Here is a 54,774-nt window from a genome sequence, read left to right as displayed (position 1 = left end):
TGCCTTTTTCACGCTGTATCTGGTGCTGCTTTCGCTTCGCTCGGTGCGCGAGCGCGGCGGCGGCGACGAGACGCTCGGTATGGCGCTCGTGCTCGGCAGCGTGCTCAGCTTCGTCAGCATGCTGGCGGCGTCCGTGGCCGGCGAGGCCGAGGCGCTGCGGCTGCATGCGACCGAACTGTTGATGCTGGTCGGCATCGGCATCGTGCTGGTGGTCGAGGGCGCCCCGCCGCGGCTGGCCGAGGTGCGCGACGAGGCCGATACGAGCGTGCCGGCCGGCAAATTATCCCTTCAACAGCCCTAGCTCGGCGATAATCGCCGAGGCTTCCTTCACCGCATGGTTAGCGGCGGGGACGCCGCAATAGATCGCCTGCTGCAGCAGGATCTCCTTGATATCGTCAGGCGAAAAGCCGCCTTCGGTGAGGGCGGCACGCACATGCAGGCGGAATTCGTCCCACTGCCCGAGCGCGACCATGGTGCCGATCACCAGGACCCGCCGCGTGCGATGATCGAAATGCGGCCGCGTCCAGATATCGCCCCAGGCATAGCGCGTGATCAGGTCTTGGAAGTCGGTGTTGAAGGCGTTGCGATTGGCGATGGATTTGTCCACCCATTCATTGCCGAGCACTTTGCGGCGCTGGGTCATGCCCTCGTCGCGGCGCTTGTCATCGTCCATGATGCCTCTCCTTGCTCGGGCGTCTCTTCACCTCTCCCCGGCGGGGAGAGGTCGGTTTGCGCTGATGATGCGAAGCATCGTCAGCGCAAACCGGGTGAGGGGACTCAGGTGCCCATGAAGGACCGTAACCCCTCACCCGCGCCTTCGGCGCGACCTCTCCCGATGGGAGAGGTGTTGCAGATTGCGCTGCACTAGCGTTGCGTCAGGAAGCCGACCACGGCGTCCGTGAAGGCGTGCGACTGCTCGACGTTGGAAATATGCGCGGCATCGAGGATCGTCATGCTGGCGCCCGGGATGCGGCTTCGGATGTATTCGCCCGCGGCGATCGGCGTTGCCATATCGTGACGGCCGGCGATCACCAGCGTCGGGCTCTTGATCTTCGGGAGCAGCTCGCGCTGGTCGAGCGTGCTCAAGGCTTCGCAGCAGGCGATGTAACCCTCCGCTGGCGAGGCCAATAGCATCGCCTTCATCCGGGCTGCGATCTGCGGCTCGCGCTCGCGGAAATCCGCCGTCAGCCAGCCCGCGATCACGGTGTCGGCGACCGCGGCGAGGCCGCCTTCCTTCACCGCCTTGATGCGATTGTGCCAGTTGGTCGGGTCCGGGTAGTAGCAGGCGGTGTTGGAGAGGATGATCTTGCCGAAGCGTTCGGGCGCGTTGGCCCCCAGCCATTGCCCGACCATGCCGCCCATCGACAGGCCGCACCAATGCGTCTTTTCGATATTGAGGTCGTCGAGGATCGCCAGCACGTCGCGGCCGAAACGCTCCATCGAATAGGGGCCGGGAGGGACCTGCGACTTGCCATGGCCGCGCCGGTCGTAGCGGATGACGCGGAACACTTGCGTCAGCGCCTTCATCTGCGGTTCCCACATCTGCAACGTGCAGCCCAGCGAATTCGACAGCATCAGCGTCGGTCCGCCGTCGCGGCCTTCGACCTGGACGTTGAGTAGGCATCCGTCGGCGTCGATCATCGGCATGGTCTGCGTTTCCTCGTTTCTTTCCTGTCATTCCGGGGCGATGCGACAGCATCGAGCCCGGAATCCATTTCACCACCCGGGTATGTGGCCCGATGGATTCCGGGTTCGCGCTCTGCGCGCCCCGGAATGACAGCGGAGGTCTTACGACAAATCCTCAAGCGAGGCGAGCAGGCGGTCGATCAGCGCCTGCGAGGCGCCCTGGTAGGACATTGGTTCAAACAGTTTTTCGATTCTGTCCGCGGCGAGATGCGCGGTGATCCGTGGATCGGACTTCAACACGTCGCGCAAGTGTTTCTGCTCGGCCACGGCCTTCTTGCTGGCGGCTTCGATCAGATGATGCGCCTCGCTCTTGCCGAGCTTTTCGGCGAGCGCCATCGACACCGCTTCTGCCATGATCAACCCCTTGGTTGCATCGAGGTTGACGCGCATGCGCGCAGCGTCGACTTCCAGGCCCTCGGCGATGTCGACGATGGCGGCGAGCGCGCCTGATGTGACCAGCATCAGCGTCGGCAAGGTCGGCCATTCTGCATGCCACGGCCCTGCGCTGCGCTCGTGGTCCTGGACCTGCGCGGCAAGGATCGTCGCGGCGAGATTGGGGGTCATGGTGGCGGCGGCGAGCGCGGTTGCGGCAGCAACGGGATTGCGCTTGTGCGGCATGGTGGAGGAGCCGCCGCGGCCTTCGCCCGATGGCTCGAACGCCTCGGCGACGTCGGTCTGCATCATCAAGGAGACGTCGCGGGCGATCTTGCCGCAGCTTCCGCAGACGATGGCAAAGGCGGAGGCAATGTCCGCGATGCGGTCGCGGTGGGTGTGCCAGGGCGCCTCCGGCAGCGGCAGGCCAAGCTCCTGCGCCAGTTTTTCCGCCACTGCCATGCCTTTGTCGCCGAGCGCGGCCAGCGTGCCGGCCGCGCCGCCGAATTGCAGCGCCAGTGCCTCGCGGTGCAGCCGCTGCAGGCGCCTCCGCGAGCGGTGCAGGCTTGCGGCATATTCGGCGAGCTTGAGGCCGAACGGCATCGGCAGCGCATGCTGCAGCCAGGTGCGCGCAACCACCGCGGTGTTGCGATGCTCGCGGGCGAGTTTTGCAAAACCGGCAACAGCCCGTTCGAGTTCGGCGAGCAACACATCGATGCCGGCGCGCAAGGTGAGCATCGTCGCGGTGTCGATGACGTCCTGGCTGGTCGCGCCCCAATGCACATAGCGCGCGGCCTCCTTGCTGGCCTTGGCCGCTTCCGCGGTGAGCGCCTTGACCAGCGGGATCGCCAGGTTGCCCGACCGAACAGCGGCTTCCGCGAGCGCCGGGACATCGAATGATTCGGCCTTGCACGCCGCGCCGATCGGGCCGGCCGCGGCATTCGGAATCACGCCGACCGCTGCTTCGGCGCGCGCCAGCGCTGCCTCGAAATCAAGCATATTCTGCAAGCAAGCGGCATCGTCGCACACCGCGCGCATCGCGGCGCTTGACAGCATCGGTGCCAGCAGAGGGGAAAGGGATGTGCTCATCGCGCGCGACCTAATCATTCCCGGCTGCCGCTGCCAATGGCCCTTCTTGATCGAGCCCGGCGCCATCACAAGGGGCGGTCTCCGTTTTGCTGCGCTGCGAATATGCATCGCTCGTGGTCGGATGCCGGTCTTTCCTTTGTGGCCGCCGTGCTTTACTTGGGTGTTGGTTCGATGCGATCGGGGAGGCTCTCATGGCAATGACAATGACCGGCGAAGTCCAGCTTGCGGCGTCGCGCGAGGCCGTGTGGGCCAAGCTCAACGATCCCGAGGTGCTGAAGGTCTGCATCCCCGGCTGCGAGGAATTGGAGAGGACCGAGGACAACGGCTTTCGCGCCGTTGCCAAGATGAAGGTCGGCCCGGTCTCGGCACGCTTCAAAGGCAAGGTCATGCTGTCCGATCTCGATCCGCCCAACGGCTACAAGATCTCGGGCGAAGGCGAGGGCGGGGTTGCCGGATTCGCCAAGGGCGGCGCGACGGTCGCGCTTGCCGAGAAGGATGGCGGCACACTCTTGAGTTACAACGTCGAGGCGCAGATCGGCGGCAAGCTCGCCCAGCTCGGCCAGCGCCTGATCAACGGCGCGGCCAAGAAACTGGCCGATGAATTCTTCGCGAATTTCGCCAAGGCCGTGCAAGGCTGAGTCAAATAAATAAAGACTAGTGGCGCCGCACAACGGCGCCAGAACGGCACGACGTCATCCGGCCATGCGAGGGGCGAGGTTGCCCATTGCGGTGATGGCCCATATTATGGCTTTTGGAACGGTTATAAACGCCTGTTCTGTCGATATGCGGCAGAGCAGATCAAGAGAGTGCTGATGGCCAAGATTTCCCTGATCGTGAACGGCAATCCCGTCACCGCTAACGTCGATCCCCGTACCCTTCTCGTTCAATTCCTGCGTGAAAACCTGCGGTTGACCGGGACCCATGTCGGTTGCGACACCTCGCAATGCGGCGCCTGCGTCGTGCATCTCGACGGCAAGGCCGTGAAGTCGTGCACCACGCTTGCGGTGATGGCCGACGGCCATGAGGTCAACACCATCGAGGGACTGGCGCCGGATGGCGGGCCGCTGCATCCGATGCAGGAAGCGTTCCGCGAGAATCATGGCCTGCAGTGCGGCTTCTGCACGCCCGGCATGATCATGACCGCGGTCGACATGGTGCACCGCAAGGGAAATGAGCTTTCCGACGAGGTGATCCGCGAAGAGCTCGAAGGCAATCTGTGCCGCTGCACCGGCTATCAGAACATCGTCGCCTCGATCGCCGCCGGCGCCAAGGCGATGGCGAAGTCCGATCTCGCTTGAACCTCAGCGCATTGCATCGCGATCGCTGTTGAAAATTCCGGGGCATTCCAATGTATGAATTCAAGTATCATCGTCCGGCGACCGTGCGACAGGCCGCCAATCTGCTGGTGAAGAACGAGGATGCCAAGCTGATCGCCGGCGGCCACACGCTGGTGCCGGTGATGAAGCAGCGGCTCGCGAGCCCGCCGCATCTGGTCGACCTCTCTCATGTCGAAGGCCTCGACACCATCGAGATGAAAGGCCGCGCGCTTGCGATCGGCGCCACCGCCAAGCATGCCGACGTCGCCAGCTCCGCCGTCGTCGGCGAGGCGATCCCGGCGCTCGCCGACCTCGCGGGAGGGATCGGCGATCCCGCCGTGCGCCATCGCGGCACCATCGGCGGCTCGCTGGCGAACAACGACCCGACCGCGGACTATCCGGCCGCCGTGCTGGCGCTGGGCGCGACCATCGTCACCAACAAGCGGCGGCTCAAGGCCGAGGAGTTCTTCCAGGGCCTGTTCTCGACCGCGCTCGAGGCCGACGAGATCATCACCAAGGTGCAGTTTCCGGTTCCGAAGAAGGCGGCTTACGTCAAGTTCCGCAACCAGGCCTCGCGTTATGCGCTGGTCGGCGTGTTCGTGGCGCGGCGGCCGTCGGACGTCCGCGTTGCCGTGACCGGCGCCGGCTCGGACGGCGTGTTCCGCGTCACCGCTTTCGAGGAGGCCCTGCAGAAGCGCTTCTCGCCCAAGGTGCTGGAGGGGATCAACGTATCCCCGGAAGGGCTGAACAGCGACCTGCATGGCAGTGCCGAATATCGCGCGCATTTGATCGGGGTGCTGGCGCGCCGGGCGGTCGAAGCTGCTAACGCTAAAGCGTGATAGTGCAGGCTGCTTTGGCTCCAACACCGGCTTTCCCATGACCGCATCGACGCTCCCGAAATCAGTCGATGCGCTGCTCGAGCTCCTGACCTCGCGCGGCTATCTCGCCGAGCGGTCGCTCGCGACCGTGACCTATCTTGCGCTGCGCATGGGCCGGCCGTTGTTCCTGGAAGGCGAGGCCGGCGTCGGCAAGACCGAGATCGCCAAGGTGCTGTCTTCAGCGCTCGGGCGGAAGCTGATCCGCCTGCAATGCTATGAGGGCCTCGACGTCGCCTCCGCGGTCTACGAGTGGAGCAGCGCGGCGCAGATGATCGCGATCCGCCTCGCGGAAGCCTCCGGCGACACTGACCGCGACCAGCTCGCGAGCGACATCTTCGCCGAGCGTTTCCTGATCAAGCGGCCGCTGCTGCAGGCGCTGGAGCCTGACGTCGCCGGCCCGCCGGTGCTCCTGATCGACGAGCTCGACCGCGCGGACGAGGCGTTCGAGGCCTATCTTCTGGAGATCCTGTCGGACTTCCAGGTGACGATCCCCGAGCTCGGTACGGTGAAGGCGCCGGCACCGCCGATCGTGATCATCACCTCCAACCGCACCCGCGAGATCCACGACGCGCTGAAGCGGCGCTGTCTCTATCACTGGGTCGACTATCCCACAGCCGAGCGCGAGCTCGCGATCGTCAAGTCACGGGTGCCGAATATTTCGGCCAAGCTGTCGCAGCAGGTGGTCCGCTTCGTGCAGGCGCTGCGCAACCAGGATTTCTACAAGTCGCCCGGCGTCGCCGAGACCATCGACTGGGCCACCGCGCTCTCTGAGCTCGATGCCCGCTCGCTGACGCCGCAAGTGGTCGGCGAGACCCTCGGTGCGCTCCTGAAGTACCAGGATGACATCGCGCGCATGCAGGGCGATACGCTGCAGAAGGTTTTGAAGGAAGCGACGAGCGAGACGTAGCTGCTCGCGTTCGCTTCGGTCGTTCCGGGGCGCGAGCAGCGCGAACCCGGAACCTCGCGCCGCAATCTCCAGATTCCGGGTTCACGCTTCGCGTGCCCCGGAATGACGGTGAGGTGAGGATAGATGCCCATCAACCACCTTGCGCCGCCGACCGGGCACATGGCCGACAATGTCGTCGGCTTTGCCCGCGCGCTGCGGGCGGCCGGGTTGCCGGTCGGGCCGGGCTCGGTGATCGACGCGCTCAATGCGCTGCAGCTCATCGAAGTCGGCAACCGCGCCGATTTCTACGCCACGCTGGAAGCGATCTTCGTCAAGCGCCATGAGCATGCGCTGATCTTTGCCCAGGCCTTCGACCTGTTCTTCCGCGCCGCCGAGGAGTGGAAGAGCATGCTGGACTCGGTGCCGCTGCCCGACCACGCCAAGAAGAAGCCGCCGCCGGCCTCGCGCCGCGTGCAGGAAGCGCTGTCGCAGCCCGCGAGCCGCGAGGAGCGGCCGCAGGAGCAGGCGCAGGAACTCAAGCTCTCGGTCTCCGACCGCGAGATCTTGCAGAAGAAAGACTTTGCGCAGATGAGCGCGGCCGAGATCGCCGAGGTCACCCGCGCCATCGCCAAGATGAGCTTGCCGCAGGCCGAGCTGGAGACGCGCCGCTACCGGCCGGACGTCCGCGGCCTCCGGCTCGATATGCGCCGCACCATCCGCAATTCCTTGCGCACCGGCGGCGAGATCGTCGACATCCGCAAGCTCGGCCGAATCGACAAGCCGGCGCCGATCGTGGCGCTGCTCGATATCTCGGGATCGATGAGCGAATATACCCGCCTGTTCCTGCACTTCCTGCATGCCATCACCGATGCCCGCAAGCGCGTCTCGGTGTTCCTGTTCGGCACCCGCCTGACCAACGTGACGCGGGCGCTGCGGCAGCGCGATCCCGACGAGGCGCTGGCAAGCTGCTCCTCGAGCGTCGAGGACTGGGCCGGCGGCACAAGGATCGCGACCTCGCTGCACACCTTCAACAAGCTGTGGGCTCGCCGGGTGCTGGGGCAGGGCGCGATCGTGCTGCTGATCTCCGACGGGCTGGAGCGCGAGGCGGACGCCAAGCTTGCCTTCGAGATGGACCGGCTGCATCGTTCCTGCCGCCGCCTGATCTGGCTCAACCCGCTGCTGCGCTACAGCGCCTTCGAACCCAAAGCGCAGGGCATCAAAATGATGCTGCCCCACGTTGACGAATTCCGCCCGGTGCATAACTTGAGTTCCATCCAGGGGCTGATCGCGGCGCTGTCGGCCCCGCCGCCGCCTCATCATCGCAGCCTGATCCGCTCCGTAGCTTGAAGAGGGTTCTCAAATGCTCAATCGCGACGAAGACATCCTGAAGGCGGCTGAGGACTGGCGGAACGCCGGCCATGGGGTGGCGCTGGCCACCGTGGTGGAGACCTGGGGCTCGGCGCCGCGTCCGGCTGGATCGAGCCTCGTCATCAACGACGAGGGTACGTTCCTGGGTTCGGTCTCGGGTGGCTGCGTCGAAGGCGCCGTGGTGACCGAGGCACTCGACGTGATCTCGAGCGGCCAGCCGAGGATGCTGGAATTCGGCGTGGCTGACGAGACCGCATGGAATGTCGGCCTGTCCTGCGGCGGCACCATCCGCGTCTTCGTCGAGAAGGTGGGCTAGCCGTGAAGCTCGAAACCCTGAAGGAGCTGAATGCCGAGCGCGCCGCGCGGCGCCCGGTGATCGTCGTCACCGATACCGCCAATGGCGAGCAGCGGCTGGTGAAGGCAAAGGACTTTGCCGCCGATCCGCTCAATGCCGAGCTTTCCAAAGCATTGCGCATGGGCAAGAGCACCAACGTCGAGGTCGGCGGCAAGAAGCTGTTCCTCAACGTCTATGCGCCGACCGCAAAGCTCGTGATCATCGGCGCCGTCCATATCAGCCAGGCCTTGGCGCCGCTGGCGCGGTCGCTGGACTATGACGTCACCGTCGTCGATCCGCGCACGGCATTTGCGAGCCCCGAACGTTTTCCTGACGTGCCCCTGGTCGCGGAATGGCCCGACGTCGCACTGCCGCCGCTCAATGTCGATCACTACACGGCTTTCGTCGCGGTGACGCACGATCCCAAGATCGACGATCCCGCGCTGCTGCACGCCTTCGAACGCGAGTGCTTCTATATCGGGGCGCTCGGTTCGCGGAAGACGCATGCCAAGCGCGGCGAACGGCTGCGCGCCCAAGGCGCGAAGGAAAGTGACATCGCGCGCATCCATGCGCCGATCGGACTCGACATTGGTGCGGTATCGCCGTCGGAGATCGCGGTCGCCATCATGGCGGAGATCACCGCGACGCTGCGGTTGCCGCCGAAAGAGAAAGAAGTTGCAGCATGAAGTTCGGGCCTGCCAGTCCGCGTGACGCGATTGGCGGCGTCACCGTTCACACCCTGCGGCAGGGATCGCTGGTGCTGAAGAAGGGCACCACGATCGGCCCTGCCGAAGTGGAGGCCTTGGATAAGGCCGGGGTGAAGGAAATCGTCGTCGTGCGGCTCGATGAGGGTGACGTCTCCGAAGATGTTGCCGCGGCCAGCATCGCGCAGGCCATTGCCGGCGACGGCGTCAATGTCGAGCGCGCCTTTACCGGCCGCGCCAATTTGTTCGCGGGACGCGCCGGCGTGCTGGTGGTCGACCGTGCCGCGGTCGATCGCATCAACGGCGTCGACGAGGCGATCACGCTCGCGACGCTGACTGCGTTCAAGCCGGTGGTCGAAGGCGAGATGATCGCCACCGTCAAGCTCATTCCTTTCGGTGTCGAAGCGAGCTTGCGCGACGCGGCAGTCGCCGTCGCCGCGCGCGAGACGCTGCGGGTTGCGCCTTACGTCATCAAGAAGGTCGGCATCGTCTCGACGATGCTGCCGGGCCTGTCGCCAAAGGTGATCGAGAAGACGCTCCGCGTGACCGCCGAGCGGCTCGCCCCCGCGGGCGCCAGCATTATCGCCGAGCGCCGCGTGCCGCATGAGGAGAAGGCCCTGGCCGCCTCGATCAAGGAATTGCTCGCGCTTGGCGCCGAACTCGTGATCGTGTTCGGTGCTTCCGCGATCGCGGACCGGCGCGACGTGATCCCGGCCGCGATCACCGGGATCGGCGGCGCGGTCGAGCATTTCGGCATGCCGGTCGATCCGGGCAATCTGCTCCTGATCGGCAGCGCGGGGAAGGTGCCGGTGCTGGGTGCGCCGGGCTGCGCGCGCTCTCCGGTCGAGAATGGATTTGACTGGGTGCTGATGCGCCTGCTTGCGGGGATCAAGGTCACGCGGGCCGAGCTCACCGGCATGGGCGTAGGCGGGCTCTTGATGGAGATCGTGACGCGGCCGCAGCCGCGCACGGGCTCCGACACCGAAGGCAATCGCAACGTCGCCGCCATCGTGCTCGCCGCCGGCCGTTCGACGCGGATGGGCGGCCCCAACAAGCTGCTTGCGGAGATCGACGGCAAGAAGCTCGTGCGTATCGCGGCCGAGCAGGCGCTGGCGTCGAAGGCCTCCGAGGTGATCGTCGTCACCGGCCATCAGGCCGAACTGGTCGAGCAGGCGCTGCAGGGGCTGAAGGTGAAATTCGTGCGCAATCCGGATTTCGCCGGCGGGCTCGCGAGCTCGGTGAAAGCGGGTGTCTCCGCGGTATCCGACAGCGTCGACGGCGCCGTGATCTGCCTCGGCGACATGCCGCTGATCGACGCGTCCTTGATCGATCGGCTCATCGACACCTTTGCACCCGACCGCGGCCATTTGATCGCGGTGCCCGTCAGCGAAGGCAGGCGCGGCAATCCCGTGCTGTGGTCGCGGCGCTTCTTCAAGGAATTGATGACGCTCGACGGCGACATCGGCGCGCGCCACCTGATCGCCAAGCATGCCGAAGCGGTAGCCGAAGTGCCCGTCGACGGCCAAAGCGCCTTCCTCGACATCGACACCCCGCAAGCCCTCGAAGCCGCGCGCGGCGGATAAGCGCCGCTGCGTAGGGTGGGCAAAGGCGCGCCAGCGCCGTGCCCACCGTCACACGCTGTGCTCTTGATGGTGGGCACGCTTCGCTTTGCCCACCCTACGATTCCGCGTGCGGGTCTCCGCTCTCTCCACATCATTGCGAGCGCCGCTCTCAACCTCCCGTTCACCAAGTGGAAACGTCCGGCGGCTAGAGTTCCGCCGGCTGTCTGGGGGATGGGGAAAGTGATTGTCTCGACGAGGCGCGCGCAACGCCGCGCGCTGTTCATTCTTGCGCTGACGTTGCTGTTGGCACTCACGCGTTTCATCACCGAGAGCTGGGCGGCGGGCGCATTTGCCGTTGGGAAATGCGGCGCCTACGGTCAGGCCTATGACTATCCCGCCGAAGCAGAGGCGCGCGCCGCGGCGCTGAAGCAGTGCAAGGGCGATTGCACCACCGTCACGATGAAACGGGCCTGCGCTGCGCTCTCCATCGACATGATGAATCCCTGCGGCGCCCACGGCTACGCCGTGGAGCCGAAGATCTCGCGCTCGCTGAACGCCGCCACGCGCAAGTGCTATGAATATGGCGGCAAGGAATGCGTGATCCGCGCCTGGGCCTGCGACGCCAAAGGTTAGCGTGGCCGTTGTAGCGTCGTAGCCCGGGTGGAGCGTCAGCGTAACCCGGGGGCGCTCGAGCCGCTGGTACAGTTTCCCGGGTTGCGCTTGGTTCCACCCGGGCTACAACTTGTCGCAGTTGTCATCGCGCTGACACACGCGCACATTCGGCGCGCCCCTTGATACCGATCAAAGGGCGAGAGGGTGGTCACCGCTAGTCTGCTTTCCAAAGCGAAGGAGTAGACAGATGCCGACCATGAAAGCCGCTGTTGTCCGAAATTTTGGCAAGCCGCTCGAGATCGAGAATGTGCCGGTGCCGGAACCGGGGCCGGGCGAAGTTCTGGTCAAGGTGAAAGCCTGCGGCGTGTGTCACACCGATCTTCACGCCGCGTCCGGTGACTGGCCGGTGAAGCCGGTTCCGCCGTTCATTCCCGGCCATGAAGCTGCCGGCATCGTCGCCGCGCTCGGCCCCGGCGTGACCAATCTGAAGGTCGGTGACGCCGTCGGCGTCGCCTGGCTGCACGATGCCTGCATGCGCTGCGAATATTGCGAGACCGGTTGGGAAACCCTGTGCGAGCACCAGCACAACACCGGCTACAGCGTGAACGGCGGCTTTGCCGAATATGTCATCGCATCGGCCGCCTTCGCCGCGCGATTGCCGGCTAATGTCGATTTCGCAAAGGTGGCGCCGATCCTGTGCGCTGGTGTCACGACCTACAAGGGACTGAAGGAGACCGAAGCGCGGCCCGGCGAGTGGGTCGTCATCTCCGGCGTCGGCGGCCTCGGCCATGTCGCGATCCAGTATGCCAAGGCGATGGGGCTCAAGGTTGCCGCGGTCGACATCGCCGAGGACAAGCTGGAGCTAGCTCGCACCACCGGCGCCGATCTCGCCGTCAACGCGCTGTCTGACAGGGCGGTGGAGAAGGTGCTGGCATCGACCGGGGGAGGGGCGCACGGCGTACTGGTGACGGCGGTGTCGACGGCTGCGTTCGCGCAGGCGCTGGGGATGGTCCGGCGCAAGGGCACGGTCAGCCTCGTCGGCCTTCCGCCCGGCGAATTCCCGACGCCGATCTTCGACGTCGTCTTGAAGCGCATCACCGTGCGCGGCTCGATCGTCGGTACCCGCCGCGATCTCGACGAAGCCATCGCCTTCGCCACCGACGGCAAGGTGCACGCCGAGATCACCGAGGTGCCGCTGGAGAAGATCAACGACATCTTCGACCGGATGAAGTCCGGCAAGATCGACGGCCGCATGGTGCTGGATTTCGCCTAAGTCCCATCCTTGTCATTCCGCGGCGCGCGCAGCGCGAGCCCGGAATCCATCAGACCGCGGGAGCAAGCGGAAGAATGGATTCCGGGCCTCGCCTTCGGCGCATCCCGGAATGACGAGGAGCGTTCCGCATTCTTGACAATGACTGACCAGTCAGTCATTATTTGAGCATGAAACAGCGCCCCCAACCATCCGCTCCGCCCAAGGCGCGCCGGACCGCCAGCAGGGCGGCGCGCGCCAAGGTGTCAAAAGTGGTCTCGTCGAAGATCGCGGGTAGCGGGGCGAACCGCGCCGAGCGCGCGGCGGAGCGGCGGGCTGCGATCGTGGAGGCGGCGATGGAAGAGTTCGTCGCGCGCGGCTTTGCCGCGACCCGGCTCGACGATATCGCCAAGCGCGCCGGCGTCGCCAAGGGCACGATCTATCTGCATTTCAAGGACAAGGAATCGATGTTCGAGGAATTGATCCGGACCGCGCTGGTGCCGCTGATCGACCGCATGGCATCGCCGGCGCCGCTGCATGGATCGGTGCGCGAGGCGGTGGAGGGCTTTGCGCAAATGTTCATCCGGGAGGTCGCTTCGACATCGCGCGGCGACATCGTGCGCCTGATCGTCAGCGAGGGGCCGCGCTTTCCGGAAATCGCCGATTTCTATTTCCGCGAAGTGGTCTCGCGCGGGATGGCCGGCATGCGCGCCTTGATCGAGCTTGGGATCACGCGCGGCGAGATCCGCAACAAGGAATTGGCGCGCTATCCGCAGATCATGATTGCGCCGGCACTGATCGCGGTGATCTGGCAGAGCATGTTCAGCCGGCATTCGCCACTGGATGCGATCGAGATGTTTCGCGTCCATCTCGATCTGATCTTCGGCGAGCGGAGGACGACATGACTTCGTCGCGCCTGGCGAAGATCCTGGCGATGGTGGCGCTGGCGGCGGCGCTGGCCGGCTGCCAGGAGCGGCGCGATCCCGGCTTCCAGGGGTGGGTCGAGGCCGACATGATCTTTGTCAGCCCGGATGAAGCCGGCCGCGTGGTGAAGCTCAACGTGCGCGAAGGCGACGAGGTGAAGGTCGGCGATCTCCTTTACTCCGTCGACGATGATCTGCAGCAGGCCGATCTCAACCAGAACAAGGCGACGCTTGCCAACGCGCAGCAGACCTATGACCGCGCCGCTTCCTTGAGAGGGACAGGCGCGGGCACGCAGGCCAATCTTGACGCCGCCGTCTCGGCGCTGCGCGTGGCCGAAGCGAAGGTCAACACGTCGGAGACGCGGCTGGCGCGGCGCAAGGGCTTTGCGCCGGTCGCAGGCACCATCCAGCAGATCTATTTCCGCGAGGGCGAGATGGTGGCGGCGCAGCGGCCGGTGCTCTCGATCATGCCGCCGGGCAACATGAAGCTGCGCTTCTTCGTGCCCGAGGCCGAACTGCCGAAGCTCTCGATCGGCGACCAGGTGCGCGTCGTCTGCGACAATTGCGCCGCCGATCTCACCGCCAAGATCTACTTCATCGCGACCACGGCGGAATATACACCGCCGGTGATCTACAGCCTCGATGAGCGCAACAAGCTGGTCTACTTGATCCAGGCACGGCCGAGTCGGCCCGATGCCTTGCGCGTCGGGCAGCCGATCAGTGTCTATCTCAATCCGAAGACGCCGGTGGCGGATCGGCGATGAGCACGGTCGCGAACCATACGGCTGAGATCGCTATCGATGTCCATGGCCTGACCAAATCGTTCGGCGGCCGCGAGGTTGTGCATGATCTGTCGATGCAGGTCAGGCGCGGCACGATCTACGGCTTCCTGGGGCCGAACGGCAGCGGTAAGACCACGACCATCCGCATGCTCTGCGGCCTGCTCACGCCCGACAGCGGCAATGGCACCTGCCTCGGTTACGATATCCGCCGCGATGCCGACCGCATCAAGCGCCTGGTCGGCTACATGACCCAGCGCTTCAGTCTGTACCAGGACCTCTCGGTGCGCGAGAATCTGGAGTTCGTCGCGCGGCTCTACGGCATGCCTGACGCACGCGGCGCGGCGCGCGAGATGATCGCGCGCATCGGCTTGAGGGGCCGCGAGGAGCAGCTTGCCGGCAATCTCTCCGGCGGCTGGAAGCAGCGGCTTGCGCTCGGCGCCTGCACGCTGCCAAATCCGAAACTTCTGCTGCTGGACGAGCCGACCGCCGGCGTCGACCCCAAGGCGCGGCGCGATTTCTGGAACGAAATCCACGCGCTCGCCGCCGACGGCCTCACTGTGCTGGTCTCCACGCACTACATGGACGAAGCCGAGCGCTGCCATGAGATCGCTTACATCGCCTATGGCCATCTGTTGGCGCATGGGACGGTGGAGGAGGTGATCGCGGGCTCGGCGCTCTCGACCTATACGGTGACCGGCGACGATCTCAACGTTCTCACCGCCGAGCTCGCCGGCAAGGGCGGCATCGACATGGTGGCGCCGTTCGGCACCAGCCTGCATGTGTCCGGCCGCGACAAGGCGGCACTGGACACGACCGTTGCGTCCTATCGCGATGATCCGCGCTGGCACTGGCAGGACAGCGAGCCGTCGCTCGAAGACGTCTTCATCGATCTCATGGGGCGTTCCAAGGATAATTTCCAAGGATAATTTCCAATGAGCGCGATCGACGCAGTCCATCCTATGGTCGAGACGAGGGAGCCGGCCTTCGGCTTCTGGCGACGCAGCTATGCGATGCTGGTGAAAGAATTCATCCAGCTTCGCCGCGACCGCGTCTCCTTCGCCATGATCGTGATGATCCCGGTGATGCAGCTTTTGCTGTTCGGCTACGCCATCAACACCACGCCTCGGCATCTGCCGACGGCGGTGTTGATCCAGGAGGACAGCGATCTCGGGCGCTCGATCCTGAAGGCGATGGAGAACACCGCCTATTTCCGCTTCACCCGGGAAGTGCACGATGTCGCCGAGTTCGACGACCTCCTGAAGTCCGGCAAGGTGCTGTTCGGTGTCGAGATCCCGCGCGGCTTCGAGCGCGCGGTCAGGCGCGGCGACAAGCCGGCGCTATTGGTCGCCGCCGACGCCACCGATCCGATCGCCTCAAGCGCGGCGCTCGGTGCGCTCGGCGCCCTGGTGCAGACCGCGCTGGAGCACGATCTGCACGTCGGCGATCCCCCGGACATGCCGTTCGAGATCAGGACGCACGCCCGCTACAACCCCGCCGCCGAGTCGCGGCTCAATATCGTGCCCGGCCTGGTCGGCACCATCCTGACCATGACCATGCTGATCTTCACCGCGCTGTCGGTGACGCGCGAGATCGAGCGCGGCACCATGGAGAGCCTCTTGTCGATGCCGATCAAGCCGGTGGAGGTGATGTTCGGCAAGATCATTCCTTATGTCATTGTCGGCTTCATCCAGGCGTCACTGATCGTCGGCATCGGCGTGCTGCTGTTCGGGGTACCGATCCTCGGCAGCGTGCTGCTCCTGGCGGCGCTGACCACGCTATTCATCACCACCAACCTGTCGATCGGCTATACGTTCTCCACCATCGTGCAGAACCAGTTGCAGGCGATGCAGCTTTCGATGATGTTCTTCCTGCCGAGCATCCTGCTCTCCGGCTTCATGTTTCCGTTCGCGGGCATGCCGCTATGGGCGCAATATCTCGGCGAGGGCCTGCCGCTGACGCATTACGTCCGCATCGTCCGCGCCATCATGCTGAAGGGCGCGGGCCCCGCCAACCTGCAATACGACACGATTGCACTCATTGTCCTGATGCTGGTGGCGATGACGATCGCCGTGACACGCTTCCGTCGCACGCTCGATTGAGGCAATATATCGATCTCAATTTATCCACGTCAGTCCGGGGCGATGAAGCATCGAACTATGATGTACGATAGTACATCAGGGAAGCGCGAGATTCCGGGTCCGGTCCTTCGGACCATCCCGGAATGACAGGCGGAGATAATGGCCGGTTTCTGGGGAAGGAAAAAAGAGGCGCAGAATTCGGCCGTATCGGTCGAATTCCACCAGATCTTGATGCGCGAGGTGATGACGACCGAGCTGCTCCGGATCAAGGCGCTGATCGGGACAGCGGTGCTGCTGGGTGTCATCGGTTTGGGCATCGACTTCTTTGCGCCCGAGGCCGTAAGCCGCGTCTGGCACGGCAATCTCAGGGTATCATTTCTCTTTTACATCACTGTGCCGTTCATCCTGTTCGAATTGTGGGTGCATGGTGCGATTACCCGACATATGCGCAGAGGGCGCGACCTGCCCGTGGTGCGGCGCTACATCGGCGCGCTGATCGAGACCTCGTTGCCCACGGTCGCGCTGGCGCTCCATATCGACAGCATGGGATCGGTCGCTGCGCTCGGATTCGCTGCGCCGTTTCTCTATTTCATCTTTATCATCCTCTCGACGCTGCGACTGGATTTCTGGCTCTCGACCTTCACCGGGTTCGTTGCCGCAGCTCAGTTGTTCTGTCTGGCGATGTTCTTTCATCCCGATGCCGAGCCGAACCTCTACTATCATGCGGCGCGCAGCTTCATCGTGCTGATCTGCGGCATGCTGGCGGGCGCGGTCGGCATGCAGTTGCGGCGGCAGTTCGAGGCCAGCATCGCTGCGGCGACGGCGCGCGACCGCATCACCGACCTGTTCGGGCAGCACGTCTCGCCGCAGGTGGTCGAACGGCTGATGACCGAGGGCGCCTCGACCGACAGCGATACCCGCCGTGTCGCGGTGATGTTCGTCGATTTCCGCAGTTTCACCGCGGGCGCGCGGACGCGCTCGCCGCAGGAAGTGGTCGAGCGGCTCGACCGTGCCTTTGCCATGCTGGTCGATATCCTCGATCGCCACGGCGGCATCGTGAACAAGTTCCTGGGGGACGGTTTCCTCGCGCTCTTCGGCGCGCCGCTCGAAGCCGAGGACGCGGCGCATCAGGCGGTGGCCGCGGCACGCGAGATGCTGCTCGCCAACGAGTGCTTCAACGAGACCACGAGCTGGCCGCTGCGCATCGGCATCGCCATCCATATCGGCGAGGTCGTCGCCGGCAATATCGGCTCGCCCCGACGCAAGGAATATACCGTGATCGGCGATACCGTGAATTTTGCTGCGCGGCTGGAGGCGCTCAACAAGGAGCTCAACTCGCAGTTCCTGATCTCGTCCGAAGTGCGCGAGGCGATCGGCGAGGCGGCTGGCGATGCAGTGCCGCGCGGCGAGGTGCCGATCCGCGGCTACGAGAAGCCGGTTGCGGTGTGGCAACTGGGATAGGAGGATTTCATGCAGCGTCGCTACATCACCGTTGATGTCTTCACCGACCGCGCGTTCGGCGGCAATCCGCTCGCCGTGGTGCTCGATGCCGCCGGGCTGTCGACCGCGCAGATGCAGGCGATCGCGACCGAGTTCAACTATTCCGAGACGACCTTCGTGCTGCCGCCGCAGGACAGCGCGAACGACGCGCAGGTCCGCATCTTCACGGTGCGATCCGAAATCCCGTTCGCCGGCCATCCGAATGTCGGCACCGCCTTCGTGCTGGCAACGCTCGCGCCCAAGCCGCCGGCGCGGCTGAGATTCGAGGAGAAGGCGGGGCTCGTGCCGGTCGAGATCCTGAGCGAGCAGGGCAGGGTCACGGGCGCCGAGCTCACCGCGCCGCAACCGCTGCAGCGGCTGTCGCGCGTTGATGTCGAACAGGCCGCGGCCTGCCTGTCGCTTTCGGCGAGTGACGTGAAGACGGACCGGCATCCACCGCAGATCGTCTCGGTCGGCCTGCCGTTCCTGATGGTCGAGCTTGCTTCGCGCGATGCGCTGAAGCGGGCACGTGCGGATGCTGGGGCCTTCGCGCGGACGTTTCCCTGCGACGGTTCGGATGCTGTCTATTTCTACACGCGCGACGTGCCCGCAAGCGAGCAGCCGCTCGACCTGCAGGCGCGCATGTTCCATCCGGGCTCGAGCGGCCTCTCCGAGGACCCTGCCACCGGCAGCGCGACCGCGGCCGCCGCCGCATTCCTTGCCGATCTCGACGAGAGGCGTGACGGTGAATTGAGATTGCGCATCGGCCAGGGCGTCGACATGGGCCGGCCGAGCCTGTTGCTCACCCGTGTTCGCAAGCAGGGCGGCACGGTGGCGTCCGTGCATGTCGGCGGCGGCTGCGTGAAGATGATGGAGGGGACGTTGGAGTTGGAGGGGGAGGGGTGAGATGCACCCTCTCGTCATTCCGGGGCGCGCGTAGCGCGAGCCCGGAATCCATTTCTCCGCTTGCGCTTGTGGCCCGATGGATTCCGGGTTCAGCCCTGCGGGCTGCCCCGGAATGACGGCGGTGGCTACACCTGCGGCGCTGCCAAATTCTCCACCTTCACGCCGTCGCGGTCCTCGATGATCTCGGCGATCATCTGGCGGTGACAATGCGTGTGGTCGCGCTCATAGCACATGAGGCACACCGGTCCGGCCTTCTTCACCAGCGACGACAATTCGTCGAGCTCTTCTTTTGCCTGCGACGTCTTCAGGTGCTTTCCGTAGATCGTGCGGAGAAGCTGGTGCTGGCCGCTGCGCGCGGCAAGGCGTCCCTCCTTGGGGGTGCCGAGCGCTGCGAGATGGATATAGGCGATGCCGCGCTCGTCGAGCGCCGCCGCAAGCTGCTTCTTGGAGAAGCCTGGCCGGCGGGATGAGGTGACCGCACGGACATCGACCAGAAGCTTCACCCCGGCATGCTCGAGCTCATCGAGCACCGCTTTGGGCGGTGTCTGCTCGTAGCCGATCGTGAAGAGCTTCTTGGCCCTGGCCATCCGGCGTCCAGTCACTTTACGCGCTCGATCAACTCCATCGCGCCGGCCGGCGCCCGCACTTTGCCTTCGTGGATCACATAGGCGAACACATCGCGCGGCGCCTTCTTCGGTTTTGTCTTCTCGACATGCGGCAAGTCGTCCGGATCGCCGCCGCCGGCCCATTCCTCGAACCGCTTGGCCCAGGCGTCGAGCTGCTTCGGTGGATAACAGGTCTTGATCTCGTCATTGCCCTTCTGCAGCCGCGCATAGACGAAGTCGCTCGCGACGTCGGCAATCGCCGGATATTTGCCGTGCTCGGCGAATACGACCGGCGTCTCGAACTCGCGGATCAGCGCGACGAATTCGGGCACGCAGAAACTGTCGTGCCTGACTTCGACCACATGGCGCAGCGCGCGGCCGTCGAGCTTGCGCGGCAACAGCTCGAGGAATTTGCCGAAATCGGCGCCGTCGAATTTCTTGGTCGGCGCGAATTGCCAGAGCACCGGCCCGAGCCGGTCGCCGAGTTCCAGCACGCCGGAATCATAGAACCGCTTGATGGAATCGCCAGCCTCCGCCAGCACGCGGCGGTTGGTCGCAAAGCGCGGGCCCTTCACGGAGAACACGAATCCATCAGGGACTTCGCTGGCCCATTTGCGGAAACTCTCCGGCTTCTGCGAGCCGTAGTAGGTGCCGTTGATCTCTATCGAGGTCAGCTTCGATGCGGCATAGGACAGCTCCTTCGATTGCGCGAGCTTTTCCGGATAGAACACGCCGCGCCACGGCTCGAAGGTCCAGCCGCCGATGCCGATATAGATGCTGCCTGCAGTTTTCTTTGGGGCTTTGGCCACGAGAAGAACTCATCGTGAGGAGGGGACACCCCCGAGAGTAGTCAAATAAATCGTGATTGGCCAGTTGGCCGGCGGCAAGCTTTCCACGCTTATCGATCCAGGCCGTCCGCGCTAGGATAGCCAAAAAGGAGAACAACAATGCGCATGATGATCGCGGCCCTTCTGGTTCTGATATCCTCCGCCGCGATCGCCGATGACGATCTCGACGATGCGCACAAGCTCGCCGTGATCGGCCGCGACGCCTACTGGAATTGCCTCGCCCGCGAATATCCCCGCGACAGCAACAAGACCATGTCGGACCAGGAGTTCGCTTCCCTGATGGCGAGCGCATGTCCCTCGGAGCGGCAGAACTTCCGGGCCTCGCTGATCGGCTTCCTCACCGAGCAATTTCCGAACCAGGACGCGAGTGCGCATCTGGCCACCGCCAACCGCGCCATCGAGCTTGCGCAAAAGGACATCATCACCGCTTTCGTCCGACGCAAGGCGGCGGCGAAATAGCAGGCAATAGGCCACCAGAGCGCCCCGGCCGTCATTGCGAGGAGCGATAGCGACAAAGCAATCCATGCCTCCGCAAGTGGCGCGATGGATTGCTTCGCTTCGCTCGCAATGACGGGGCAGGGAGCGGCGCCCATCGCTATTCCTTGGTTGCCATTGTTCGTGATATCAGCGACCCGTCAGGGTATGATCGGGCCAAGAGGGTGCTTGGCTGAGACCCTCCAGTTGCTGGGACATCGGGTATGACATCGCAATCGGTCGGGGGCCTATTGGGCGCCATCGTCGCCGTCATCGTGTTGGGGGCGGCGGTCGTGTATGGGCCGATCGGGCAGATGGGCAAGCCCCCTAAGCCGCCCGCGGAGCAGCCCCCGGCTGCGGCGCAACCGGCACCCGCCGAGCCGGCCCCGAGGGGGCCGGTGATTCGGGAGGTGCCGAACTAGCGTAAGCGCCCTAGGAGCCCTTGCGGAAACGCATAGCGGTTCCTATCTAGCTTCTAACGGCGCCGTCGCAGCCTGCAAGGGCTCTGGCGCTGGGACGACCACGTAATAGCACGGCAGCGCCGGATGTACGCGCGCCTGTTGTTCGTGGTCGTTGGCATTTTTGGGCGTCCCCAGGCCCGTTTTCCCGCATTCCAGCCGGCGTTTAGGGCTTCCCGCGGCTTGGCGGCGCGGATATACGCTTGGCCGCCATGAATGACGCCATCAAACCGGGCCCCGAAATCCCGTCGCAGGCCGTTGGTTTGCCACTTCTTTCGGTTGTCGTCCCCACCTTCAACGAGCGTGACAATGTCACCGTCCTGTACCGGCGGTTGGAGACGACGCTCGCTGGTATCCCCTGGGAGGTCGTTTTCGTCGACGACAATTCCCCTGATGGAACCTGGGAGGTGGTGCGCGGCCTGGCGCGGCAGGATTCCCGCGTGCGCTGCCTCCGCCGGGTCGGACGGCGCGGGCTCTCGGGCGCCTGCATCGAGGGCATCCTCGCCTCCAGCGCCCCCTACGCCGTGGTGATGGACGCCGACCTGCAGCATGACGAGACGCAATTGCCGAAGATGGTCGAGCTCTTGCGGGACGGGAAGGCCGATCTCGTGGTCGGCAGCCGCTATATCGAGGGCTACCGCGCCGAGGGGTTCAACAAGCAGCGCGCCGGCGCCAGCGCGTTCGCCACCGAGATCGCGCGCCGCTTGCTGCGGGTCGATATCGCCGATCCCATGAGCGGCTTCTTCGCGATCCGCCGCGACCGCTTCGAGGAGCTGGCGCCAGACCTTTCGACCCAAGGCTTCAAGATCCTGCTCGACGTCGTCGCCACCGCCCAGGGCAAGCTGCGCGCGGTGGAGATTCCCTATACGTTCGGCTCGCGGCAGCATGGCGAGAGCAAGCTCGATTCCATGGTCGCGCTGGATTTCCTCGGCCTCGTGCTCGCGAAGCTGACGCATGACGTCATCTCGCTCCGCTTCGTGCTGTTCGGCCTGGTCGGCTCGCTCGGCCTGCTCGTGCATCTTGCCGCGTTATACGTGGCGCTGGAAGTATTCGGCGCGCCGTTTCCTGAAGCGCAGGCAACCGGCGCGATCGTCGCGATGACCAGCAACTTCGTCCTCAACAATTTCCTGACCTATCGCGACCAGCGGCTGAAGGGCTTTGCGATCCTGCGCGGCCTGTTGCTGTTCTACCTCGTCTGCAGCGTCGGCCTGCTCGCCAATGTCGGCGTCGCCTTCTCGGTCTATGACCAGGAACCGATCTGGTGGCTTGCGGGCGCGGCCGGCGCGCTGATGGGCGTGGTCTGGAACTACGCGATGTCCGGACTGTTCGTCTGGCGCAAGCGATGATTGGGACATGAATCCGAACGAGACGAGTCTCGTCCGCACGACCGTCGTAACCGTCGTCGGGCTCGTCCTGTTGCGGCTGCTCGCCGCCGCTCTTACGCCGATCACCTTCGACGAAGCCTATTACTGGATGTGGTCGAAGAGTCTCGCCGGCGGCTACTACGACCATCCGCCGATGGTTGCGCTGGTGATCCGTGCCGGCACGCTGATTGCCGGAGATACCGAACTCGGCGTGCGGCTGGTCTCGATCCTGCTGGCGCTGCCGATGAGCTGGGCGGTCTATCGCTCGGCCGAGATCCTGTTCGGCGGCAAGCGTATGGCGGCTAGCGCGGCGATCCTGCTCAACGCCACCTTGCTGGCCGCGGTCGGGACCATGATCGTGACGCCGGATGCGCCGCTTCTGGTTTCCGCAAGCCTCCTGCTGTTCGCGCTCGCCAAGGTGCTGGAGACGGGGCAGGGCGCATGGTGGCTTGCGGTCGGCGCCGCTGCCGGCGCTGCACTGCTGTCAAAATACACCGCGCTGTTCTTCGGCCCGGCGATCCTGATCTGGCTCGCTGTGGTGCCGAAGCTGCGGCGCTGGTTCTTGTCGCCCTGGCTCTACCTCGGCGGCCTTCTCGCGCTGTTGATGTTCGCGCCGGTCATCCTCTGGAACGCCGATCACCACTGGGTCTCCTTCATCAAGCAGATGGGGCGGGCGCGCATCGAGGATTTCAGGCTGGCCTTCATCGGTGAACTGATCCCGACCCAGATCGCGTTTGCGACGCCGCTCGTCTTCATCCTCGGTGCGATGGGGCTGCACGCGCTCGCGTTCCGCCGCACGGGCGCCTTCGCCTCGCGCCTGCTCGTCAATCTGATGTTCTGGATCATCGTGGTCTATTTCATCTGGCACTCGCTGCATGCGCGCGTCGAAGCCAACTGGTTCGCACCGGTCTATCCGCCCTTCATGGTCGCGGCCGCGGTAGCGGGGACGATGGTGCCGTGGGAGGGACGCTGGCAGCGGTTTGCCGATTTCTGCCGCCGCTGGGCGGCGCCGACCGGGATCGTGATGTTCGTGCTGCTGATCGTGCAGGCCAATACCGGCGTGCTCTCGCTCTATCGCCGCGATGCCACCGTGCGCAGTGTCGGCGTCGGCTGGCACGAGACGGCGGCGGAAATCGAAGCGGCGCGCGCACGTATCGGCGCGACCTGCGTGCTGGCGCCGGATTACGGCACCACGGGCTGGCTCGTCTTCTATCTGCCGAAGGGCACGTGCGTCGCGCAGCAGACCCAGCGATACCGTTGGGTCAACGCATCAGAGCCGAGCGCGGCGGAGCTTGCCGGAAAGCTGCTCTATGTCCATGAAATCAGGCCCGAGGATCCGCCGTTCCTGAAGGAGATGTTCTCCCATGTGGAGAGGATCGCCGAGGTGCAGCGCAAGCGCGGCCCGCTCGTGATCGAGAGCTACGCGCTGTATGTCCTGGAGGAACCGAAGGGCGACGTCTTCGATCGCTCGCCGCCGCCGGAACTGCAGTAGGGCTGGCCCCGTCATTGCCGGGCTTAACCCGGCAATCCATCATTTCAAGAGTTCTTTGAAGATCGATGGATACGCGGGTCAAGCCCGCGTATGACGATCGGCGCGGGCGATGCGAGTACGCAGAAATTTCCGGCCAGCATGTCGTCTTCGTGCCTCCGGAAACGTCTTCTACAGACATCGCCAACCAGCGAGGTTCCGTCATGACCAGTTCCATCCTGAAACCCGCCGCCGAACTCGCCGCCACCAACACCACGCGCCAGCCGAATGAGAGCGCGGAATATCGCCAGGCGCGGCAGGCGCTGCTCGTCGAGGAGATCGAGCTGCGCCGCCAGATCGAGCGTGTCGCCGCGCTGCGCCGGGCCTTGCCGCCGGGCGGCGAGGTGACGAAGGCTTACGAGTTCGTCGGCGAGCGCGGCAAGGTCGGCTTTCCGGAGTTGTTTGGCGACAAGCAGACGCTCGTCATCTACAGCTACATGTTCGGGCCGCAGCGTGAGAAGCCGTGCCCGATGTGCACCTCATTCATGGGGACCTGGGAGGCCAAGCTGCCCGATGTCGAGCAGCGCATCGCCTTCGTGTTCGTGGCGCGCTCGCCGATCGAGCGTCTGGTCGCGGCGAAGCAGGCGCGCGGCTGGACGCGGCACAAGATCTTCTCGGATATGTCCGGCGACTACACGCGCGATTACGTCAGCGCTGATGATGCCGATATGCCCGCCTACAACGTTTTCACGCGGCGCGACGGCACCATCCGTCATTTCTGGTCGGGCGAGATGGGATCGAAGATGTCCGACCCGGGCCAGGACCCGCGCGGCGCGCCCGACATCGATCCGCTCTGGACCATCCTCGACACCACGCCAGAAGGCCGCGGCACGGACTGGTATCCGAAGCTGAGTTACTGAGCGCGCGACTTAGAAGCGAGCGACTTTGGGCAGCGACTTGGGCCGTCGAATCCCGCTTTGGGACATAGATAAATCCTGCCTTATTTCCGCAAGATTCCGGGGTAATTCACAAGGAAATTCCCCGCCGTTCCTCACGCCTCAGATCTGCCCGCGTTTAATCCGCATTTAACTAAAAGTCGCCTTAATGACGCTTCGCGCCTCTGCGAGATGCTCCGGCGATTGTCCCGCACTCTCACACGAGGAAGAAGTGGAACTGTTCTGGACGCAAGGCGAATGAGTACGAGTACCGGTGCGTTTGGCTTTGCGGCGCCCTCCCGCAAAAAATCTTCCCGGAAAGTCCTCCCTCACCATTTCATCGGCAGCGCCGCGGTCGCGGCGCTCGTGGTCGGCTGCGCCTGGACCGTCTACACCAATATCTTCGCGGCGAACGTCTATCCCTCGATGGGCAGCGCCGCCTATGAGGCGCCCGCAGTGAACCGGGAGGCTGCGGTCGCCGCGCGTCCGACGCCATCCTTCAACGACGTGTTCGCGTCGTTGCCGCCACCGCCGCCGACCTTGTCGAAGCCTGAGCCAAGCTCGGCTTCGATTATGTTTAACGAAAGGTTTGCGGCCGCCGCTCCGGAGGGCGTGGAGTCACGGGCGGCCGAGGCCGCGCCGCCCGCGGAAGCGCCGAAGGTTGCGGAAGCGTCGAAGCCGGCCGCCGCAGCCAAACTCGCCGAAGCCAAGTCAGGTGCTGCGCCGAAGGGGGTTGAAGCGGCGAAGAAGGAAGCGGCGACCTCATTGCAGGTCGCGCTCAACACGCCGGCCGCGCCGGTTGACACCAAGCCCGCGGCAAAATCGTCCGGCGTCCGCGACATGGCGGCACGCGCCAAGGCGGCGGTGATGTCGATCGCCTCAGGCGAGAAACAGTCGATCGTCGAAAAGCTCTGGGGTAAGCGCGAGTCTTCAGGCTCGCTGCTGTCGTTCGCATCTGCCGACGCCAACGTCACCGCCAGCATTCCCTCGACGCTGAGCCAGAACCCGATGAACGGCGGCTCGCCGCCCTATGACCGCCAGACCGCGGTCTACGACATCTCCGCCGCGACGGTGTATCTGCCCGACGGCACCAGGCTCGAGGCGCATTCCGGCCTCGGCTCCAAGATCGACGACGTCCGCTATGCGCATGTCCGCATGCAGGGCGTGACGCCGCCGCACATCTACGAGCTCAAGCCGCGCGAAGCGCTGTTTCACGGCGTGCCCGCGCTGCGCCTGACGCCGATCGGCGGCGAGGACAAGATCTATGGCCGCTCCGGCCTGCTCGCGCACACCTACATGCTCGGGCCCAACGGCGATTCCAACGGCTGCGTCTCGTTCAAGAACTACTATGCGTTCCTGGATGCGTACCGGAACAAGGGCATCCGCCGGCTCGCGGTGCTGGCGAAGGTGCAGTGACGCGGACGCGCTTGCGGCGAATTTGAGCTCAGGCCCGGTTTTGTGTTGTGACCTTGATCTCCCTCGCATGCCCGCAATAGCATCAGGTGTCATTCCGGGGCGCGCGAAGCGCGAGCCCGGAATCCATTTTGCCGCGGAACCATGGCCTATTTCGTCTATCTGCTCGCAAGCAAGAAATACGGTACGCTGTACCTCGGCGTGACGAATGATATCGTTCGCCGCATCCATGAGCACAAGACCAAGGTGGCCGCTGGGTTCACCAAGCGATATGCGGTCAACAGGCTGGTCTGGTTCGAAATCTACGATGACCCGATTACAGCCATCACGCGCGAGAAAGAACTGAAGAAGTGGCGAAGGGACTGGAAGATTCGGCTCATCGAGGAGAAGAATCCCGAATGGATCGATCTTTATGCCGAAATCGCGACCTGAGTTCTCGGATGAATGGATTCCGGGCTCGCGCTACGCGCGCCCCGGAATGACGAGAGGAGAGTCGATCCCTCGTCATTCCGGGGCGATGCGAAGCATCGAGCCCGGAATCCATTCATCCGAGAAGACAGGTCACAATTTCCAGGCAAAATCGATCCACTTCTAGACGCTCGCGTTTCGGCGGGGAACACAAAAGGCCGCGCTCAGGGCCGTGTTGAAGCTTGACAGTTCGAGAGGGCATTCTAGGCTATTTTCTATCCACGGGTGCGCTTCGACATTCTCCGCCAAGAGGGAGAGCTATGTACGCGCCGAGACGACAAATCGACAATCACAAGAGGGAGGACAAAACCGCTGCGCGAAGCAGGCGGGATGCAATTTTGATGACATGAAAACCAAAAATCAAAGGGGAGGAATCCAATGGCAATCGGTATCAAGTACCTTACGTGCGGTGCGGCATTCGTGCTGGCCGCTGTGGCTGTTGCGTCACCCGCATTGGCGATCGATCCGGCGCGCCTGCAGGCGGCTGAGCAGACGCCGAACGATTGGCTGACCTACCATGGCGGCTACAAGTCGTATCACTACAGCGCGCTCGATCAGATCAACGCTGATAACGTCAAGAATCTTCAGGTCGCATGGATCCATATGCCGGGTCGCTCGACGCGCGGCCTGCAGTCGATGCCGCTCGCTGCTGACGGCGTGCTGTACTATTCGGGCTCCTACAGCCGCGTCTACGCGCTCGATGGCGCGACCGGCAAGCTGATCTGGTCGTATTTCCCCGAACTCGACGAACAACTGGTGGCGATGCAAACGCACTCGCCGTACAACCGTGGCGTCGCGCTCGGCGATGGCAAGGTGTTGGTCGGCACCGTCGACGGCCGTCTCATCGCGCTTGATATGAAAACCGGTAAGCCAGCGTGGGACACCAAGCTGGTCGATTCCAAGAAGCTCACCGTCGGCTTCACCGGCGCGCCGCTAGTGGTGAAGGACACCGTCATCATCGGCAGCCAGGGCGGCGAGTGGACCTCGCGTGGCCCGCTATTCGGCGTCGATATCAAGACCGGCCAGAAGAAATGGGAGTTCTTCACGGTCGCCGGCACCGAGGACGCCAAGGCGACCTGGGGCAATGAGTCCTGGCGCACCGGCGGAGGTGGCGCCTGGATGCCGGGCGGCTACGATCAGGAGAGCAACACGATCTGGTGGGGCACGGCGAACCCCGCACCGCTGTACGACTGGTCCGGCGCGGATTGGCAGAAGAGCGGGCCGCGGCCCGGCACCAACCTCTACACCACCTCGGTCATCGCACTCGATCCCGATACCGGAAAGCTGAAGTTCTATCACCAGGAGCTGCCGCACGACGCCTGGGACTTCGATTCGGCGGTCGGTGAATTCCTGATGATCGACCGCGACGGCCGCAAGCTCGTCGTGCATCCGAACAAGGGCGGCTTCGTCTTTGTCTACGATCGCACCAATGGGAAAGTGCAGAACGTGTGGCGGCTCGCGAAGAACATCAACTTCGTGAAGGATATCGACCCAAAGACCGGCGAACTGATTGGTCGGCGCGATCTGTCGCTTGGCCAGACGAACTCGCCGCTCTGCCCGGCGATCGCCGGTGGCATTAGCTGGAACGCGGGCTCCTACAACCCGAAGACCGGCCTCTGGTACAAGCTCGGACAGGAATGGTGCATGGACGTGGACGTGGTGAAGACCACGCCGATCACCGAGCCGATGGCGCAGCTCAACATCGGCGCCAACTTCAAGCTGGTCCCGCCGCCGGACGGACCGGCGCGCGGACATCTCAGTGCCCGCGACCCCGTGACCGGCGACAAGAAGTGGGAGGTCACCTTCAGCGAGCCGCCGCTCGCCAGCGTGCTCGCGACCGGCGGCAATCTGGTATTCGTGCCGGACTCGCGCGGCGTGCTGCACGCCTACAATGCCGAGACCGGGTCGGAATTGTGGTCGCACTATAACGGCGTCGGCCATAATGGCGGCATCATCAGCTACACCGCTGGCGGCAAGCAGTACATCGCGGTGCCGGCCGGATGGGGCGGCATGGTGGCCGATGAATTTCCGGCACTGTTCGGCGAGCCCTACAAGAGCATGCCGAAGGATGCCGGTGCGCTCGTCGTCTTTTCGCTGAAGTAACAACAATAAGAACGGGGAGGCGGTGGGGCGCCGTGGCGTCCCACTGCTGCAATCCTGATGCGAATGTCGAAATCAATCTTTCTCGCCACTGGCATTGCGCTGTTGTGGCAGTCCTCGTGGCCGTTGGGCGTCTGCGCGCAGCAAAGCCAGGCGCCTAACCAGGATCGGTCGGCCAAGGAGAGCGACATCGAGGGCGGCACCATGTTCGCGACCTCTTGCGGCTTCTGTCACCAGAACGGCGGCCGCGTCGCCGGCAAGGGACCGAAGCTCGCCGGCACGAAACGTGACGACGATTTCCTCGCGGAGCGGATCAGGAAGGGCAAGCCGGGCGCGATGCCGGCCTTCGGCGGCGCCTTTTCGGAGAGCCAGATCATGGCGATCGTGGCCTATATCCGGGCGCTCGAGGAGTGATGCCGGCAATGCGATTGGTCGTTCTCGCGAGCCTGCTGGCCTTGTGCGGCGCCGCCGACGCCGCGGCGCGCCCGCTTGACGCGATCCGGCAGCGCGGTGCGCTCACGCTCTGTGCGCATCCCAACGCGCTGCCGTTTGCCAGCAGGCAGGGCGACGTTCCGGGATTCCAGGTCGAAATCGCCAGGGAGCTGGCGAAGCGGCTCGAGGTTTCGCTGGAGCAGCACTGGGTTATCAACAGCTTTCAGTATCGCCGCGCCGATTGCGACGTCATCCTCGATGCGATCGCCGACCGCGCGGTGCTGGCAGAGGTGGGCTTACGCATGTCGCGGCCCTATCACCGCAGCGGCGTCGTGCTGGCGGTGGGACCGAACTCTACCGCGGCGTCACTGGCGGAGTTGGGATCGGAGCAGCGGGTCGGCGTGCAGGTCGGCTCGATCGTGTCCATGATGCTCGGCAAGCGAGGGGTCAAGGCGTCGCCGTTTGCGTTCGAGGATGACATCATGGAAGCTCTCGCCAAAGGCGAGATCGATGCCGCGGCGGTCACGCCCGCCACCATCGGCTGGTTCAACCACACCCATCCCGACGCACGCGTCCGCCGCATCCCTGCCTTCGAGGACGAGCCGGACCTGAACTGGAATGTCGCCGTCGGGATACTCAGTCCGGACGAGAAGCTGCGACAAGGCATCGACGCTGCGCTGGAGGCCTTGCTGGCCGACGGCACACTCGCCCGGATCTACGCCCGCTACGACGTCGAGCTGCAGCCGCCGAAATGAGTCCGGCCACTGCCTGCGCAAGCGGCGAAATGGATTCCGGGCTCGGCGCTGCGCGCCGCCCCGGAATGACGGCGGAGGATGTTTTCGTCTCTCGTCATTCCCGGGCGCGCGAAGCGCGAGCCCGGAATCCATTCATCCGCAAATTCAGGCGGTGATTTCCGGATAAAGATCGCTCCAGTCGGGATTCTTCTCCTCGATGAGCCGAATCTTCCAGTCCGTTCGCCACTTCTTCAGTTCTTTCTCCCGCGCGATGGCTGTCGTCGGGTCATCGTAGATTTCGAACCAGACCAGTCTGTCCACCGTGTATCGCTTGATGAAACCGGCTACCGCCTTGGTCTTGTGCTCATAGATGCGGCGAATGATGTCGTTGGTCACGCCGAGATACAGCGTGCCGTATTTCTTGCTGGCGAGCAGGTAGACGTAATAGGCCATGAGCGAGCCGTGAAATGGATTTTGGGCTCGCGCTTCGCGCGCCCCGGAATGACGGCTGAGCGTATTGCCGGCCCGTGCGCAAAATCAAGACGACTGAAACAAAAACCCCGGCATTGCTGCCGGGGTTTTGCGTTTCGTGGATCGCTCTGAAGCGAGGACTGCTTAGAAGTCCATGCCGCCCATGCCGCCGCCCGGAGGCATTGCGGGGCCGGCGCCGCCCTTCTTGGGCAGCTCGGCGACCATCGCCTCGGTGGTGATCAAGAGTGCCGCCACGGAGGCTGCGTTCTGGATCGCGGCGCGCACGACCTTGGTCGGGTCGATGATGCCCTTCTTGACCAGATCGGCATATTCGCCGGTCTGCGAGTCGAAGCCGTAAGCGTAGGTCTTGTTCTCGAGGATCTTGCCGACGATGACCGAGCCGTCTTCACCAGCGTTGATCGCGATCTGGCGGGCCGGCGCCGACAGCGCCTTGCGCACGATCTCGACGCCGGTCTTCTGGTCGTCGTTCTTGGTGCGGATGCCCTTGAGCTGCTCGGAAGCACGGAGCAGGGCGACGCCGCCGCCCGGAACGATGCCTTCTTCCACAGCCGCGCGGGTCGCGTGCATCGCGTCATCAACGCGATCCTTGCGCTCCTTCACCTCGATCTCGGTCGCGCCGCCGACGCGGATCACCGCGACGCCGCCCGCGAGCTTGGCCAGACGCTCCTGCAGCTTCTCACGGTCGTAGTCCGAGGTGGTCTCCTCGATCTGCGCCTTGATCTGCGCCACGCGCGCCTCGATGTCGGCCTTCTTGCCGGCGCCGTTGACGATCGTGGTGTTCTCCTTGTCGATCATCACCTTCTTGGCGCGACCGAGCATCTGCAGCGTGACGTTCTCCAGCTTGATGCCGAGGTCTTCCGAGATCGCCTGGCCGCCGGTCAGGATCGCGATATCCTGCAGCATGGCCTTGCGGCGATCGCCGAAGCCCGGAGCCTTGACGGCTGCGACCTTCAGGCCGCCACGGAGGCGGTTGACGACCAGGGTGGCGAGGGCTTCGCCTTCGACGTCTTCAGCGACGATGACCAGCGGCTTGCCGGTCTGCACCACGGCCTCGAGCAGCGGCAGCAGCTCGTTCAGCGAGGAGAGCTTCTTCTCGTTGATGAGGATGTAGGCGTCGTCCATCTCAACGCGCATCTTGTCGGCGTTGGTGACGAAGTAGGGCGAGATGTAGCCACGGTCGAACTGCATGCCCTCGACGACGTCGAGCTCGGTCTCCAGCGACTTGGCTTCCTCGACCGTGATCACGCCCTCATTGCCGACCTTCTTCATGGCGTCGGAGAGGAACTTGCCGATCTCGGCGTCGCCGTTGGCGGAGATGGTGCCGACCTGGGCGATCTCGTCGTTGGAGGTGACCTTCTTGGAGTTCTTCTGCAGGTCCGCAACCACAGCCTCGACCGCGAGGTCGATGCCGCGCTTCAGGTCCATCGGGTTCATGCCGGCGGCGACTGACTTGGCGCCTTCCTTCACGATCGCCTGGGCCAGCACGGTGGCGGTGGTGGTGCCGTCGCCGGCCGCGTCAGCGGACTTGGAGGCGACTTCGCGCACCATCTGGGCGCCCATGTTCTCGAACTTGTCGTCGAGCTCGATCTCCTTGGCGACGGTGACGCCGTCCTTGGTGATGCGGGGAGCGCCGAACGACTTGTCGAGCACGACGTTGCGGCCCTTCGGACCGAGGGTGACCTTCACCGCATTGGCGAGGATGTCGACGCCGCGCAGCATCTTGTCGCGCGCCTCGACGGAGAATTTGACTTCTTTAGCTGCCATGTGAGTTTTTCCTTGAGGGATTTATCCTGGGAGGGAGGGCCTTAGGCCGCCTTCTTCTTGGAAGCGGGGACGTCGAGGACGCCCATGATGTCGCTTTCCTTCATGATCAACAGCTCCTGGCCGTCGATCTTGACTTCGGTGCCGGACCACTTGCCGAACAGGACGCGATCGCCAACCTTGAGGTCGATCGGGATCAGCTTGCCGGACTCGTCGCGGCCACCCGGGCCGACGGCGACGACTTCGCCCTGGGAGGGCTTTTCCTTGGCAGTGTCTGGAATGATGATGCCGCCAGCGGTCTTCTCTTCGGCGTCGATGCGCTTGACCACGACGCGGTCGTGAAGCGGACGGAAACTCATGCAGTCCTCCTAAGCTATTCTGGATGCTGTAGAATTCTGGAGCGTTAGCAGTCTGTCTTGGCGAGTGCCAAGCCAGCCGCGATGGAGATAGGCCAGACTTTGTGTGGGAGCAAGGGTTTGTAGCAGAAAAATTGGCACTCGAAATCGCCGCCTGCCAGTATCGTTTATCATCATTAACCTGGCCGGCGGGCGAGCGGGAGGTCTGCATTAGCAGATGCGCTAAGTTGCTGCTAATGCACGATTTTTCAACAGCCACCTAAACATTTGGGCTTGTGATGAGTTGGCCCTATGCGTCACAATTCCCTCATGTGAGCGCATCTCCGCGGGGGTGGCTCGGCTAGCAGGCCATCCCGTGAATGCGCTCCTTCGAAAAAATGGAGGTTGGCATATGGTCTCGCGGGTTGGTGGGGTTGCTTCCGACGATTTCCGGAAGCAGATGCTGGGTTATGGGCTGACGACGGCACAGATCCTCTACCGAATGCCGGACCATCCTTCACTGCTGCAGACCTACGTCTGGCAGAATTACGACCTCTTCCCGAAATTCCCTGCGCTGCAGGATTTCCTCGCCTTCTGGCAGGAGCAGCTCGAGGGGCCGCTGCACTCGGTGACCGTTGCGCATTCCAAGCTGATCAAGCCGGCGGAGCTGCGCGCCGTCGACGGCGTCTTCCGCTTGCACTGAGACGCGAAGACCGATTGCTGCCGGGCGGAACGGTGGTAACGTTCCCTGGACGCGTCCGCGTCGCGGACGCCTGCAACAGGGAGGCAGGCCATGGCTAAGAAGGTGACATCAAGACCCGCGGCCAAGACGGCGGTCCGGAAGAAATGGACGGGCCACAAGACCGCCGCCAAATCCACCGCCCGCAAGGCGATCAAGTCCAAGGGCCGCGTATCCAAGGCGGCACATAAGGCGCAGCCGAAGCAACGCATTGCGGTGAGCCATCATCGCGAAGAAGACTTCAAGGCCGACGGGCTGCGCGCTTATGCGCAATATCGCGATCTCGGCTTTGCCGACGCCACGCACGGGCTTGCGCAGGCGCATGTGATCCGGCTGGTCGGGCCGTGCAATCCGGAAGAGGTGTCAAAGCTGCATTATCACGACGTCCAGTTCCAGATGGTCTATGTGCTCAAGGGCTGGGTGAAAACCTACATGGAAGGGCAGGGCGAGACGTTGATGCAGCAAGGCAGCGCCTGGACCCAGCCGCCGAAGATCAGGCACATGATCCTCGATTATTCTGACGACGTCGAACTGCTCGAGATCATCCTGCCGGCTGAGTTCAAGACGGTGGAGTTGACGACGTAATACTCGCTGTCATTCCGGGGCGCGCGTAGCGCGAACCCGGAATCCATTCCTCCGCTTGTGCCCGCGGCCCGATGGATTCCGGGTTCGATGCTTCGCATCGCCCCGGAATGACGGAGCGGCTACGTCAACAGCCCCACGATCGCGCCCATCAGGCAGGTTGTCAGCGTGCCCGATACGATCGACTTCAGCCCGAGCGAATTGATCTCCTCGCGCCGCGTCGGCGCCATCGTGTTGAGGCCGCCGATCATGATGCCGAGGCTGGCGAAATTGGCGAAGCCGCACATCGCATAGAGCATGATCAGGCGCGAGCGCGCATCCAGCGCGTCGGTGGGAAGCTTCGACAGATCGACATACGCGATCAATTCGTTCAGCACGGTCTTGGTCCCCATCAGGCTGCCCGCAGTGATGGCTTGCGACCACGGCAGGCCCATCAGCCAGCACACCGGGGCCATGATATAGCCGAGCAGACGCTGCAGAGAAATCTTGGCGCCGCCGATGTCCGGCAGGATCCCGAGCATCGCGTTGACGAGATAGACCAGCGCCACCAGCACGAGCAGCATCGCGACGATGTTGAGCAACAGTTCAAGCCCGGCCGCGGTGCCCTTGACGATGGCATCCATCGTCGAGGACGCGTGCATCTCGGGATCGCTGCGATCGTCGAGCGCGCCGCCGGTGCGCCCGCCTGATGTCTCCGGCACCATGATCAGGCTCACCAGGATCGCCGTCGGCGCCCCTAGCACCGAGGCAATGACGAAATGCGCCGCCGCATCGGGGATCAGCGGCGCCAGCAGGGTGGCGTAGAGCACCAGCACGGTGCCGGCGATCCCGGCCATGCCGCCCGTCATCACCAGGAACAGTTCGGCGCGGGTGAGCTGCGCCAGATAGGGCCGGATGAACAGCGGCGCTTCCACCATGCCGAGGAAGATGTTGGCGGCGGTGGAGAGCCCGACCGCGCCGCCGACGCCGAGCGTCCGTTCGAGCAGCCAGGCCATGCCGCGCACGATCGGCGGCAGCACGCGCCAGTAGAACAGCAGCGTGGTCAGCGCGCTCATGACCAGCACGATCGGCAGCGCCTGGAAGGCGAGGATGAAATCAGCGCCCGGCGCCTTGAGGTCGAACGGCAGCGGCGCGCCGCCGACATAGCCGAACACGAAGGAGGTGCCGGCACGCGAGGCGGCGGCGATGACGCCGACGGCCTCGTTGATGGCGCCGAAAGCCGATGCCACCAGCGGCACCTTGATCAGCGCCAGCGCAGTGACCAGCGTCACGATGAGGCCGACGATCGCCTGCCGGATCGACACCGCGCTGCGCTTCTCGCTGAAAGCCCAGGCGATCAGAAGCAGCGCCACCACGCCGAACGCCGATTGCAGTTGTAACATTCACAGATCTCCCGAACGATTATGGCAGCACGATCTGCAAGTGCAATGCCGCTCCGTTCAGGTGCGGTGAACTTCGTCTTGTGGATGTGGTTTCTGTGGACGCTGCTTCCGCCACCTCATTGCGAGGAGCAAAGCGACGAAGCAATCCACTGTATCCGCAGGCGGAGAGATGGATTGCTTCGCGGAGCCTGTCATCGGGCGCGCATTCGCGCGACCCGTTGGCTCGCAACGACGGTGAGTGGGGTGTCTAACCCCGTCCCACAAACGGCATCTTGCTGGCCATCACCGTCATGAACAGCACGTTGGCGTCGAGCGGCAGGTTCGCCATATAGGCCACCGCATCGCCGACGGCCTTCGCGTCCATCCGCGGCTCCGGCATCTTGCGGCCGTCGGGCTGCAGCACGCCGTCGACCATCCGGTCGGTCATTGGTGTCGCGGCATTGCCGATGTCGATCTGGCCGACCGCGATGTCGTACATGCGGCCGTCGAGGTTGGACGCCTTGGTCAGGCCGGTGATCGCATGCTTGGTCGCGGTGTAGGCGGCGGAGAACGGCCGCGGCGCGTGCGCCGAGATCGAGCCGTTGTTGATGATGCGCCCGCCGCGCGGGGTTTGGTCCTTCATGATGCGGAAGGCGTGCTGGGTGCACAGGAACGGGCCGGTGAGGTTGGTGTTCACCACCGCCTGCCACTGCGCCAGCGGCAAATCCTCGAAATTCACCGGCGGCGCGCCCATGCCGGCATTGTTGAAGAGCAGGTCGAGCCGGCCATAGCTGTCTGTCACCTTGGCGAACAGGGCCGCGATCGAGTCGGGATCGGTCATGTCGGCCTGCACACACAGGCTCTTACTGGCATCGCCGCCGAGTTTCTGCGTCTCCTGCAGCATGTCCAGCCGCCGGCCGACGAGCACCACGGTGAAGCCGGCATTGATCAGCGCCAGCGATGCGGCGCGTCCGACGCCGGTGCCGGCGCCTGTGACCACGGCTATTCTCTTTCCTGCTTCGGCCATCGTTTCCTTCCTTATTGTTTCTTGGATTCGGTTTCGGTCTTGTACGGCGGTCTCGGGATGTTCTGATGCGCCGCGCGGAGCGCCGCCGACCAGCGCGAGCGGAGATCGTGGAAATAGGGTTCGCCGGCCTCGATCCGATGATTGAGGTCGGCCTCGCAGGCATCGTTGCGCACCACAAGCACGTCGATCGGCAGGCCGACGCCGAGGTTGGAGCGCATCGTCGAATCCATCGAGATCAATCCGGTCTTCAGCGCCTCATAGAGCTCGACGTCGTAATGCATGGCGCGGTCGAGCACCGGCTTGCCGTATTTGTGCTCGCCGATCTGCAAATACGGCGTATCGGTGGTGCATTCGATGAAGTTGCCAGCGGTGTAGATCATGAACAGCCGCATCCGCGAGCCCTTGATCTGGCCGCCGAACAGGAACGAGACGTCGAAAGAGACGTCTTCCGACCTCAGCGCGTCGCCTTCGGTTGCGTGCACTGCGCGGATGGCGCGGCCGATGCGCTGCGCGGCCTGGAACATGGTCGGCGCGTTCAGGAGCGTCTCGACCTCGCCGGTTTCAGGATCTTCCATACCCTCCGTCAGCGTCGACAGCACCGACTGGCTGATGGCGAGATTGCCGGCGCTCGCGACCGCCATGATCCGCTCGCCGGGCTGGGCGAAGATGTGCAATTTGCGAAAGGTCGAGACATTGTCGAGACCGGCATTGGTGCGGGTGTCGGCGATCATGACGAGGCCGTCGCGCACCAGGATTCCGCAGCAATAGGTCATTTCCGTCCCCGAAGTCCGAACGTCTCGGTGGCAGACTAGTAGCCAATTTCGGGATGTGATCCAACCCCAATTCCCCAGGGAACGGCGTTGCCTCCGCGATGGAGGCTGCGCTCCTCTCCCGCTTGCGGGAGAGGGCCGGGGTGAGGGTGTCTCCACGATGGGACTTTCCGTGGGGAGAGAACCCTCACCCGCCGCGCTTCGCGCGTCGACCTCTCCCGCAAGCGGGAGAGGTGAAGCAAACGGCCGCTAGCCTTCCAGAAAATCGAGCAGCGCCGCGTTGAACAGCACAGGGTCCTGCAGGAACGCGAAGTGGCTGACATTGGGGAGGATGAGCAGGCCGGCGCCCGGAATGGTCGCGGCCATGTATTCGGTGTGCTCGCGCTTGATGCCCTCGTCATACTGGCCGTCCGCGATCAGCACGGGGGCGCGGATCGCGCGTAACTGATCGTCGGTCCAGTTCGGCTGGGTCTCCCACATCTTCTCGATCTGGTGCAGGAACTGGTCGAATTCCCCAGGTGTCGGCGAGAGGCGCTCATACTCGGTCTTTGCGCGTGCGATGAACTGCGCGAAGGTCGGGTCCTTGTCGACGTCAGGCTTCAAGCCTGACGTCTGGGTGTTGGCGCCGAACGCAAACACCCGACTGACCCGATCGGGATGGCGCATCGCCATGTCCAATCCGATGATGGCGCCGTCGCTCCAGCCGATGATCGCGGCGCGCGGAATCTGCAGATGATCGAGCAGCGCGACGACATCATCGGTCATCAGGTCATATCCGAACGGCTGCGCGTTGCGCGTGCTGCGGCCATGGCCGCGGCTGTCGACCAGGATGACGCGATGCCGGCGCGCGACCTCCGGCACCTGCAGGCCGAAATAATCGGAGTTGGAAAGCCCGCCATGGAGAAAGAGCACCGGGCTTCCTTCGCCGAGTTCGACGTAATAGAGGCTGATGCCGTTCACCTGCGCTCGCGCGCTGCGCCCCGCAACCGGCGGCGGAGTCGCAGGCAGGCTTTTCCACCGCTCGGCAGCGGCGGCGCGGTTGAGTGCCGCCAGGCTGGCGAGAGCAGCGATGACAAAGTGACGTCGATTCAGATTCATGATCGATGCGCGCTCCTGATGCCCTGCAGCCAGATGGTGATGACAGATATGTGTTTGGCGTAGCCTATCACCATCATGTCTGTCCGGCATCCTGCGCCGAGCGTGCCAGGAGCAGTTTGCCGATCGCGACATACTGTCGTTGCTGCACAGCGGCGTGCTGGGCGGCGACGTGCATGTCGCGCAAGCGCCGCTGCAGCGGCGAGGTCTCATAGACCGCGCTGCTTCCGGCAAGTGCGAAACACGCGTCGACGATCCGGACGCAGGTGGCGGCGATCCAGGTCGCGGCCTGCGTGCTCTCGACGACGAGGCTTTCGTCGTTCAGCGTTCCAGCCAAGGCGTGGTGCCAAAGGCTTGCGATCTGCGTCTCGCAAACGGCCCGCGCTGCATTGACGTCAGCGGAAATGCGGCCAAGTTCGAGCTGGAATATCTCGGAGTCGCGCATCGGCGTGGTTGCCCGGAACTGCTGCCGTCCCGTATGGGCCAGCGCCACCAATTCGTCGACGGCGCCTTCGGCAATGCCGACGGAGTTCGCACCGTGAAACATCGGCACCAATTGCGGCACCGCCGGATAGAGCGGGCCCGGTACGCAGGGCGTGCCGTTTGCGACATCGAAGAAGTTGGCCTCGGGAACCAGTGCATCGCGCAGTACAATGTGATGGCTGCCGGTTCCGCTGAGACCGGCCGCATGCCAGGTATCTTCGATTTCCCAGTTTTGCGCCGGCAATGCAAAGCCGCGAACCACCGGCTGCCCTTGCGGACCGGGGAGCGGTTTGCCGTCGTCGTCGGTGATGATGCAGAACCCCGCCATCCAATCGGCATGCTTGCAGCCGCTCGCGAATGGCCATCGGCCGCTCACCCGGAAGCCGCCCGCCGTCGGCGCCGCTTTTCCGCCCGGCTGCGCGGATCCGCAGATGGGTACGTCAGGTCCATTCCGATAGATGCGCTCGTAGGTTTCACGTACTGCCCAGGTCGCGAAAAGGCTGCCCCCGGTAGCCACCATCGCGGTCCACCCGATCGAACCGTCAAGCCGGGCCAGAGCCCTGATGACCTCCAACCCTTCCGGCAGGGCAAGTTCCAATCCGCCATAGCTTCTCGGCACGAACATCCTGAAGATACCGATCGATTTCAGCCGATCGATCAGGTCGGGCGGGACGCAGCGTGCGGCTTCGATCTCGGCGGCGCGAGCGGTGATCTCGGGAGCCAATTTCCGGATGCCGGCGAGCACCGTTTTGTTGCTGTCCGGCGCCGTCAGGGTGCGAAGGTCACGAAATTGGTCTTGATGGAGCATCTGTCTCGATCTCTCTTGCGGCAAAGGTGTCGCACGAGAGAATGGAGACGCGGCGCTACCGCATGGTTTCAGCGAGATCGCGCTCGATTACGGTTGTAACGTGATGCCGCCGTTTCACGAGGGAAGCCCGGATGTCGCCGCGACAGCCGGCCGGGGCGAGACCGCCGAGACGGCGCGGGCGGGCTTGCGCTTGCCGAGCCAGAGATAGATGCCGCTCGCGAGCACGACGATGGTTGCGAGATCGAGCAGCGCCCAGATGATCTTGAGCGGCAGGCCGCCGTAATCGCCGAAATGCAGCGGGCGCGACACCTGCAGCGTCCGCAGGTACCACGGCAATCCCTTTGCGGTGACGAGTTGCGCGGTCTCGGCATCGATGAGCACCGGCGTGAACAGGCGCGAGGTGATCGGCGTCGTCCCCTTGGTCCAGACGATGAAGTGGCGCGGCGTGCCGAACCGCGCTTCGGTTGGCAGCACGAGGCTGACGGGCGTGTTGTCGCCGAGCGCATGGCGCGCCGTGGCAACGACGTCATCGATGGAAGCGAATTTGAGCAGCGGCGGCTTGCCGAGATGCGGCGCGATCAATTCCGGCATCACCTGGGCGCGCCAGGCGTTGAACAGCGGCAGCGATATGGTGTTGATGACGCCGGTGAGGCCAACGGCGAACGCCCACACCAGCGTCACCGCGCCGATCAGATTGTGCAGGTCGAGCCATTTGATCCGCCGCGCGCGGGCGCGTCGCACCGCGCCGAAATCGAGCCGGCGCATGAATGGCGCGTAGAGCATGAGGCCGGAGACGACGGCGGTCACGAACAACAAGCCCATGACGCCGAGGAACAGCTCGCCCGGCAATCCCATCAGCATGTCGCGGTGGAAGATGCGGATGGTCCGCATCAGGCCGCCTTGCTGCGCGTCTTCTCCGAGAATCTCGGCGGTCCGCGAATCGAAGGACAGCTTCAAGAAGCGCTGTCCAGGTGGCGGCACCGGCGTCTCCGACATGAAGACGTTGACGACGTTGGCGTGGTCGTCATCCCAGTTCAGGATTTGGACGTAGCGTTCCGGATGGCGCGCCTTTGCCGCGTCAATCAACCTGATCAGCGACGCCTCCGGAGTGTTGGGTGGAAGCTCTCGCGCGACCATTTCCGGCTCGAAAAGATCGTCGATCTCGTCGTGAAAGATCAGCGGCAGCCCGGTGATGCACAGCATCAGCATAAACAGCGTGCAGATGAGGCTGGTCCATTTATGGACCAGCGACCACCATTTCACGGACTGCGCGGTCATCCCGTCACCATCGATAGGTCATTGTTGCCAACACCGTGCGGCCGACCGCCCAGCGACAGCCGCCGGCCGTGCAGGCCGAGACGTAGCTGTTGTCGAACACGTTATTGATGTTCACCGCCGCGCTCAATCCCTTCCACTCCTTGAACCGCATCCCGAAATCATAGGACAGGGCCGCGTCAAAGGTCGTGCTGGCGGGAATGATGTTGGCCAGCGCGGGGCTGTTTGCGACGATAGTCGGCACCCTGAGATTGTTGGCGTTGGTCGTGTACATCTCGCTCATGTAGCGGACACCGCCGCCGAAGCCGAAGCCGACCGCCGGACCATCCTGCACGACGTAGTTGGCCCAGAGCGAGGCCGTGTGCATCGGCGTGTTGGCGAGCACCTTGCCGTAATTGACGTCCAGTGGCGCGGTGATCCGGTTGTCGAGGTAGGAGTATTGCCCGCGCAGGCTCAGGCCGGGCAGGGGGCTTCCGACCACCGATCCCTCGAAACCGCGCGAGGTCACCTCGCCGACCTGGGCGGTCGAGTTGGGCGGGATGCCGGGACCGGCAATCGCGCTCACCACGTTCTCCTGCTTCAGGTCGTAGACCGCGGCGGTGAATATCAGGTTGTAGCCCACCGGCTGATACTTGACGCCGGCCTCGATCTGCTCGCCGATGGTCGGCTTGTAGGGCTGACCGTTGAGCAGCGAGCCCACGGTGGTTGGCTGGAACGAGGTCGAATAGCTGACGTAAGGAGCAATCCCGACGTCAAAATTGTAGATCGCGCCGATACGGCCGCTCGACTTCTCATCATTGTTGAGGACGCGCGTGCCGAGATTGAGCGTATTGCCTTCGGCCCAGTCGTAGCGGATGCCGCCGAGCACGGTCAGCTTCCCGAGCTTCGCCTCATCCTGCACATAGACCCCGCGCTGCTCCAGGTGCTGATCCAGGTTCTGGAACACCGTGGTCGGGACCGCGATGTTCTGGGTGTAGTTCGGCGCCAGGATGTTGAGCGTGTTGGTGGGCGCGAAGCGCGCCAGGTTGTTGAAGTCGAAGCGCTGATAGTCGAAGCCGCCGAGCACGGTGTGCTGCAGCGGCCCCATGTTGAACTTGGCCTGAAGCTGGTTGTCGGCCGCGAAGGTGTTGAGGTTTTCGTTGGTCGAGAAATAGCTTCGCGTGATGGTGCGGCCGTCGGCCAGGCGAAGGGTGGGGCCGGCGCCCGTTGTCGTGAACGCACCGGGCTGCACCTCGATATAATTGAGCTCGTTGTGCAGATAGCGCACGTTCTGCCGCACCGTGAAGATGTCGTCGAAACGGTGCTCGAATTCGTAGCCGATAGTCGCCTGCTTGTATTTCAGGCTCTCATAGTTGAAGTCGCCGGCGAAGAAATTCCGGGGAATCTGCCCGTAGGTGCCCGGCACCAGCGTGCCCTGGATCGGCAGCAGCGCAAAGGCGCCGCCCTTCGGGTCCTGCCGATAGCTCGTGAGGAAGGTGATGGTGGTGTCGATATCCGGCCGCCAGGTCCAGGCCGGCGCGATCGCGTATTTCTCCTCGCCGATATTGTCGACCTGGGTGTTGGCGCTAAGCCCGATGCCGGTGACGCGGTAGAGCAGGGTCTTGTCCTTGTCCACGGGGCCACCGACGTCGAACGCGCCCTGGATGCGGTCGAACGTGCCCGTCTGCAACTGGATCTCGCCAAACGGATTATCGGTCGGGCGCTTGCTGACGAGATTAAGAATGCCGCCGGGCGAAGCTGCGCCGTAAAGGATCGACGCCGGGCCGGTGATGAGCTCGGCGCGCTCGAGCAGATACGGGTCGACGCGCGGCGTACCGAACGGCCCGCCCTGCAGGCGCAAACCGTCCAGATATTGCTCGACGTCGAAGCCGCGCGCCTTGATCGGCTGGGCGCGGAAGTCGGTATCGTTGCTGAAATAGACGCCGGGCGCATAGCGCAGGAGATCGCGGATGGTCTGCGCCTGGCGCACATCCATCTCGCTGCGGGTGATGACGGCGACCGAGCCCGGCGTCGACATGATCGGCGCGTCGGTCTTGGTGGCGCCGGAGGCGCGGCTTGCGACGAAGCCGTTGGTGCCGGCGTTGACGCGCTGGGCCGTCGAAACCAGCGCGGGCGTCGCCTGCTGCTGTTGTGCCCCCGCGTGGTCGGCTCGTTGATTCGGCCGCTGGTTAGGATCGCGCCGCGACGCGGTGTTGCGCCGGACTTGGGTTGGACGCTGCGCGCGCTGCGCAGGCGCGTCGATGTTGACGGGCGGTAGCGCCGATGCGCCCGATTGCCCCGCGCTCTGCGCCCCCGCCGGCGAGCCGGCGATCAGCAAGCCGCCTAACGCCAGTATGCTTGCGGTACACTTGAAAGTCGTGAGTGGTGAAAAAGAGATAGTACGGCGCGCGACGCCGTGCGTATTCCAATACATATGTCAGTGCCCCATCCGGCGAACGCCGTGGGCGGAGTTGATGTTCTGACCTCACGCAACGATCGCAGCCGTACGCGTGTTATGTGTCAACGCAGCGCGCGTCGAGTTGTCACGTTTTTGAATCGCTCGAAATTTGCGGCAGAACAATTTTTTCGAAGACTTCTAATATGTCGGCTAACTGATCGATGACGCTGTTGAATCCTTCGAATGCAGGCTCGCGCGCTAGAAGACGTGCCGCGATGCAACCGCGCTCAATTGGCGCTCGCTGTTGCGAATGGAACACGGCGGCGCCGTGCGCGCAGGTATTACGATGCGCGCATCCGCGATCTTGTCGGGAATGACCAGCAAAAACTGCGGGAATTTTTGGTCGCGCGAGAGCAGTTCGACGATGCGCGAATCGATCAGGTCCCGCTTGAGTCTCTCACTGCGACTGCGATTGCCACTGGCCGGGGCGGCCGGCCTGCTCGACCTTGACTGCGACGGTGAGCGTCTCGGTGCCGCCGCCATAACGGGTGCCGCGCACCGGGGCGGCGCCGAGATAGTCGAGGCCGACGGCGACGCGGGCGTGGGCATCGGTGGTGCAGATGCCGTTGGCGGCATCGAAACCGATCCAGCCGAGATCGGGCACATAGGCTTCCGCCCAGGCATGGCCGGCGGCTTGGTTGACCGTGCCGTCGGAACGGAAGAAGTGGCCGGAGACGAAGCGAGCCGGCACGCCGCCGGAGCGCGCGCAAGCGATGAAGATGTGCGCGTAGTCCTGGCACACGCCGCGTTTCAGCGCGAACGCCTCCGCCGCCGTGGTGCCGCTGTTGGTCGGGTCCTCGTCGAACGCCATGCCTTCATAGATCTGCACCATCAGCGCGTGCAGGAAGCCGAGCACGTCGCCATCGGCCTCCGAGCGCGACTCGCGGGTGAGGGCCGCCATCGCCGGATTGACCTCGGTCAGCGCGGTCGAGCGCAGGAACAGGCTCGGCGGAAAGCGCTCGTCGGTGCCGCGCAGCACGCCGCCGGTGTCGTGGGTCTCGATTTGCCCCTCGCAATGGATGGTGAGGTCGGCGAGCGGGCCGTGGGTCAGCACATGCGTGACATTGCCGAACGCGTCCTCATGCGCGTCGAGCCTGGAGTCGGTCGAGACGTCGATCTGCCAGTCCGCCACATACTGCCCGTCATGGCTCGTCGGCGTCATCCGGAGGATCTGGATCACGCCGGAAGCCTGGGGCTCGTAGCGATAGGTCGTGGTATGGGCAATTCGCAGGCGCATGGCGTACCAACATCAGGTTGGGATCGTCATGCCCGGGGTTGTCCCGGGCATCCACGTCCTCGTCATTTGGCCGGCATAGCAAGACGTGGATGGCCGGGACAAGCCCGGCCTGACGGGCGTGTGATTGCGGGCATCTTAGCCCATCAAATCAGATATTGCTTGGTGATGATCTCACCCAGGCGCGAATTGTCTGCGATGAACTCCTGGATGAATTCATGCACGCCGTGCTGGAAGATATCGTCCATATGGCTGTGCTCAAGCCGGTTGCGGATGCCGCGGGCGTGGCGCTGGGCGGCGCCCTGGCGCCCATAAGCGACGCCGATCTGGTCGAGATTGCGCACCAGATTGCCGTAGCAGCTTGCCAGCGACCGCGGCAGCGTGTCGTTGAGGATCAGGAGGTCGGCGATCAGCCAGGGCTTGAGCGTCTCGCGGTAGACCCAGTGATAGGCCGTCAGCGCCGACACCGAGCGCAGGATCGAGGTCCACTGATAATAGTCGAGCGGGCCGCCGATATGCTCCTCCTCGGGCAGCAGCACGTGATATTTGACGTCGAGAATGCGCGCGGTGTTGTCGGCGCGCTCCAGATGCACGCCGAGCCGCGAGAACCAGTAGGCGTCGTTGCGCAGCATGGTTCGATAGGCGGAGCCGTCGAAACGCAGTGACGTCTCCTGCACGAAGCGCAGGAACTTGGCCAGGTCCTCGCGGCTCCCGGTGCCCTTCGACCACACCGCCTGCAATTCGATCCAGGCCGAATTGATGGTGTCCCACATCTCGCTGGTCAGCGCTGTCCGCACCGAGCGCGCATTGAGCCGGGCCGCCTCGATGCAGTTCCTGATCGAGGAGGGATTGTCCGGTGCGAACGACAGATATTCGACGACGTTGGCCTCGTTGGCTTCCTGATAATGGCCGTAAAAGCTCTCGCCGACGCCGGCTGTCAGCAGCGCCGAGTCCCATTCATTGGTCTTGCCGATATAGGCAGCCGGCAGCGCCGTGACGCGCAAGGTGGCGTCGATGGTGCGGGCAAGATATTCCGCGCGCTCGACGTAGCGGGCGAGCCAGTACAGGTTCTCGGCGGTGCGCGACAGCATGCGAAAGCTAAACCCTCTACTCGTCCAGTATCCAGGTGTCCTTGGTGCCGCCGCCCTGGCTGGAATTGACCACGAGCGAGCCTTCCTTCAGCGCCACCCGCGTCAGTCCGCCCGGCACGATGGTGACGCGCTCGCTGCCGGTCAGCACGAACGGGCGCAGATCGACGTGGCGCGGCGCCAGTCCCTTTTCGGTGCAGGTCGGGCAGGTCGACAGCGCCAATGTAGGCTGGGCGATGAAGCCTTCAGGCTCGCGCTTGAGCTTGTCGCGGAACGCCTCGATGGTTGCCTTGGTCGCGGCCGGTCCGATCAGCATGCCGTAGCCGCCGGAGCCGTGCACTTCCTTCACCACGAGATCGTCGAGATGGTCGAGCACATAGGCGAGATCCTGCGGCTCGCGGCAGCGCCAGGTCTGCACGTTCTTCAGGATCGGCTCTTCGGAGAGATAGAATCTCACGATGTCGGGCATGTAGGAATAGATCGCCTTGTCGTCGGCGATCCCGGTCCCGACTGCGTTGGCGAGCGTGATATTGCCGGCGGCATAGGCCGACATCAGCCCGGGCACGCCGAGCGCGGAGTCCGGGCGGAAGGTCAGGGGATCGAGGAAATCGTCGTCGACGCGGCGGTAGATCACGTCGACGCGTTTCAATCCCTCGGTCGTGCGCATGAAGACTTCATCGTTCTTGACGATGAGGTCGCGCCCTTCGACCAACTCGATGCCGAGCTTGTCGGCAAGGAAAGAGTGTTCGTAGTAGGCGGAATTGTAGATGCCGGGCGTCATCAGCGCGACCGTCGGCTCGGCCGCGGCACCGCGCGGCGCGACCGAGCGCAGCGCCGCCAGCAGCTCGTCCGGATAGCGCTCCACCGGCGCGACGCGGTGGCGGGCGAACAGGTCCGGAAACAGCCGCATCATGATCTCGCGGTTTTCCAGCATGTAGGATACGCCCGAGGGCGTGCGCGCGTTGTCCTCCAATACGATGAAGTTTTCCGGATCGGTCCGGATGATATCGATGCCCGCGATATGCACATAGACGTCGTGCGGCACGTCCTGGCCGTTCATCTCCGGGCGGAAGACGGGGTTCTGGAAGATCATGTCTTCCGGGATGATGTTGGCGCGCAGGATGTCGCGGCCGTGATAGATGTCGCGCAGGAACATGTTGAGCGCGAGCACGCGCTGCTTCAGCCCTTTTTCCAGCAGCGCCCATTCCCTGGCCGACAGGATGCGGGGGATCACGTCGAAGGGGATCAGCCGCTCCTGGGCTGCGGCGTCGCCATAGACCGCAAAGGTGATGCCGATGCGGCGGAACAGGAGCTCCGCCTCCTGGCGGCGATATTCCAGCGCATCCGGGGGCGTCTCCGTCAGCCAGCGGGAGAGCTCCTGGTAGGCTTGGCGGATTTCGGTGCCGCCCTGGCCGTTCATCTCATCGAATGCAACTGCCATAAATCCTGAACGTCCTCCGACACCATACGCCACAGTGCATGACTTGCCGGGATGGTAGCAAGGGGCGGGCCAGCAGGATATGCATTGGCTGGCGACATTTGGTATGGGTGTCTCAAGGGGCTGCTCGAAAAACCGGCTGCCACCTGCTTATTTCGGCAGCAACAACCTGCGACTTCAAGGCGCTGCGTCGGCAGGGCCTGGGGGGCGGAAAAGGGTGAGGAAGAGACCATGAGCGAGATCGTCACGGCGGGCCTTCTGGTGATCGGCGACGAGATCCTGTCCGGCCGGACCAAGGACAAGAATATCGGCTTCATTGCCGAATACCTGACCAATATCGGCATCGACCTGAAGGAAGTGCGCGTCGTCGCCGACGACGAGGATGACATTGTCGCAGCCCTGAATGCGCTGCGCCATCGCTATAGCTATGTCTTCACCACCGGCGGCATCGGCCCGACCCACGACGACATCACCGCCGATGCCGTGGCAAAGGCGTTCGGAGTCGGCATCGATCACCATCCGGAGGTGGTGGCGCGCTTCCGCGAGCGCTGGAGCGACCAGGATCTGAACGAGGCGCGGCTGCGGATGGCGCGGATCCCCGACGGGGCCGACCTGATCCAGAGCGCGACCATCCTCGCGCCCGGTTTCAAGCTCGGCAATGTCGTCGTGATGGCGGGCATACCGACCATCATGCAGGCGATGATGGACATCGTCGCGCCGCGACTGAAGTCGGGCGTGCGGATGCTTTCTGATTCGGTCCGCGCCAATGCGCGGGAAGGCGACATCGGCGGACCCTTAAAGGAGATCGCGATCGCCCATCCCGACACCATCATCGGCAGCTATCCATTCATGGACGAAGAGCAGCGTCCCAACACCAATCTGGTCGTCCGCTCCCGCGATCCGGACAAGCTCGCCGCCGCAATGGGGGCGGTGAAGGAGATGCTGGCGAACCTGCAGGTGACGCGTTAAAGCGGCGAGAAGGACTTCTCGGAGAGAAAGATGGCGGATACGAACCTCAGCGCACAGGAACGGGCAGGCAAGGCCTTCCCGGTGTCCTGGGACCAGTTCCACCGGGACTGCCGGGCGCTGACCTGGCGGCTCAATGAGGTCGGGCCATTCCAGGCGGTGATCGCGATCACCCGCGGCGGCCTGGTGCCGGCGGCAATCGTGGCGCGCGAGCTCGGCGTGCGCGTGATCGACACCGTCTGCATCGCGAGCTACGACCACAACAAACAGGGCGACCTTCAGGTCCTGAAAGGCATTTCCGAAGCAACCGCCAAGCTTGGCAATGGCACCGGCAAGGGGCTTCTGATCGTCGACGACCTCGTGGACACCGGCAAGACCGGCAAGATGGTGCGCGAGATGATGCCCGATGCCCATTTCGCCACGGTGTATGCCAAGCCGAAGGGCCGGCCGCTGGTGGACACCTTCATCACCGAGGTGTCGCAGGACACCTGGATCTTCTTCCCCTGGGACACCGCGCTCTCGTTCCAACCTCCGATCCGCGACGGCGCGGCGTAGTCCTTACCTCGCCCCGCTTGCAGGGAGAGGTCGGATCGCATCGAAGATGCGATCCGGGTGAGGGGGAGTCTCCGCGAGTACATTTGCTTTCGTATTCGCGGATTGAGCCCCTCATCCCGACCTTCTCCCCGTAAGAACGGGGAGAAGGAGAAGCAAGATGCCCCTGCAGAACCGCGTCACGCCAACCGGCGAGATCGTCGCCACGCCGCACCGCGGGTTGTTTACCGGCAACCGCGGCATCATCCATGATCCCGCGACCAAAACGCTCCTGAAAAAGCGCTGGTCAAGCCCGGCTTGGCTGACATGCGTGTGCGAATTCCGCGGCCGGCGTCGCAAGGTGATGGGCGGACGAAGCTGGACCGAATTGTTCTTCCTCGATGAAGCCACCGCGTTCGCCGCGGGCCATCGCCCCTGCTTCTTCTGCCGCCGCGACGATGCCAACCGCTTTCGCGCCGCCTGGGAGCAGGGCAACGGCGCGGAAAACATCCACGCGCCCGAGATCGACGCCGTGCTGCATCGCGAGCGCCTCGACCGCGGTCGGAAGCGGCTGCATCCGCTGCCGATGCCGCTCGCGAACCTGCCAGATGGCGCGATGGTGCAGGCGGGCGAGGAGAGCTATCTGGTTGTGAGCGGCGAGCCGCTGCGCTGGTCGTTCGCGGGCTATGAGCGCGGCAACGTCGACATGGATACCGCGCTGCTGCTGACGCCGCCATCAACGGTTCGCGCATTCGCCGCCGGTTATCAGCCAGTCCTGCATCCAAGCGCGACGGCGCTTGGTTGAACCGATGCGGCCGTCTTCCCTTCTCCCCTTGTGGGAGAAGGTGGCGCGAAGCGCCGGATGAGGGGTTCTCTCCGCGAGCGCCGGTGCTCGTGGAGGCAACCCCTCACCCCATCGAGTCTGTTGCCGGCGTCGGAGTAGCCCTCTCCCACAAGGGGCGAGGGCGCATCAACAGGCTTCGTTGGCCAGCCCACATCAGCCGAGCCGCTGCCGCGCCAGCTTCGCGCCTGCGCCGAGCGCCATCAGCTTGGCTTCCGCGATATCGCGCCGCATCGGCGCCATGCCGCAATTGGTCGTCGCGACGATGTTGCTCTTCGGCACGAATTTCGCGACCGCCTCGATCACATTGGCCACGTCTTCGGCGGTCTCGACAACGTCGCTCGCGACATCGATCACGCCGGCTTGGACGATCTTGCCCGGCAATAGCGCGAGCAGCTCGATCGGCACTTTCGAGTTGCGGCATTCGATCGCGACCTGCTGGATCGTGCTCTTGTCGATCACAGGAAAAGTCTCTTCATATTGCCGCCATTCGCTGCCCAGGGTCTCTTTCCAGTCGGTATTGGCCTTGATGCCGTAGCCGTAACAGATGTGCACGGCGGTCTCGCAGGTCAGCCCCTCGGCGGCGCGCTCCAGCGCACTTATGCCCCAGTCGCGGACGTCGTCCATGTAAACATTGAAGGCGGGCTCGTCGAACTGGATCATGTCGACGCCGTCGGCTTGCAGCGCCTTGGCCTCCTCGTTCAGGAGCTCGGCAAAGGCGAAGGCCATCTTGACCCGGTCGCCGTAATATTGGTCGGCGATGGTGTCGATGATGGTCATCGGGCCGGGCAGGGTGAATTTCAGCTTGCGCGTCGTGTGGGTGCGGGCGACACGGGCCTCGGTCGCATGGACACGGCCCTTGAGCTGCAGCGGCGCCACCACCTGCGGCACCATCGCCTTATAGCGGTCCTTGCGGATACCCATCTCGACCTTGTGGGCGAAATCGATGCCCTCGACCTTCTCCAGGAAGCCATGGACGAAATGCTGCCGCGCCTGCTCGCCCTCGGTGACGAGATCGATTCCGGCATCCTCTTGCAGCTTCAGCGCGAGCAGGGTGGCGTCGCGCTTGGCGCGCGCCAGCTCGTCGCCTTGCGACTTCCAGGGCGCCCACAGCGTGTTGGGCTCCGCCAGCCATTCCGGTTTCGGCAAGGAGCCCGCGATCGTGGTCGGAAACAGCATGTCTGGCCTCCCTCGGTTCGGATTGAGCGCCTGTCTGCCATGTCTTATGATCGAGGTACAGAACAACAAGCGTCTTTATGACGCGACCTCTGGGAGAAACCATGATCGACCTGCACTACGCGCCGACGCCGAACGGCTGGAAGATTTCGATCATGCTGGAGGAACTCGGGCTTGCCTATCAGGTCATCCCGGTCAATATCCGCGCCGGCGAGCAGTTTCGCCCGGAATTCCTGGCGATCAGCCCGAACAACCGGATTCCGGCGATCGTCGATCACGCTCCTGCCGACGGCGGCGAGCCGTTCGCTGTGTTCGAGACCGGTGCGATCCTGATCTATCTCGCCGAGAAGACCGGCCGCTTCCTGCCTGCGGATATGCGCGGCCGTTCCAGGGTCATCCAGTGGGTGATGTGGCAGGTGGGCGGGCTCGGTCCGATGCTTGGCCAGCACGGCCATTTCGCGCTCTATGCCGCCGACAAGATCCCCTATGCGATCGAGCGCTACCGCGACGAGGCGGCGCGGCTCTATGGCGTGCTCGACCGCCAACTCGGCAAGACCGGCGCCTATATCGCCGGCGACTACTCCATTGCTGACATCGCCTGCTTCCCCTGGACCATGACCCACAAGGCGCAGGGTTTTACGCTCGACGACTACCCGAACATCAAGCGTTGGTACGCCGAGGTGCGCGCCCGGCCGCAGGTGCAGGCGGGGCTCGCGATCGGCAAGTTCGTCAAGGAACCGTTCGACGAGGAGGCACGCAAGAACATGTTCGGCCAGCGCGCCAGGGAGATGCTGGAGAAGCAGTAACTACCCGTCATTCCGGGGCGCGACGAAGTCGCGAGCCCGGAATCCATTTCGCCGCTGGCGCACGCTGATCAATGGATTCCGGGCCTGCGCCTTGCGGCGCATCCCGGAATGACGAAAATGGACACAAGCGATATCACAACAGGAAACGCCACCATGATCGAATTCTTCTTCGACTGCTCCAGCCCCTGGACCTATCTCGCCTTCCACAACATCCAGCCGTTGGCAAAGGAGTTCGGCGTCGATATCTCCTGGCGGCCGATCCTGGTCGGCGGCATCTTCAACACCGTCAACCCGAGCGTCTACGCCTCGCGCGAAACGCCGGTGCCGCTGAAGGCGCGCTACATGAAGAAGGATCTCTCCGACTGGGCGCGCTCGGCAGGCCTTGCGATCAAGATGCCGCCAAGCGTGTTTCCCGTGAACAGTGTCAAGGCGATGCGCGGCTGCATCTGGCTCGGCAACGACAAGATGGTGCCGTTCGCGCGCGCGGTGTTCGAGGCTTATTGGGGGGACGACAAGGACATTTCGCAGGATGCGGTGCTGACCGAGATCTGCAACAAGGTCGGCATCGATCCGGCAAAATTCTTCGCCGGCATCAGCCAGCAGGCGATCAAGGACCAGCTCAAGGCCAACACCGATGAAGTGATGGCGCGCGGCGGCTTCGGCTCGCCGACCATCTTCATCGACAAGACCGACATGTATTTCGGCAACGACCGCTTGCCGCTGATCCGCGAGGCGCTGGAGCGCAAGAAGGAGCGCGCAGCCTGATGCCGAAAGCCGTTGTCTGCCGCGAGCTCGGCCCGCCCGAGCGCCTGCGGCTGGAAACATTTTCGTCCGCGCCATTGAAGGCAGGCGAGGTGCGCGTCGCGATCCGCGCCGCGGGGATCAATTTTCCCGACGTGCTGATGGCGGCCGGCGAATATCAGCTCAAGCCGCCATTGCCGTTCACGCCGGGGATGGAAGCCGCCGGCGACGTGGTCGAGGTAAATGATGCCGCGGACGTCAAGGTCGGCGACAAGGTCATCGTCAAGATGCGCCACGGCGCCTTCAGCGACGAGGCGGTGGCCACGCCGTCGCAGCTCACGCGGATGCCGTCGACGTTCGACTATGCGGAAGGCGCGACCTTTCTTGCCGCGCACGGCACGGCCTATCATGCGCTGATCGACCGCGGCCAGCTTCGGCACGGCGAGGTGCTGCTGGTGCATGGCGCCGGCGGCGGCGTGGGACTGGCCGCGGTCGAGATCGGCAAGCTGCTCGGCGCCGTCGTGATCGCTGCCGCGTCCAGCGAGGAGAAGCTTGCGATCGCCAAGGCGAGGGGAGCGGACCATCTCGTGCTCTACGATCGCGAGCCGTTTCGCGATGCCGTGAAACGCATTACGGATGGCAACGGCGCCGATGTCGTGTTCGATCCGGTCGGCGGCGAGGTGTTCGAAAACTCGATGCGCTGCATCAACTGGGGCGCGCGGCTGCTCGTCATCGGCTTCACCGGCGGCATCGGGCTTGCCCGCACCAATCTCTTGATGATCAAGGGCGCCAGCGTGCTCGGCATCCGCGCCGGCGAAGCCGTGCGGCGGAATCCGGCGCTGGGCGAGGTACGCATCAAGGCGCTGACCGAATGGGCGGAAGCCGGCAAGGTGCGCCCGAACATCTCGCATCGTTTGCCGCTGGAGGATGTTGCGAAAGCGATGCGCCTGCTGCTGGAGCGCAAGGCGATCGGCCGCGTGGCGTTGATGATGGGTTAGCCGTCATTGCGAGCGAGATCGTGTAGGGTGGGCAAAGCGAAGCGTGCCCACCATCGACACTCCGCTTGGAATGGTGGGCACGCTTCGCTTTGCCCACCCTACGAGTATTACTTGCCCGCCTGCGCATAGCCGAGACACGTCCGCACGATCTGGCCGCAGACGGCATCCCGCGCGTCGCCGATGTCGGTATTCCCAGCGTATTGCACCTCCGCGACCTTGCCGCCGACGAAGCGGAGCTGCACGCGGCAATAGCCGTTCAAGGGCTGGCCGCCGATGTTCAGCCCGGGTGGGATCGTGAGAGCCGGCGGCGCGATGCCACCGGGCGCACTGGCGGCATGCTCATACATCCAGATTTCGCCGGTGCCGTCCTTGGTGGTTCCAGTCGGCAGCCCCGCGCACATCCGGATGTTCGATTGATTAAGTCCGATCAGGCTTTCCCGGCCGCGCCGCGCCCATTCGGCGTCCCGTTCGGCACAGCCGGCCAGGACGAGGGGTGCCAGGATAAGCATCCGCAGGCGAAGTCGCATCGGTACCGATTCAGTGACTGGATTTGCAGCGACGATATCGCGTTGCGAATTTGCGTTGCAGTGGACGTGCTGCTCGCCTCCATGCGCGGCCGGCATGGATCAAAAGCCGAGGTGGCACGTTATCGACGCCCACTTTACCAATGCGCCGTAAATTTCCCCTCCCGCAGGAACGCAATCGTCTGCGCGATCGCCGCGTCATTGCGCACCAGCCATGGATGTGACGTGCGCACGACAATATGATCGGTCATGCCGTCGAGCCTCGTGTTCGCGACCGACACACGACCGTCATGCGGTCGCGGCAGGAAGGCCGAGGCGACAGGGTAGATTGAGCGGTTCCCGGCGATGATGCCAACCGGATAGTCGATCGGCGGCAACAGCGCCATGGTCGCGACATCGCGCAGCGTGCCAAGCTGCTGCCCGGCCGGGCCAAAGAAGGCGCGATACAGCACGACATTCTTCAAGCGGTCCGCGATCTCGCTACCGCCGTTGGGCGTCCCCAGCATCATCACGCGCCCGAGATTGTGCGGCCGATGTTTGGCGAGATAGACGCGCGCCAGCAGTCCGCCCATGGAATGGCAGACGAAGTGCACTCGGCCACCAAGACGGCCTGCGAAAGTTTCGATCGCGGAATGGATGTCTTCCGCCAGCGCCTCAAGCGGTTTGCGGCGGCTGGCGTAGTCGAGATTGAGCGTTGTATATCCGGCGCGCTCGATCGCGCTTTCCATCTTGCGGAACGAACGCGCGGTCCGGCTGATGCCGTGCAGGAGGACGACGCCGTCCCGTGCTGGCGTCGTCCGAAGTGTGCTCACTTATATTCGCGTTCCTGCCACCACGGGAAATAGTCGGGCATGTCGGACGAGACCTTGTCCTTGAATTGCGCGGGGCGCTTTTCCAGGAACGAGACCACGCCTTCCTTGACGTCGTCCGAACGGCCGCGGGCGTAGATGCCGCGGCTGTCGACCTTGTGCGCTTCCATCGGATCGTCGGCGCCGAGCATGCGCCACATCATCTGGCGGATCAGCGCCACCGAGACCGGCGCTGTCTTGGCGGCGATCTCCTTGGCCAGCGCGCGGGCGGTCGGCAACAGCTCGTCCGGCGGCACCACCTTGCTGACGAGACGGCCGGCAAGCGCCTCCTGCGCCGGGAACACGCGGCCGGTGTAGCACCACTCCAGCGCCTGCGAGATGCCGACGATGCGCGGCAGGAACCAGCTCGAGGCCGCCTCCGGCACGATGCCGCGTTGGGAGAACACGAAGCCGAACCGCGCGGCCTCGCTCGCAATGCGGATGTCCATTGCAAGCTGCATGGTGACGCCGATGCCGACCGCAGGCCCGTTCACCGCCGCGATCACCGGCTTCAGGCTCTTGAAAATGCGCAGCGTCACCTGGCCGCCGCCGTCGCGCACATTGGGATCGCTGTAATCGACCGCGCCGCTCGGCAGCCGCTTCACCGGTCCGCGCCGCGCATCGCGGTCAAAGGTGTTGGCGCCGGAGGAGAGATCGGCGCCCGCGCAGAAGGCGCGGCCCTCGCCGGTGACGATGATGGCGCGGATGTCGTCGTCCTTGTCGGCGGCATCGAAGGCATCGATCAGCTCCTGCTGCATCGTCGCGTTGAAGGCGTTGAGCTTGTCCGGCCGGTTCAGCGTGATCGTGAGGATCTGCTCGGCGACCTCGTATTTGATCGTCTCATACCCCATGGTGGTTGTTTCCTTCCTTGTGTCTGTTCGTTGCGTCCCAGCGC

Annotated in this window: 57 protein-coding genes (1 of these 57 cut by a window edge); 35 read left to right on the top strand and 22 right to left on the bottom strand. The window is 64.2% G+C overall.

Going from position 1 to position 54,774, the window contains the following annotated elements:
• Nucleotides 1-301, top strand: the 3' portion of a protein-coding gene (locus AC5ZG1_RS17840; RefSeq protein WP_496133625.1) for a hypothetical protein. The gene continues 227 nt to the left of window position 1, outside the view; the window shows 301 of its 528 coding nt (coding positions 228-528); the start codon falls outside the window, past its left edge; its stop codon occupies nt 299-301.
• Here AC5ZG1_RS17840 and AC5ZG1_RS17835 read toward each other — a convergent pair.
• The 3 genes from AC5ZG1_RS17835 to AC5ZG1_RS17825 all read right to left on the bottom strand — a co-directional run bounded on the left by AC5ZG1_RS17835 (nt 281) and on the right by AC5ZG1_RS17825 (nt 3,147).
• Nucleotides 281-673 (bottom strand): carboxymuconolactone decarboxylase family protein, encoded by a 393-nt coding sequence (locus AC5ZG1_RS17835; protein WP_456644434.1) that lies wholly within the window; start codon nt 671-673, stop codon nt 281-283. The genes AC5ZG1_RS17840 and AC5ZG1_RS17835 overlap by 21 nt on opposite strands.
• Before the next feature lie 191 nt (nt 674-864).
• A complete protein-coding gene (pcaD, locus tag AC5ZG1_RS17830) occupies nt 865-1,647 on the bottom strand; it encodes a 3-oxoadipate enol-lactonase (protein WP_496133624.1) in 783 nt (260 codons plus the stop codon).
• A 141-nt stretch (nt 1,648-1,788) separates the two neighbouring features.
• A complete protein-coding gene (locus tag AC5ZG1_RS17825; protein WP_496133623.1) occupies nt 1,789-3,147 on the bottom strand; it encodes a 3-carboxy-cis,cis-muconate cycloisomerase in 1,359 nt (452 codons plus the stop codon).
• Nucleotides 3,148-3,338: 191 nt separating this feature from the next.
• Here AC5ZG1_RS17825 and AC5ZG1_RS17820 point away from each other — a divergent pair, with 191 nt between their 5' ends.
• From AC5ZG1_RS17820 to AC5ZG1_RS17745, 16 genes are all read left to right on the top strand, one after another.
• On the top strand, nt 3,339-3,785 hold the full coding sequence (locus AC5ZG1_RS17820; RefSeq protein WP_028166341.1) for an SRPBCC family protein: 447 nt from the start codon (nt 3,339-3,341) through the stop codon (nt 3,783-3,785).
• Between the two features lie 174 nt (nt 3,786-3,959).
• Nucleotides 3,960-4,445: a (2Fe-2S)-binding protein gene (locus tag AC5ZG1_RS17815; RefSeq protein ID WP_496133622.1), complete on the top strand. Its 486-nt coding sequence runs from the start codon at nt 3,960-3,962 to the stop codon at nt 4,443-4,445.
• A gap of 50 nt (nt 4,446-4,495) precedes the next feature.
• Nucleotides 4,496-5,302, top strand: a complete 807-nt coding sequence (locus tag AC5ZG1_RS17810) for an FAD binding domain-containing protein (RefSeq protein ID WP_456644432.1) — start codon at nt 4,496-4,498, stop codon at nt 5,300-5,302.
• 37 nt (nt 5,303-5,339) lie between these two features.
• Nucleotides 5,340-6,248, top strand: a complete 909-nt coding sequence (locus tag AC5ZG1_RS17805) for an AAA family ATPase (RefSeq protein ID WP_496133621.1) — start codon at nt 5,340-5,342, stop codon at nt 6,246-6,248.
• A gap of 123 nt (nt 6,249-6,371) precedes the next feature.
• Entirely contained in the window at nt 6,372-7,574 is a 1,203-nt protein-coding gene (locus tag AC5ZG1_RS17800) for a vWA domain-containing protein (protein WP_496133620.1), read from the top strand.
• Nucleotides 7,575-7,587: 13 nt separating this feature from the next.
• Nucleotides 7,588-7,911, top strand: a complete 324-nt coding sequence (locus AC5ZG1_RS17795) for an XdhC family protein (RefSeq protein WP_130229680.1) — start codon at nt 7,588-7,590, stop codon at nt 7,909-7,911.
• A gap of 2 nt (nt 7,912-7,913) precedes the next feature.
• Nucleotides 7,914-8,615: an XdhC family protein gene (locus AC5ZG1_RS17790; protein WP_464344993.1), complete on the top strand. Its 702-nt coding sequence runs from the start codon at nt 7,914-7,916 to the stop codon at nt 8,613-8,615.
• Nucleotides 8,612-10,216, top strand: coding sequence for an NTP transferase domain-containing protein (locus tag AC5ZG1_RS17785; RefSeq protein WP_496133619.1), 1,605 nt, complete (start codon nt 8,612-8,614; stop codon nt 10,214-10,216). The genes AC5ZG1_RS17790 and AC5ZG1_RS17785 overlap by 4 nt, the downstream gene beginning before the upstream one ends.
• A 219-nt stretch (nt 10,217-10,435) precedes the next feature.
• Nucleotides 10,436-10,828 (top strand): DUF4189 domain-containing protein, encoded by a 393-nt coding sequence (locus AC5ZG1_RS17780; RefSeq protein WP_028166334.1) that lies wholly within the window; start codon nt 10,436-10,438, stop codon nt 10,826-10,828.
• 226 nt (nt 10,829-11,054) lie between these two features.
• A complete protein-coding gene (adhP, locus tag AC5ZG1_RS17775) occupies nt 11,055-12,080 on the top strand; it encodes an alcohol dehydrogenase AdhP (protein WP_496133618.1) in 1,026 nt (341 codons plus the stop codon).
• A gap of 167 nt (nt 12,081-12,247) precedes the next feature.
• The gene (locus AC5ZG1_RS17770) at nt 12,248-12,961 is read left to right on the top strand and encodes a TetR/AcrR family transcriptional regulator (protein ID WP_496133617.1); all 714 of its coding nucleotides are present in this window, start codon (nt 12,248-12,250) and stop codon (nt 12,959-12,961) included.
• Nucleotides 12,958-13,743, top strand: a complete 786-nt coding sequence (locus tag AC5ZG1_RS17765; RefSeq protein ID WP_028166331.1) for an HlyD family secretion protein — start codon at nt 12,958-12,960, stop codon at nt 13,741-13,743. Before AC5ZG1_RS17770 ends, AC5ZG1_RS17765 begins: the two co-directional genes overlap by 4 nt.
• Nucleotides 13,740-14,687: an ABC transporter ATP-binding protein gene (locus AC5ZG1_RS17760; protein ID WP_496133616.1), complete on the top strand. Its 948-nt coding sequence runs from the start codon at nt 13,740-13,742 to the stop codon at nt 14,685-14,687. Before AC5ZG1_RS17765 ends, AC5ZG1_RS17760 begins: the two co-directional genes overlap by 4 nt.
• A 6-nt stretch (nt 14,688-14,693) precedes the next feature.
• Nucleotides 14,694-15,860, top strand: a complete 1,167-nt coding sequence (locus AC5ZG1_RS17755) for an ABC transporter permease (protein WP_496133615.1) — start codon at nt 14,694-14,696, stop codon at nt 15,858-15,860.
• Between the two features lie 138 nt (nt 15,861-15,998).
• Complete coding sequence (locus tag AC5ZG1_RS17750) at nt 15,999-17,300, top strand: adenylate/guanylate cyclase domain-containing protein (protein WP_496133614.1); 1,302 nt, start codon at nt 15,999-16,001, stop codon at nt 17,298-17,300.
• Between the two features lie 9 nt (nt 17,301-17,309).
• Nucleotides 17,310-18,224, top strand: a complete 915-nt coding sequence (locus AC5ZG1_RS17745) for a PhzF family phenazine biosynthesis protein (RefSeq protein ID WP_496133613.1) — start codon at nt 17,310-17,312, stop codon at nt 18,222-18,224.
• Nucleotides 18,225-18,349: 125 nt separating this feature from the next.
• On the opposite strand, the gene AC5ZG1_RS17740 is transcribed toward AC5ZG1_RS17745, so the two are convergent.
• Nucleotides 18,350-18,811, bottom strand: a complete 462-nt coding sequence (locus AC5ZG1_RS17740; protein ID WP_456644421.1) for a DUF488 domain-containing protein — start codon at nt 18,809-18,811, stop codon at nt 18,350-18,352.
• 11 nt (nt 18,812-18,822) lie between these two features.
• Nucleotides 18,823-19,638, bottom strand: coding sequence for a DUF72 domain-containing protein (locus tag AC5ZG1_RS17735; protein ID WP_028166325.1), 816 nt, complete (start codon nt 19,636-19,638; stop codon nt 18,823-18,825).
• 138 nt (nt 19,639-19,776) lie between these two features.
• On the opposite strand from AC5ZG1_RS17735, the gene AC5ZG1_RS17730 reads away from it, so the two are divergent.
• The 10 genes from AC5ZG1_RS17730 (at nt 19,777) to AC5ZG1_RS17685 (ending at nt 29,544) form a co-directional block, all read left to right on the top strand.
• Complete coding sequence (locus AC5ZG1_RS17730) at nt 19,777-20,136, top strand: hypothetical protein (RefSeq protein WP_028166324.1); 360 nt, start codon at nt 19,777-19,779, stop codon at nt 20,134-20,136.
• A gap of 239 nt (nt 20,137-20,375) precedes the next feature.
• Nucleotides 20,376-20,573 carry a hypothetical protein gene (locus tag AC5ZG1_RS17725; RefSeq protein ID WP_028166323.1) on the top strand — a complete coding sequence of 66 codons (198 nt, stop codon included), beginning with the start codon at nt 20,376-20,378 and terminating at the stop codon, nt 20,571-20,573.
• Nucleotides 20,574-20,821: 248 nt separating this feature from the next.
• Entirely contained in the window at nt 20,822-21,955 is a 1,134-nt protein-coding gene (locus AC5ZG1_RS17720; RefSeq protein WP_456644483.1) for a glycosyltransferase, read from the top strand.
• A gap of 7 nt (nt 21,956-21,962) precedes the next feature.
• A complete protein-coding gene (locus tag AC5ZG1_RS17715; protein ID WP_496133612.1) occupies nt 21,963-23,465 on the top strand; it encodes a glycosyltransferase family 39 protein in 1,503 nt (500 codons plus the stop codon).
• 200 nt (nt 23,466-23,665) lie between these two features.
• Nucleotides 23,666-24,361, top strand: a complete 696-nt coding sequence (locus tag AC5ZG1_RS17710; RefSeq protein ID WP_496133611.1) for a DUF899 family protein — start codon at nt 23,666-23,668, stop codon at nt 24,359-24,361.
• 273 nt (nt 24,362-24,634) lie between these two features.
• A complete protein-coding gene (locus AC5ZG1_RS17705) occupies nt 24,635-25,792 on the top strand; it encodes a DUF2778 domain-containing protein (protein ID WP_496133610.1) in 1,158 nt (385 codons plus the stop codon).
• Between the two features lie 141 nt (nt 25,793-25,933).
• Nucleotides 25,934-26,221, top strand: coding sequence for a GIY-YIG nuclease family protein (locus AC5ZG1_RS17700; RefSeq protein WP_474419148.1), 288 nt, complete (start codon nt 25,934-25,936; stop codon nt 26,219-26,221).
• Between the two features lie 414 nt (nt 26,222-26,635).
• Nucleotides 26,636-28,360 (top strand): pyrroloquinoline quinone-dependent dehydrogenase, encoded by a 1,725-nt coding sequence (locus AC5ZG1_RS17695; RefSeq protein WP_496133609.1) that lies wholly within the window; start codon nt 26,636-26,638, stop codon nt 28,358-28,360.
• A 63-nt stretch (nt 28,361-28,423) separates the two neighbouring features.
• Nucleotides 28,424-28,771, top strand: a complete 348-nt coding sequence (locus AC5ZG1_RS17690; RefSeq protein ID WP_496133608.1) for a c-type cytochrome — start codon at nt 28,424-28,426, stop codon at nt 28,769-28,771.
• 8 nt (nt 28,772-28,779) lie between these two features.
• Nucleotides 28,780-29,544, top strand: coding sequence for a substrate-binding periplasmic protein (locus AC5ZG1_RS17685; RefSeq protein ID WP_456644413.1), 765 nt, complete (start codon nt 28,780-28,782; stop codon nt 29,542-29,544).
• A 144-nt stretch (nt 29,545-29,688) separates the two neighbouring features.
• On the opposite strand, the gene AC5ZG1_RS17680 is transcribed toward AC5ZG1_RS17685, so the two are convergent.
• From AC5ZG1_RS17680 to groES, 3 genes are all read right to left on the bottom strand, one after another.
• Entirely contained in the window at nt 29,689-29,976 is a 288-nt protein-coding gene (locus AC5ZG1_RS17680) for a GIY-YIG nuclease family protein (RefSeq protein ID WP_496133607.1), read from the bottom strand.
• 162 nt (nt 29,977-30,138) lie between these two features.
• Complete coding sequence (gene groL / locus AC5ZG1_RS17675) at nt 30,139-31,779, bottom strand: chaperonin GroEL (RefSeq protein ID WP_028166315.1); 1,641 nt, start codon at nt 31,777-31,779, stop codon at nt 30,139-30,141.
• A 41-nt stretch (nt 31,780-31,820) separates the two neighbouring features.
• A complete protein-coding gene (groES, locus tag AC5ZG1_RS17670; protein ID WP_130228391.1) occupies nt 31,821-32,135 on the bottom strand; it encodes a co-chaperone GroES in 315 nt (104 codons plus the stop codon).
• 388 nt (nt 32,136-32,523) lie between these two features.
• Here groES and AC5ZG1_RS17665 point away from each other — a divergent pair, with 388 nt between their 5' ends.
• Together AC5ZG1_RS17665 and AC5ZG1_RS17660 are read left to right on the top strand one after the other, a co-directional pair.
• Entirely contained in the window at nt 32,524-32,814 is a 291-nt protein-coding gene (locus tag AC5ZG1_RS17665; RefSeq protein ID WP_028166313.1) for an usg protein, read from the top strand.
• A gap of 90 nt (nt 32,815-32,904) precedes the next feature.
• Nucleotides 32,905-33,435, top strand: coding sequence for a cupin domain-containing protein (locus tag AC5ZG1_RS17660; RefSeq protein ID WP_130228390.1), 531 nt, complete (start codon nt 32,905-32,907; stop codon nt 33,433-33,435).
• Between the two features lie 119 nt (nt 33,436-33,554).
• Here the strand turns inward: AC5ZG1_RS17660 and AC5ZG1_RS17655 are convergent, their stop codons facing one another.
• The 10 genes from AC5ZG1_RS17655 to AC5ZG1_RS17610 all read right to left on the bottom strand — a co-directional run bounded on the left by AC5ZG1_RS17655 (nt 33,555) and on the right by AC5ZG1_RS17610 (nt 46,451).
• Nucleotides 33,555-34,814 (bottom strand): NupC/NupG family nucleoside CNT transporter, encoded by a 1,260-nt coding sequence (locus tag AC5ZG1_RS17655; protein ID WP_496133606.1) that lies wholly within the window; start codon nt 34,812-34,814, stop codon nt 33,555-33,557.
• Nucleotides 34,815-35,061: 247 nt separating this feature from the next.
• On the bottom strand, nt 35,062-35,820 hold the full coding sequence (locus AC5ZG1_RS17650; protein ID WP_028166310.1) for an SDR family oxidoreductase: 759 nt from the start codon (nt 35,818-35,820) through the stop codon (nt 35,062-35,064).
• Between the two features lie 11 nt (nt 35,821-35,831).
• Nucleotides 35,832-36,593: a proteasome-type protease gene (locus tag AC5ZG1_RS17645; protein ID WP_496133605.1), complete on the bottom strand. Its 762-nt coding sequence runs from the start codon at nt 36,591-36,593 to the stop codon at nt 35,832-35,834.
• Between the two features lie 246 nt (nt 36,594-36,839).
• Nucleotides 36,840-37,688 (bottom strand): alpha/beta fold hydrolase, encoded by an 849-nt coding sequence (locus AC5ZG1_RS17640; RefSeq protein WP_496133604.1) that lies wholly within the window; start codon nt 37,686-37,688, stop codon nt 36,840-36,842.
• Nucleotides 37,689-37,761: 73 nt separating this feature from the next.
• Nucleotides 37,762-38,976: an acyl-CoA dehydrogenase family protein gene (locus AC5ZG1_RS17635; protein ID WP_496133603.1), complete on the bottom strand. Its 1,215-nt coding sequence runs from the start codon at nt 38,974-38,976 to the stop codon at nt 37,762-37,764.
• Between the two features lie 114 nt (nt 38,977-39,090).
• Nucleotides 39,091-40,254, bottom strand: a complete 1,164-nt coding sequence (locus tag AC5ZG1_RS17630; protein ID WP_496133602.1) for a PepSY-associated TM helix domain-containing protein — start codon at nt 40,252-40,254, stop codon at nt 39,091-39,093.
• A gap of 4 nt (nt 40,255-40,258) precedes the next feature.
• Nucleotides 40,259-42,568 carry a TonB-dependent siderophore receptor gene (locus AC5ZG1_RS17625; RefSeq protein ID WP_496133601.1) on the bottom strand — a complete coding sequence of 770 codons (2,310 nt, stop codon included), beginning with the start codon at nt 42,566-42,568 and terminating at the stop codon, nt 40,259-40,261.
• A gap of 517 nt (nt 42,569-43,085) precedes the next feature.
• Nucleotides 43,086-43,925, bottom strand: coding sequence for a transglutaminase family protein (locus tag AC5ZG1_RS17620; protein ID WP_130228382.1), 840 nt, complete (start codon nt 43,923-43,925; stop codon nt 43,086-43,088).
• A gap of 143 nt (nt 43,926-44,068) precedes the next feature.
• Complete coding sequence (locus AC5ZG1_RS17615; protein ID WP_474419163.1) at nt 44,069-45,013, bottom strand: alpha-E domain-containing protein; 945 nt, start codon at nt 45,011-45,013, stop codon at nt 44,069-44,071.
• A 16-nt stretch (nt 45,014-45,029) separates the two neighbouring features.
• Complete coding sequence (locus tag AC5ZG1_RS17610) at nt 45,030-46,451, bottom strand: circularly permuted type 2 ATP-grasp protein (protein WP_130228380.1); 1,422 nt, start codon at nt 46,449-46,451, stop codon at nt 45,030-45,032.
• Nucleotides 46,452-46,679: 228 nt separating this feature from the next.
• Here AC5ZG1_RS17610 and AC5ZG1_RS17605 point away from each other — a divergent pair, with 228 nt between their 5' ends.
• The 3 genes from AC5ZG1_RS17605 to AC5ZG1_RS17595 all read left to right on the top strand — a co-directional run bounded on the left by AC5ZG1_RS17605 (nt 46,680) and on the right by AC5ZG1_RS17595 (nt 48,750).
• The gene (locus AC5ZG1_RS17605; RefSeq protein ID WP_028166300.1) at nt 46,680-47,417 is read left to right on the top strand and encodes a competence/damage-inducible protein A; all 738 of its coding nucleotides are present in this window, start codon (nt 46,680-46,682) and stop codon (nt 47,415-47,417) included.
• 30 nt (nt 47,418-47,447) lie between these two features.
• Nucleotides 47,448-47,969: a xanthine phosphoribosyltransferase gene (gene gpt / locus AC5ZG1_RS17600; protein ID WP_028166299.1), complete on the top strand. Its 522-nt coding sequence runs from the start codon at nt 47,448-47,450 to the stop codon at nt 47,967-47,969.
• A gap of 157 nt (nt 47,970-48,126) precedes the next feature.
• The gene (locus tag AC5ZG1_RS17595) at nt 48,127-48,750 is read left to right on the top strand and encodes a hypothetical protein (protein ID WP_456644401.1); all 624 of its coding nucleotides are present in this window, start codon (nt 48,127-48,129) and stop codon (nt 48,748-48,750) included.
• A 192-nt stretch (nt 48,751-48,942) separates the two neighbouring features.
• On the opposite strand, the gene AC5ZG1_RS17590 is transcribed toward AC5ZG1_RS17595, so the two are convergent.
• Complete coding sequence (locus tag AC5ZG1_RS17590) at nt 48,943-49,965, bottom strand: methionine synthase (RefSeq protein WP_130229418.1); 1,023 nt, start codon at nt 49,963-49,965, stop codon at nt 48,943-48,945.
• Between the two features lie 101 nt (nt 49,966-50,066).
• Between AC5ZG1_RS17590 and AC5ZG1_RS17585 the strand changes: the two genes are divergently transcribed.
• The 3 genes from AC5ZG1_RS17585 (at nt 50,067) to AC5ZG1_RS17575 (ending at nt 52,507) form a co-directional block, all read left to right on the top strand.
• A complete protein-coding gene (locus tag AC5ZG1_RS17585) occupies nt 50,067-50,768 on the top strand; it encodes a glutathione S-transferase N-terminal domain-containing protein (protein WP_496133600.1) in 702 nt (233 codons plus the stop codon).
• A gap of 153 nt (nt 50,769-50,921) precedes the next feature.
• Complete coding sequence (locus tag AC5ZG1_RS17580) at nt 50,922-51,533, top strand: 2-hydroxychromene-2-carboxylate isomerase (protein WP_130229431.1); 612 nt, start codon at nt 50,922-50,924, stop codon at nt 51,531-51,533.
• Nucleotides 51,533-52,507, top strand: coding sequence for an NADPH:quinone oxidoreductase family protein (locus AC5ZG1_RS17575; protein ID WP_130229420.1), 975 nt, complete (start codon nt 51,533-51,535; stop codon nt 52,505-52,507). Before AC5ZG1_RS17580 ends, AC5ZG1_RS17575 begins: the two co-directional genes overlap by 1 nt.
• Before the next feature lie 107 nt (nt 52,508-52,614).
• On the opposite strand, the gene AC5ZG1_RS17570 is transcribed toward AC5ZG1_RS17575, so the two are convergent.
• The 3 genes from AC5ZG1_RS17570 to AC5ZG1_RS17560 all read right to left on the bottom strand — a co-directional run bounded on the left by AC5ZG1_RS17570 (nt 52,615) and on the right by AC5ZG1_RS17560 (nt 54,730).
• On the bottom strand, nt 52,615-53,034 hold the full coding sequence (locus AC5ZG1_RS17570) for a hypothetical protein (RefSeq protein WP_130229421.1): 420 nt from the start codon (nt 53,032-53,034) through the stop codon (nt 52,615-52,617).
• A 134-nt stretch (nt 53,035-53,168) separates the two neighbouring features.
• Complete coding sequence (locus AC5ZG1_RS17565) at nt 53,169-53,843, bottom strand: esterase/lipase family protein (protein ID WP_456645568.1); 675 nt, start codon at nt 53,841-53,843, stop codon at nt 53,169-53,171.
• Nucleotides 53,840-54,730 (bottom strand): crotonase/enoyl-CoA hydratase family protein, encoded by an 891-nt coding sequence (locus AC5ZG1_RS17560; RefSeq protein WP_496133599.1) that lies wholly within the window; start codon nt 54,728-54,730, stop codon nt 53,840-53,842. The genes AC5ZG1_RS17565 and AC5ZG1_RS17560 overlap by 4 nt, the downstream gene beginning before the upstream one ends.
• Between the last annotated feature and the right edge of the window lie 44 nt (nt 54,731-54,774).

This window comes from Bradyrhizobium sp. Leo78 (assembly GCF_059512425.1).
Note: the sequence above shows the minus strand (reverse complement) of the source record. Positions and strands in the feature narration are given on the sequence as shown.

Excerpts from the sequence above, each read along its gene's own strand:
- pcaD (WP_496133624.1), bottom strand. The coding sequence starts at position 1,647 with ATGCCGATGATCGACGCCGACGGATGCCTACTCAACGTCCAGGTCGAA.
- groL (WP_028166315.1), bottom strand. The coding sequence starts at position 31,779 with ATGGCAGCTAAAGAAGTCAAATTCTCCGTCGAGGCGCGCGACAAGATG.
- gpt (WP_028166299.1), top strand. The coding sequence starts at position 47,448 with ATGGCGGATACGAACCTCAGCGCACAGGAACGGGCAGGCAAGGCCTTC.
- AC5ZG1_RS17825 (WP_496133623.1), bottom strand. The coding sequence starts at position 3,147 with ATGAGCACATCCCTTTCCCCTCTGCTGGCACCGATGCTGTCAAGCGCC.
- AC5ZG1_RS17800 (WP_496133620.1), top strand. The coding sequence starts at position 6,372 with ATGCCCATCAACCACCTTGCGCCGCCGACCGGGCACATGGCCGACAAT.
- AC5ZG1_RS17620 (WP_130228382.1), bottom strand. The coding sequence starts at position 43,925 with ATGCGCCTGCGAATTGCCCATACCACGACCTATCGCTACGAGCCCCAG.
- AC5ZG1_RS17630 (WP_496133602.1), bottom strand. The coding sequence starts at position 40,254 with ATGACCGCGCAGTCCGTGAAATGGTGGTCGCTGGTCCATAAATGGACC.
- AC5ZG1_RS17730 (WP_028166324.1), top strand. The coding sequence starts at position 19,777 with ATGCGCATGATGATCGCGGCCCTTCTGGTTCTGATATCCTCCGCCGCG.
- AC5ZG1_RS17760 (WP_496133616.1), top strand. The coding sequence starts at position 13,740 with ATGAGCACGGTCGCGAACCATACGGCTGAGATCGCTATCGATGTCCAT.
- AC5ZG1_RS17770 (WP_496133617.1), top strand. The coding sequence starts at position 12,248 with ATGAAACAGCGCCCCCAACCATCCGCTCCGCCCAAGGCGCGCCGGACC.
- AC5ZG1_RS17835 (WP_456644434.1), bottom strand. The coding sequence starts at position 673 with ATGGACGATGACAAGCGCCGCGACGAGGGCATGACCCAGCGCCGCAAA.
- AC5ZG1_RS17690 (WP_496133608.1), top strand. The coding sequence starts at position 28,424 with ATGTCGAAATCAATCTTTCTCGCCACTGGCATTGCGCTGTTGTGGCAG.
- AC5ZG1_RS17585 (WP_496133600.1), top strand. The coding sequence starts at position 50,067 with ATGATCGACCTGCACTACGCGCCGACGCCGAACGGCTGGAAGATTTCG.
- AC5ZG1_RS17595 (WP_456644401.1), top strand. The coding sequence starts at position 48,127 with ATGCCCCTGCAGAACCGCGTCACGCCAACCGGCGAGATCGTCGCCACG.
- AC5ZG1_RS17640 (WP_496133604.1), bottom strand. The coding sequence starts at position 37,688 with ATGAATCTGAATCGACGTCACTTTGTCATCGCTGCTCTCGCCAGCCTG.
- AC5ZG1_RS17590 (WP_130229418.1), bottom strand. The coding sequence starts at position 49,965 with ATGCTGTTTCCGACCACGATCGCGGGCTCCTTGCCGAAACCGGAATGG.
- AC5ZG1_RS17605 (WP_028166300.1), top strand. The coding sequence starts at position 46,680 with ATGAGCGAGATCGTCACGGCGGGCCTTCTGGTGATCGGCGACGAGATC.
- AC5ZG1_RS17715 (WP_496133612.1), top strand. The coding sequence starts at position 21,963 with ATGAATCCGAACGAGACGAGTCTCGTCCGCACGACCGTCGTAACCGTC.
- AC5ZG1_RS17720 (WP_456644483.1), top strand. The coding sequence starts at position 20,822 with ATGAATGACGCCATCAAACCGGGCCCCGAAATCCCGTCGCAGGCCGTT.
- AC5ZG1_RS17575 (WP_130229420.1), top strand. The coding sequence starts at position 51,533 with ATGCCGAAAGCCGTTGTCTGCCGCGAGCTCGGCCCGCCCGAGCGCCTG.
- groES (WP_130228391.1), bottom strand. The coding sequence starts at position 32,135 with ATGAGTTTCCGTCCGCTTCACGACCGCGTCGTGGTCAAGCGCATCGAC.
- AC5ZG1_RS17655 (WP_496133606.1), bottom strand. The coding sequence starts at position 34,814 with ATGTTACAACTGCAATCGGCGTTCGGCGTGGTGGCGCTGCTTCTGATC.
- AC5ZG1_RS17805 (WP_496133621.1), top strand. The coding sequence starts at position 5,340 with ATGACCGCATCGACGCTCCCGAAATCAGTCGATGCGCTGCTCGAGCTC.
- AC5ZG1_RS17710 (WP_496133611.1), top strand. The coding sequence starts at position 23,666 with ATGACCAGTTCCATCCTGAAACCCGCCGCCGAACTCGCCGCCACCAAC.
- AC5ZG1_RS17815 (WP_496133622.1), top strand. The coding sequence starts at position 3,960 with ATGGCCAAGATTTCCCTGATCGTGAACGGCAATCCCGTCACCGCTAAC.
- AC5ZG1_RS17705 (WP_496133610.1), top strand. The coding sequence starts at position 24,635 with ATGAGTACGAGTACCGGTGCGTTTGGCTTTGCGGCGCCCTCCCGCAAA.
- AC5ZG1_RS17795 (WP_130229680.1), top strand. The coding sequence starts at position 7,588 with ATGCTCAATCGCGACGAAGACATCCTGAAGGCGGCTGAGGACTGGCGG.
- adhP (WP_496133618.1), top strand. The coding sequence starts at position 11,055 with ATGCCGACCATGAAAGCCGCTGTTGTCCGAAATTTTGGCAAGCCGCTC.
- AC5ZG1_RS17810 (WP_456644432.1), top strand. The coding sequence starts at position 4,496 with ATGTATGAATTCAAGTATCATCGTCCGGCGACCGTGCGACAGGCCGCC.
- AC5ZG1_RS17695 (WP_496133609.1), top strand. The coding sequence starts at position 26,636 with ATGGCAATCGGTATCAAGTACCTTACGTGCGGTGCGGCATTCGTGCTG.
- AC5ZG1_RS17615 (WP_474419163.1), bottom strand. The coding sequence starts at position 45,013 with ATGCTGTCGCGCACCGCCGAGAACCTGTACTGGCTCGCCCGCTACGTC.
- AC5ZG1_RS17650 (WP_028166310.1), bottom strand. The coding sequence starts at position 35,820 with ATGGCCGAAGCAGGAAAGAGAATAGCCGTGGTCACAGGCGCCGGCACC.
- AC5ZG1_RS17665 (WP_028166313.1), top strand. The coding sequence starts at position 32,524 with ATGGTCTCGCGGGTTGGTGGGGTTGCTTCCGACGATTTCCGGAAGCAG.
- AC5ZG1_RS17725 (WP_028166323.1), top strand. The coding sequence starts at position 20,376 with ATGACATCGCAATCGGTCGGGGGCCTATTGGGCGCCATCGTCGCCGTC.
- AC5ZG1_RS17570 (WP_130229421.1), bottom strand. The coding sequence starts at position 53,034 with ATGCGACTTCGCCTGCGGATGCTTATCCTGGCACCCCTCGTCCTGGCC.
- AC5ZG1_RS17785 (WP_496133619.1), top strand. The coding sequence starts at position 8,612 with ATGAAGTTCGGGCCTGCCAGTCCGCGTGACGCGATTGGCGGCGTCACC.
- AC5ZG1_RS17755 (WP_496133615.1), top strand. The coding sequence starts at position 14,694 with ATGAGCGCGATCGACGCAGTCCATCCTATGGTCGAGACGAGGGAGCCG.
- AC5ZG1_RS17700 (WP_474419148.1), top strand. The coding sequence starts at position 25,934 with ATGGCCTATTTCGTCTATCTGCTCGCAAGCAAGAAATACGGTACGCTG.
- AC5ZG1_RS17560 (WP_496133599.1), bottom strand. The coding sequence starts at position 54,730 with ATGGGGTATGAGACGATCAAATACGAGGTCGCCGAGCAGATCCTCACG.
- AC5ZG1_RS17685 (WP_456644413.1), top strand. The coding sequence starts at position 28,780 with ATGCGATTGGTCGTTCTCGCGAGCCTGCTGGCCTTGTGCGGCGCCGCC.
- AC5ZG1_RS17680 (WP_496133607.1), bottom strand. The coding sequence starts at position 29,976 with ATGGCCTATTACGTCTACCTGCTCGCCAGCAAGAAATACGGCACGCTG.
- AC5ZG1_RS17660 (WP_130228390.1), top strand. The coding sequence starts at position 32,905 with ATGGCTAAGAAGGTGACATCAAGACCCGCGGCCAAGACGGCGGTCCGG.
- AC5ZG1_RS17765 (WP_028166331.1), top strand. The coding sequence starts at position 12,958 with ATGACTTCGTCGCGCCTGGCGAAGATCCTGGCGATGGTGGCGCTGGCG.
- AC5ZG1_RS17750 (WP_496133614.1), top strand. The coding sequence starts at position 15,999 with ATGGCCGGTTTCTGGGGAAGGAAAAAAGAGGCGCAGAATTCGGCCGTA.
- AC5ZG1_RS17745 (WP_496133613.1), top strand. The coding sequence starts at position 17,310 with ATGCAGCGTCGCTACATCACCGTTGATGTCTTCACCGACCGCGCGTTC.
- AC5ZG1_RS17580 (WP_130229431.1), top strand. The coding sequence starts at position 50,922 with ATGATCGAATTCTTCTTCGACTGCTCCAGCCCCTGGACCTATCTCGCC.
- AC5ZG1_RS17820 (WP_028166341.1), top strand. The coding sequence starts at position 3,339 with ATGGCAATGACAATGACCGGCGAAGTCCAGCTTGCGGCGTCGCGCGAG.
- AC5ZG1_RS17645 (WP_496133605.1), bottom strand. The coding sequence starts at position 36,593 with ATGACCTATTGCTGCGGAATCCTGGTGCGCGACGGCCTCGTCATGATC.
- AC5ZG1_RS17635 (WP_496133603.1), bottom strand. The coding sequence starts at position 38,976 with ATGCTCCATCAAGACCAATTTCGTGACCTTCGCACCCTGACGGCGCCG.
- AC5ZG1_RS17740 (WP_456644421.1), bottom strand. The coding sequence starts at position 18,811 with ATGGCCAGGGCCAAGAAGCTCTTCACGATCGGCTACGAGCAGACACCG.
- AC5ZG1_RS17610 (WP_130228380.1), bottom strand. The coding sequence starts at position 46,451 with ATGGCAGTTGCATTCGATGAGATGAACGGCCAGGGCGGCACCGAAATC.